General features: G+C 46.4%; 52 protein-coding genes and 1 tRNA gene (1 of these 53 running past the window's edge). 27 read left to right on the top strand and 26 right to left on the bottom strand.

Annotated features, from left to right (window positions below; genetic code table 11):
- The coding region (locus tag Q0N89_RS06315; RefSeq protein ID WP_294034534.1) for an ESPR-type extended signal peptide-containing protein at positions 1 to 2,486 on the bottom strand (2,486 nt) is incomplete at its 3' end.
- A 350-nt stretch (positions 2,487 to 2,836) separates the two neighbouring features.
- Between Q0N89_RS06315 and Q0N89_RS06320 the strand changes: the two genes are divergently transcribed.
- The 7 genes from Q0N89_RS06320 to zupT all read left to right on the top strand — a co-directional run bounded on the left by Q0N89_RS06320 (position 2,837) and on the right by zupT (position 7,176).
- Positions 2,837 to 3,448: a LemA family protein gene (locus Q0N89_RS06320; RefSeq protein ID WP_294034536.1), complete on the top strand. Its 612-nt coding sequence runs from the start codon at positions 2,837 to 2,839 to the stop codon at positions 3,446 to 3,448.
- A gap of 84 nt (positions 3,449 to 3,532) precedes the next feature.
- Positions 3,533 to 4,573, top strand: a complete 1,041-nt coding sequence (locus Q0N89_RS06325; protein WP_294034538.1) for a TPM domain-containing protein — start codon at positions 3,533 to 3,535, stop codon at positions 4,571 to 4,573.
- Positions 4,573 to 5,079 (top strand): TPM domain-containing protein, encoded by a 507-nt coding sequence (locus tag Q0N89_RS06330; RefSeq protein ID WP_294034540.1) that lies wholly within the window; start codon positions 4,573 to 4,575, stop codon positions 5,077 to 5,079. The genes Q0N89_RS06325 and Q0N89_RS06330 overlap by 1 nt, the downstream gene beginning before the upstream one ends.
- Positions 5,080 to 5,103: 24 nt before the next feature.
- Entirely contained in the window at positions 5,104 to 5,484 is a 381-nt protein-coding gene (locus Q0N89_RS06335; RefSeq protein WP_294034542.1) for a hypothetical protein, read from the top strand.
- Positions 5,485 to 5,616: 132 nt separating this feature from the next.
- The gene (gene rplU / locus Q0N89_RS06340) at positions 5,617 to 5,928 is read left to right on the top strand and encodes a 50S ribosomal protein L21 (RefSeq protein ID WP_294034544.1); all 312 of its coding nucleotides are present in this window, start codon (positions 5,617 to 5,619) and stop codon (positions 5,926 to 5,928) included.
- 63 nt (positions 5,929 to 5,991) lie between these two features.
- Complete coding sequence (rpmA, locus tag Q0N89_RS06345) at positions 5,992 to 6,249, top strand: 50S ribosomal protein L27 (RefSeq protein WP_078254332.1); 258 nt, start codon at positions 5,992 to 5,994, stop codon at positions 6,247 to 6,249.
- 132 nt (positions 6,250 to 6,381) lie between these two features.
- Entirely contained in the window at positions 6,382 to 7,176 is a 795-nt protein-coding gene (gene zupT / locus Q0N89_RS06350) for a zinc transporter ZupT (protein ID WP_294034547.1), read from the top strand.
- Between the two features lie 67 nt (positions 7,177 to 7,243).
- Here zupT and Q0N89_RS06355 read toward each other — a convergent pair whose 3' ends face one another.
- From Q0N89_RS06355 to Q0N89_RS06365, 3 genes are all read right to left on the bottom strand, one after another.
- On the bottom strand, positions 7,244 to 7,879 hold the full coding sequence (locus tag Q0N89_RS06355) for a DUF2057 domain-containing protein (RefSeq protein ID WP_294034549.1): 636 nt from the start codon (positions 7,877 to 7,879) through the stop codon (positions 7,244 to 7,246).
- 89 nt (positions 7,880 to 7,968) lie between these two features.
- Positions 7,969 to 8,733: a DnaA/Hda family protein gene (locus Q0N89_RS06360; RefSeq protein WP_294034551.1), complete on the bottom strand. Its 765-nt coding sequence runs from the start codon at positions 8,731 to 8,733 to the stop codon at positions 7,969 to 7,971.
- 116 nt (positions 8,734 to 8,849) lie between these two features.
- Positions 8,850 to 9,953, bottom strand: coding sequence for an AI-2E family transporter (locus Q0N89_RS06365; RefSeq protein ID WP_294034553.1), 1,104 nt, complete (start codon positions 9,951 to 9,953; stop codon positions 8,850 to 8,852).
- A 205-nt stretch (positions 9,954 to 10,158) separates the two neighbouring features.
- Here Q0N89_RS06365 and purM point away from each other — a divergent pair, with 205 nt between their 5' ends.
- Both purM and purN read left to right on the top strand, forming a co-directional pair.
- Positions 10,159 to 11,202: a phosphoribosylformylglycinamidine cyclo-ligase gene (gene purM / locus Q0N89_RS06370; RefSeq protein ID WP_078254328.1), complete on the top strand. Its 1,044-nt coding sequence runs from the start codon at positions 10,159 to 10,161 to the stop codon at positions 11,200 to 11,202.
- The gene (purN, locus tag Q0N89_RS06375; protein ID WP_294034556.1) at positions 11,202 to 11,864 is read left to right on the top strand and encodes a phosphoribosylglycinamide formyltransferase; all 663 of its coding nucleotides are present in this window, start codon (positions 11,202 to 11,204) and stop codon (positions 11,862 to 11,864) included. The genes purM and purN overlap by 1 nt, the downstream gene beginning before the upstream one ends.
- A 75-nt stretch (positions 11,865 to 11,939) precedes the next feature.
- Here purN and fdx read toward each other — a convergent pair whose 3' ends face one another.
- The 8 genes from fdx to Q0N89_RS06415 form a co-directional block, all read right to left on the bottom strand.
- The gene (gene fdx / locus Q0N89_RS06380) at positions 11,940 to 12,278 is read right to left on the bottom strand and encodes an ISC system 2Fe-2S type ferredoxin (RefSeq protein WP_294034559.1); all 339 of its coding nucleotides are present in this window, start codon (positions 12,276 to 12,278) and stop codon (positions 11,940 to 11,942) included.
- A gap of 38 nt (positions 12,279 to 12,316) precedes the next feature.
- Positions 12,317 to 14,176: a Fe-S protein assembly chaperone HscA gene (gene hscA / locus Q0N89_RS06385; protein WP_294034561.1), complete on the bottom strand. Its 1,860-nt coding sequence runs from the start codon at positions 14,174 to 14,176 to the stop codon at positions 12,317 to 12,319.
- 170 nt (positions 14,177 to 14,346) lie between these two features.
- Complete coding sequence (hscB, locus tag Q0N89_RS06390) at positions 14,347 to 14,871, bottom strand: Fe-S protein assembly co-chaperone HscB (RefSeq protein ID WP_294034563.1); 525 nt, start codon at positions 14,869 to 14,871, stop codon at positions 14,347 to 14,349.
- 8 nt (positions 14,872 to 14,879) lie between these two features.
- Positions 14,880 to 15,200: an iron-sulfur cluster assembly protein IscA gene (gene iscA, locus Q0N89_RS06395; protein ID WP_078254323.1), complete on the bottom strand. Its 321-nt coding sequence runs from the start codon at positions 15,198 to 15,200 to the stop codon at positions 14,880 to 14,882.
- 105 nt (positions 15,201 to 15,305) lie between these two features.
- Entirely contained in the window at positions 15,306 to 15,689 is a 384-nt protein-coding gene (gene iscU, locus Q0N89_RS06400; protein WP_078254322.1) for a Fe-S cluster assembly scaffold IscU, read from the bottom strand.
- A 363-nt stretch (positions 15,690 to 16,052) separates the two neighbouring features.
- Positions 16,053 to 17,276 (bottom strand): IscS subfamily cysteine desulfurase, encoded by a 1,224-nt coding sequence (locus tag Q0N89_RS06405; protein WP_294034567.1) that lies wholly within the window; start codon positions 17,274 to 17,276, stop codon positions 16,053 to 16,055.
- On the bottom strand, positions 17,273 to 17,776 hold the full coding sequence (locus Q0N89_RS06410) for an Rrf2 family transcriptional regulator (RefSeq protein WP_078254320.1): 504 nt from the start codon (positions 17,774 to 17,776) through the stop codon (positions 17,273 to 17,275). The genes Q0N89_RS06405 and Q0N89_RS06410 overlap by 4 nt, the downstream gene beginning before the upstream one ends.
- Before the next feature lie 230 nt (positions 17,777 to 18,006).
- Positions 18,007 to 18,687 carry a hypothetical protein gene (locus Q0N89_RS06415; RefSeq protein ID WP_294034570.1) on the bottom strand — a complete coding sequence of 227 codons (681 nt, stop codon included), beginning with the start codon at positions 18,685 to 18,687 and terminating at the stop codon, positions 18,007 to 18,009.
- Between the two features lie 401 nt (positions 18,688 to 19,088).
- Between Q0N89_RS06415 and Q0N89_RS06420 the strand changes: the two genes are divergently transcribed.
- Together Q0N89_RS06420 and Q0N89_RS06425 are read left to right on the top strand one after the other, a co-directional pair.
- On the top strand, positions 19,089 to 19,361 hold the full coding sequence (locus Q0N89_RS06420) for an HU family DNA-binding protein (RefSeq protein WP_294034572.1): 273 nt from the start codon (positions 19,089 to 19,091) through the stop codon (positions 19,359 to 19,361).
- Between the two features lie 181 nt (positions 19,362 to 19,542).
- A complete protein-coding gene (locus Q0N89_RS06425; protein WP_294034574.1) occupies positions 19,543 to 21,393 on the top strand; it encodes a SurA N-terminal domain-containing protein in 1,851 nt (616 codons plus the stop codon).
- A gap of 61 nt (positions 21,394 to 21,454) precedes the next feature.
- On the opposite strand, the gene Q0N89_RS06430 is transcribed toward Q0N89_RS06425, so the two are convergent.
- The 5 genes from Q0N89_RS06430 to prmA all read right to left on the bottom strand — a co-directional run bounded on the left by Q0N89_RS06430 (position 21,455) and on the right by prmA (position 25,970).
- Positions 21,455 to 21,799, bottom strand: coding sequence for a 4a-hydroxytetrahydrobiopterin dehydratase (locus tag Q0N89_RS06430; protein ID WP_294034576.1), 345 nt, complete (start codon positions 21,797 to 21,799; stop codon positions 21,455 to 21,457).
- Between the two features lie 25 nt (positions 21,800 to 21,824).
- Positions 21,825 to 22,607 carry a phenylalanine 4-monooxygenase gene (gene phhA / locus Q0N89_RS06435; RefSeq protein ID WP_294034578.1) on the bottom strand — a complete coding sequence of 261 codons (783 nt, stop codon included), beginning with the start codon at positions 22,605 to 22,607 and terminating at the stop codon, positions 21,825 to 21,827.
- Positions 22,608 to 22,816: 209 nt separating this feature from the next.
- Positions 22,817 to 24,418 carry a bifunctional phosphoribosylaminoimidazolecarboxamide formyltransferase/IMP cyclohydrolase gene (gene purH / locus Q0N89_RS06440; protein ID WP_294034580.1) on the bottom strand — a complete coding sequence of 534 codons (1,602 nt, stop codon included), beginning with the start codon at positions 24,416 to 24,418 and terminating at the stop codon, positions 22,817 to 22,819.
- 229 nt (positions 24,419 to 24,647) lie between these two features.
- On the bottom strand, positions 24,648 to 24,971 hold the full coding sequence (gene fis / locus Q0N89_RS06445; RefSeq protein WP_265734176.1) for a DNA-binding transcriptional regulator Fis: 324 nt from the start codon (positions 24,969 to 24,971) through the stop codon (positions 24,648 to 24,650).
- Positions 24,972 to 25,046: 75 nt separating this feature from the next.
- Positions 25,047 to 25,970, bottom strand: a complete 924-nt coding sequence (prmA, locus tag Q0N89_RS06450; protein ID WP_294034586.1) for a 50S ribosomal protein L11 methyltransferase — start codon at positions 25,968 to 25,970, stop codon at positions 25,047 to 25,049.
- A gap of 271 nt (positions 25,971 to 26,241) precedes the next feature.
- On the opposite strand from prmA, the gene Q0N89_RS06455 reads away from it, so the two are divergent.
- A complete protein-coding gene (locus tag Q0N89_RS06455; RefSeq protein WP_294034588.1) occupies positions 26,242 to 27,120 on the top strand; it encodes an arylamine N-acetyltransferase in 879 nt (292 codons plus the stop codon).
- A gap of 36 nt (positions 27,121 to 27,156) precedes the next feature.
- On the opposite strand, the gene mrcB is transcribed toward Q0N89_RS06455, so the two are convergent.
- The 3 genes from mrcB to Q0N89_RS06470 all read right to left on the bottom strand — a co-directional run bounded on the left by mrcB (position 27,157) and on the right by Q0N89_RS06470 (position 30,431).
- A complete protein-coding gene (mrcB, locus tag Q0N89_RS06460) occupies positions 27,157 to 29,580 on the bottom strand; it encodes a penicillin-binding protein 1B (protein ID WP_294034590.1) in 2,424 nt (807 codons plus the stop codon).
- A gap of 175 nt (positions 29,581 to 29,755) precedes the next feature.
- Complete coding sequence (locus Q0N89_RS06465) at positions 29,756 to 30,208, bottom strand: XRE family transcriptional regulator (protein ID WP_294034592.1); 453 nt, start codon at positions 30,206 to 30,208, stop codon at positions 29,756 to 29,758.
- Position 30,209: 1 nt separating this feature from the next.
- A complete protein-coding gene (locus Q0N89_RS06470; protein WP_078254309.1) occupies positions 30,210 to 30,431 on the bottom strand; it encodes a hypothetical protein in 222 nt (73 codons plus the stop codon).
- A 138-nt stretch (positions 30,432 to 30,569) separates the two neighbouring features.
- Between Q0N89_RS06470 and Q0N89_RS06475 the strand changes: the two genes are divergently transcribed.
- The 11 genes from Q0N89_RS06475 to Q0N89_RS06525 all read left to right on the top strand — a co-directional run bounded on the left by Q0N89_RS06475 (position 30,570) and on the right by Q0N89_RS06525 (position 47,591).
- Positions 30,570 to 33,167, top strand: coding sequence for a heavy metal translocating P-type ATPase (locus tag Q0N89_RS06475; protein ID WP_294034595.1), 2,598 nt, complete (start codon positions 30,570 to 30,572; stop codon positions 33,165 to 33,167).
- A 55-nt stretch (positions 33,168 to 33,222) separates the two neighbouring features.
- Positions 33,223 to 33,299 (top strand) — tRNA-Ile (locus Q0N89_RS06480).
- 279 nt (positions 33,300 to 33,578) lie between these two features.
- Positions 33,579 to 34,580 (top strand): ABC transporter substrate-binding protein, encoded by a 1,002-nt coding sequence (locus Q0N89_RS06485; RefSeq protein WP_294034597.1) that lies wholly within the window; start codon positions 33,579 to 33,581, stop codon positions 34,578 to 34,580.
- A gap of 187 nt (positions 34,581 to 34,767) precedes the next feature.
- Entirely contained in the window at positions 34,768 to 35,661 is an 894-nt protein-coding gene (locus tag Q0N89_RS06490; protein ID WP_294034599.1) for an ABC transporter permease, read from the top strand.
- 9 nt (positions 35,662 to 35,670) lie between these two features.
- Positions 35,671 to 36,465: an ABC transporter ATP-binding protein gene (locus tag Q0N89_RS06495; protein WP_078254305.1), complete on the top strand. Its 795-nt coding sequence runs from the start codon at positions 35,671 to 35,673 to the stop codon at positions 36,463 to 36,465.
- A gap of 89 nt (positions 36,466 to 36,554) precedes the next feature.
- Positions 36,555 to 37,430 carry a formyltetrahydrofolate deformylase gene (purU, locus tag Q0N89_RS06500; protein WP_294034603.1) on the top strand — a complete coding sequence of 292 codons (876 nt, stop codon included), beginning with the start codon at positions 36,555 to 36,557 and terminating at the stop codon, positions 37,428 to 37,430.
- Between the two features lie 161 nt (positions 37,431 to 37,591).
- Entirely contained in the window at positions 37,592 to 39,424 is a 1,833-nt protein-coding gene (locus Q0N89_RS06505; RefSeq protein WP_294034605.1) for an acyl-CoA dehydrogenase C-terminal domain-containing protein, read from the top strand.
- A 73-nt stretch (positions 39,425 to 39,497) separates the two neighbouring features.
- Positions 39,498 to 41,273: an acyl-CoA dehydrogenase C-terminal domain-containing protein gene (locus Q0N89_RS06510; protein ID WP_294034607.1), complete on the top strand. Its 1,776-nt coding sequence runs from the start codon at positions 39,498 to 39,500 to the stop codon at positions 41,271 to 41,273.
- A gap of 394 nt (positions 41,274 to 41,667) precedes the next feature.
- Positions 41,668 to 43,884, top strand: a complete 2,217-nt coding sequence (locus Q0N89_RS06515) for a site-specific recombinase (protein ID WP_294034630.1) — start codon at positions 41,668 to 41,670, stop codon at positions 43,882 to 43,884.
- 189 nt (positions 43,885 to 44,073) lie between these two features.
- Entirely contained in the window at positions 44,074 to 45,636 is a 1,563-nt protein-coding gene (locus Q0N89_RS06520) for an alpha/beta hydrolase (RefSeq protein WP_294034609.1), read from the top strand.
- Between the two features lie 338 nt (positions 45,637 to 45,974).
- Complete coding sequence (locus Q0N89_RS06525; protein WP_294034611.1) at positions 45,975 to 47,591, top strand: MCR-2 family phosphoethanolamine--lipid A transferase; 1,617 nt, start codon at positions 45,975 to 45,977, stop codon at positions 47,589 to 47,591.
- Positions 47,592 to 47,861: 270 nt separating this feature from the next.
- Here the strand turns inward: Q0N89_RS06525 and Q0N89_RS06530 are convergent, their stop codons facing one another.
- From Q0N89_RS06530 to Q0N89_RS06540, 3 genes are read right to left on the bottom strand one after another with little or no spacing between them, the layout of a single operon-like run.
- Entirely contained in the window at positions 47,862 to 48,164 is a 303-nt protein-coding gene (locus Q0N89_RS06530) for a potassium channel family protein (protein WP_294034612.1), read from the bottom strand.
- A gap of 38 nt (positions 48,165 to 48,202) precedes the next feature.
- Complete coding sequence (locus Q0N89_RS06535) at positions 48,203 to 48,562, bottom strand: AzlD domain-containing protein (RefSeq protein WP_294034613.1); 360 nt, start codon at positions 48,560 to 48,562, stop codon at positions 48,203 to 48,205.
- Positions 48,563 to 48,571: 9 nt separating this feature from the next.
- Positions 48,572 to 49,264 (bottom strand): AzlC family ABC transporter permease, encoded by a 693-nt coding sequence (locus Q0N89_RS06540; protein WP_294034614.1) that lies wholly within the window; start codon positions 49,262 to 49,264, stop codon positions 48,572 to 48,574.
- 234 nt (positions 49,265 to 49,498) lie between these two features.
- Here Q0N89_RS06540 and Q0N89_RS06545 point away from each other — a divergent pair, with 234 nt between their 5' ends.
- The 3 genes from Q0N89_RS06545 (at position 49,499) to Q0N89_RS06555 (ending at position 52,164) form a co-directional block, all read left to right on the top strand.
- Complete coding sequence (locus tag Q0N89_RS06545; RefSeq protein ID WP_294034615.1) at positions 49,499 to 50,500, top strand: DUF1852 domain-containing protein; 1,002 nt, start codon at positions 49,499 to 49,501, stop codon at positions 50,498 to 50,500.
- Between the two features lie 53 nt (positions 50,501 to 50,553).
- Positions 50,554 to 51,582 (top strand): methionine synthase, encoded by a 1,029-nt coding sequence (locus Q0N89_RS06550; protein ID WP_294034617.1) that lies wholly within the window; start codon positions 50,554 to 50,556, stop codon positions 51,580 to 51,582.
- Positions 51,583 to 51,678: 96 nt separating this feature from the next.
- Positions 51,679 to 52,164: a flavin reductase gene (locus Q0N89_RS06555; RefSeq protein ID WP_294034619.1), complete on the top strand. Its 486-nt coding sequence runs from the start codon at positions 51,679 to 51,681 to the stop codon at positions 52,162 to 52,164.
- Positions 52,165 to 52,217: 53 nt separating this feature from the next.
- On the opposite strand, the gene argS is transcribed toward Q0N89_RS06555, so the two are convergent.
- The 3 genes from argS to Q0N89_RS06570 form a co-directional block, all read right to left on the bottom strand.
- Complete coding sequence (argS, locus tag Q0N89_RS06560; protein ID WP_294034621.1) at positions 52,218 to 53,945, bottom strand: arginine--tRNA ligase; 1,728 nt, start codon at positions 53,943 to 53,945, stop codon at positions 52,218 to 52,220.
- 157 nt (positions 53,946 to 54,102) lie between these two features.
- Positions 54,103 to 54,753, bottom strand: coding sequence for an endonuclease III (nth, locus tag Q0N89_RS06565; protein WP_294034632.1), 651 nt, complete (start codon positions 54,751 to 54,753; stop codon positions 54,103 to 54,105).
- A 143-nt stretch (positions 54,754 to 54,896) separates the two neighbouring features.
- On the bottom strand, positions 54,897 to 57,284 hold the full coding sequence (locus Q0N89_RS06570; protein WP_294034623.1) for an ATP-binding protein: 2,388 nt from the start codon (positions 57,282 to 57,284) through the stop codon (positions 54,897 to 54,899).
- 182 nt (positions 57,285 to 57,466) lie between these two features.
- Here Q0N89_RS06570 and rsmG point away from each other — a divergent pair, with 182 nt between their 5' ends.
- Positions 57,467 to 57,671, top strand: the 5' end (the start) of a protein-coding gene (gene rsmG / locus Q0N89_RS06575) for a 16S rRNA (guanine(527)-N(7))-methyltransferase RsmG (RefSeq protein ID WP_294034626.1). The gene runs 482 nt beyond the window's last position; the window shows 205 of its 687 coding nt (coding positions 1-205); the start codon lies at positions 57,467 to 57,469; its stop codon lies off the right edge, out of view.

Raw genomic sequence — 57,671 nt, forward strand, 5'->3', positions numbered from 1 at the left:
GTAGGCGTAGGCGTAGGCGTAGGCGTAGGCGTAGGCGTAGGCGTAGGCGTAGGCGTAGGCTCTGGAGTTGGTTCAGGTTTTGGTTCAGGTTTTGGTTCAGGTTTTGGTTCAGGTTTTGGTTCAGGTTTTGGTTCAGGTTTTGGAGTTGGTTCAGGTGTTGGTGCGACGGTCTCTTGAACCATTCTTAGATGAACTTTATTGGCATCAGAATAATCTGCTTCAAAATCAACCAGTGGGTTGTTGTCGCTCACCTGCTTAAACTTACCAGCCAATGTGCCAGCGGTAACAACATCATTCCATTTTCCGTCACTTAATTTTTCTACAGCTTCAGAAGCTTTTACTTCAAGTGTGCCGCTGCTGATATCGGCAGCGCCTGTTACAGTCAATTTGCCATAATCAGATAGGCTGTTTAACGCTACTTGTAACACCTCTCCATCTTTCATACTGTAATCGCCCACCAAGCGCAAAGTGCCTTGATCGATCTGAGTGTTTCCACCCCAGGCTTTGGCTGATGATGCCATGCTTAGTGTGCCAGTCCCTGCTTTAGTTAGGCTGCCCACACCCGTGATACGAGCACCTTGAGAATCGTCAAGTAAAAAATTATTGGCCTGAGTATCGATGGTTAAGCCGCCTTGATCGATTTGGATGGTATCTTCAGCTCTAAAGTTTTGAAATAAAAGTGGGTCTTTACCAGTCGGCTTAATGGTGGCATCATCAAAATAAGCTGAACTTTTGATTGATTGTGGGAATCGGCCGATTTCACCGACAGTAAGCAATACATTATTTGATGCTTTTAACACACCTTTTCCTGTGCCGCCAATCACTAGGGCATCTGTGGTCAGTGTGGTATCGTTATCTAACAATAACTGACCATCGGCATTAGAACCCTCTGCGCCTTGACCGCCGATGTGTACAAGTTTTGTTGCATTAATTCTGCTGTCATTACCTGCCATAGCAAGGCCATTGCCTGCAGCGCCGATCACCAATTCATCCGCAGTTAATCGACTATAGTCGAGCACAAGCAAGCCTTTGCTTTTACCAAAATTAGCAATATTTACTTTTGAGCTTTTTAGAGTGCTTTCTGTTGTATGTATTGAACCTTCGCCATAGGTGCCAATATCCAGTAAATCTGTTGTAATGGTGGATCTGTCACTATATACACTGCCTTTTGCTGTTGGGTCATCACCAATGATGATGCGCTCATTTGCAGTGACTTGAGCTTTTTTCAGCTCTAGGTGGCCAATACCCACATCACCTATTGCCAACCCTTTATCAGCTGTCAATGAAGCATTATTGACAATAATTTCTCCATTGGCACTGCGATTTTTGGTGGCGGTTAAAATATCCTGTTTGCTGTGTACATGCGCACCATTTTCAATGGTAAGTACGGCTTGACCTTCATAGCCAATCTGAATCTGTTCATCGGATTGTAATTGCGAACCATTGCCGCTCACTGTAATGGTGTTACCTTTACTACTGGTATCATATCCAGCAACAATATCTTTGGCTTGGACTGAAGAAGCATTGCGGATATTGAGATGGCCTATACCTTTTACACCTACGCCTAAATTACCTGAATTTAACTGCGTGTCAAGACTGTTTACCAAAAGTTTGCCAGCATTATCTACAGTCACGGTGCCTACGCCATTAGTACCATAGCCCAAAGCAGCAAAGCGAGTATTTGCGGTGCCGCCATCAATATTAACTTCAGCTGTACCATGATTGGCTGCGATCAATTCATTGGTGTTGATGGCTGCTCCACTGTTGGTGATATTTAGTACACCATGACTGCCTTGTTGGGCACCGAGTATGGTACGAAATTGAACATTTAGATCACTGTTTTGCAAAACTGAAACATCGCCTTGGCCTTTATCACCAATAAAGATTTCATACGTGCTAAGTTTTGATCCATTATTTACATTGATTTGACCAGTGGCAGTGGCTGATTTTGCCACAGTGATATTTGAGCCGATCGCCGCATTTGAACCATTATTGATGTTTAAGGTTCCTTTACCTTCGCTACCTACATGTAGAATATTAGCGGCATTTAGCGTGGATTGATTGTCTAAATGAATTTTACCAATGCCTGTTTCAAAGATACCAACTGAAACACTGTCCTTGGAGTCAATGGTTCCTTGGTTCACATCTACTTTGGCTTGACCGCTATGACCCACACCGATCATATATGCACCGTTGACATCTCCGGTCTTAGTCATGCTGAGTGCAGTATTGGGCTCAATTTTAACAATCATGTTATCTGCAGCATTTGGAGCAAAATAAATAGATTGATCAAAGCTTACTGGTTGTGTCACAGTTTGGTCGGTGCTATATCCAATAGCCGCCACCGCTTCACCACCCATCGCCATCATAACAGCAACAGACAGTGCTTTAAACGACTTGCTTTTTCCTTTACTGCGAGCCAATTCACTCACGCATTGCCACACGCCTGTCGCGTGGTTAAAAATTACTCGATAAGTACGGTTCATAAATATCCTTAAAATATGGGTGCCGTTGCATGAATTGATGCAAATTGGCAAACTAAATACCAGATATTACACATTGATTTACTTAAGTGTAACAATTTGATTATACCAAAATTTGCGAGGGGGGGGTAGACCAATTAATACAACAAATCCATACTTTTTGTTATTTTTGGTAAGTTTTATTGAAAAAGCTGTACAAAGGCTGTATTTTAATAAGAAACTTATACTTTATTGCATTACCTTGTTTTTTTGTGCAATTTTATAGTACTAATTTATAGTGCTAAATTGGTTGCTTGCTTCTATTTGTACTGTAATTGTCGCAGATGGTTTACCATAATTTCAATGGAGTTGTTATGAAAAAAAATTTATTAGCATCGCTAATTCTAGCATCATCGCTAAGCCTATCTGGCTGTGGCTATAATGCGCTACAATCCCAAGATGAACAAATTAACGCATCTTGGTCAGAAGTGGTGAATCAATATCAGCGCCGAGCGGACTTAGTGCCAAACTTGGTGGCGACTGTTGAGCGATATGCCAAACACGAACAGCAAGTTTTCACCGAAGTGGCTGAAGCGCGTGCGAAGGTCGGCAGTGTACAGCTGACACCTGAGGCGCTCAATGATCCACAAGCGATGGCGAATTATCAAGCCGCCCAAAGTCAGATGACTTCTGCCTTGTCTCGCTTGATGATGGTCTCTGAAAATTATCCGGAGCTCAAAGCAGATGCGGCATTCCAAGACTTGCAAGCTCAGCTAGAAGGCACCGAAAATCGCATCACAGTGGCTCGTAACCGCTATATCGAAAATGTCAAAACCTATAATACCACCGTGCGACAATTCCCAACTAACATCACTGCCAAAGTGTTTGGTATGAACACCAAGCCAAATTTTGGTGTCGAAAACGAACAAGCCATTTCAACCGCACCAAAGGTTGAATTTGGTGGTGATAATAAAAATAGCAATTGATATTGTGCTGATACTTGGTGCTGATATATGGCGCTAATTTGGCTTAATTGATATTCATGTATTTATATTAATGTGGCGGTGTTGATGGCTATTTTAAAAAACCCAAAGCAATCATCCAAAGTGGTAGCGGCTATCTTGTCGCTCGCCATGCTGTGTCTACCTGTTAATACGCTTGCCAGTCAAGCGAATAGCCAATTAGCGACAGCGACACTGTCATCACAAGAAATACAGACGGCAGAGCGTGCCGATGGTATCACGCAAGCTGCCCAAAGTAGCACTCCTGCCAATCAGCTGATTTTGGATACGCCTGTCATTGATGAAGTAGGGCTATTAAGCACACAGCAAAATCAAGCCTTATCAGAGCGACTGCGTCAAATCCATCAGCAGGGCAAAGCGCAAATCGCCATTGTGATTGTGCCTAGCACCGATGGCGAGCCTATCTTTGATTATGCAATGCAGGTGGCGGATCGTTGGGGCTTGGGCAATAAAGATACGGATAATGGACTGCTGATCGTCGTCGCTGTCAATGACCGCAAGATGCAGATTTTGACAGGTCATGGACTTGAAGGCATTATCCCTGATGCCATTGCCAAGCGTATCATCCGTGAAGAAATGACCCCTGCCTTTAAAGATGGTCGCTATGCTGATGGCTTGATGCAAGCAGTTGATGCCATTGATAGTAGGCTACAAGCAGATCCCGAGACGCTTGCTCGAATGAATGATGCCGAGCTGACAGGCGATTCTGGTATAGGTATCGATACGATTGTATTGCTGATAATTGCTTTTGTTTTTGGAAAAATTTTAGCACAACTTTTGGGTAGGCTACTAGGTTCGGCGGTGGCGGCAATTGGTTTTGGGGCATTGGCAATCATGTCAGGCACAAATCCTTGGACCGCTTTTTGTTTGGCAGTTTTCATTTGTGCGTATTTGGCAATATTGCAAACCGTGATTGATCTTAGAACTGCACTACGTTTAGATCGTATATCTTCACAAAATCACCGTAATGGTGGTCGATCTGGTCGCTCAAGCGGTGGTTTTGGCGGTTCAAGTGGCGGATTTGGTGGTGGTGGCTATCGTGGTGGCGGTGGCAGTTTTGGCGGTGGCGGTGCAGGGGGATCGTGGTAATGAGACAGACAAGTATCACAAGGCTATTTAGACAGCTGATGTATGTGCCGATGATTCACAGTCGCTGGCTGACTGGCTCAGTCAAGCAGGCGCTTGGCAATGCCATCACGCAAGCTGAGATTGGTCATAGTGGCGAGATTTGTGTGATTATCGAAAATCATCTACCGATTGGCAGTGCCTATCATCAGACTTGCCGTGATAGAGCCATTGAGCTATTTGTCGAGCATCATGTGTGGGACACCGAGCACAATACAGGTGTGCTGATTTATGTCAATCTGTGCGAGCATGATTTGCAGATTGTGGCGGATCGCGGCATTGATCGGCGGGTGGCGGATGGCACTTGGCAATCACTGTGTACACAAACCCTTGAGCGATTTAGACAACAGCAAATGGCGCAGGGCATTTGTGAGCTGATTTTGGCAACCGGCGAGCTATTGCGAACACATCAGCCAAGCGATGATGTGGTGGGTAATGAATTACCCAACCGTGTAAAATACCTAAAATAATTTAAAAGAGAATAAAATAATACCATGTCGTACAGTGCAGTGATTTGGCTGATTGGCTTAAGTTTGTTGTTATTGGTGCTATTTTTGGTGGCAAGCCTAAAGCCGATGTTGAATAAGCCAAAACAGTCATCCATGCCATCAATAGCGTTACCGCCAACAATCCAAAAACTGTACAATATGCTATCGCCAAGCCTAAAAGATTGTACGCTTGAACCAAAAGCGACTCGCATCATCATTGCCAAATCAGGCGTGAAAAAAGCCATCATCACCATCGATGCACAGGCAGTGATGGCAGAGCGGTGGCTTGATGATGTGCTGATTGTCAATCTGACACCTGACTTTGTGGCGGCGGATGTCAGTGCAGTATTGACCAAAATCCGTGCGCATATTAATGCGGGTAGCTGATAGATAAAATAATTCTTGCTTTTGGATAAAAGTTTTAGTAGAATGTCGCTTTATTTTGCATCCTTGTCGTGTTCGTTATCAAGTGCTATCAAGGGATAGCCACGGCACACAGGTTTATCTGGAGAACTCAAGATGTACGCAGTAATCAAAAGTGGCGGTAAGCAACACCGTGTTAGCGTTGGTGAAACTTTGAAAGTTGAGCTACTAAAAGCTGAAAAAGGCGAAACGCTAAAAATCGAAGAAGTGCTAATGGTTGTCAATGGCGCTGATATCAAAATCGGTGAACCGCTAGTTGCTGGTGCGAGTGTAGAAGCTGAAGTGGTTGATCATGGTCGTGGCAAGAAAGTGCGTATCGTTAAGCACCGTCGTCGCAAGCACTACCACAAAGAGCAAGGTCACCGTCAATGGTTCACTGAGCTAAAAATCAAAGCCATCAACGCTTAATTCACCACATTAGTATTTGATACCTAGAGCGCACTCAACGGTATCCCAACAGGAGATATTCTCATGGCACATAAAAAAGCCGCAGGTTCTACTCGTAACGGTCGTGATTCTAACCCAAAAATGCTTGGCGTAAAAGTATTTGGCGGTCAAGATGTCGTTGCTGGTAACATCATCGTTCGCCAACGTGGTACTGAGTTCCACGCAGGTGAAGGCGTTGGTATGGGTCGTGACCACACTCTATTCGCTTTGACCGAAGGTGTGGTTAAGTTCGAAACCAAAGGTCAATTTGGCCGTCGCTATGTTTCTGTATTGGCTAAATAATTCTTAGCTAATTTGATTCAAAGCCAAGACTCATCATGATTTGTCATGATGAGTCTGTTTTGTTTATAGGGTTTGATAATTTTTTCAAATCTGATTTATCAATACAATCAATCATCCAAGAATGAGTAGCTCATGATCGATCATGTCTTGATGGCGTTTGGCATCACCTTAGCGGCAGGACTTGCAACAGTATTAGGCAGTGCTTTGGTCTTTTTTCAAAAAACCCCAAGCCCGAGAGTGTTGGCATTTGGCTTAGCATTCGCTGCCGGTGCGATGGTTTTTGTGTCTTTGACTGAGATTTTTGGCAAATCAGTCGATAGCTTTGGCGAAGTTAGTAGTGTAGGCTTTAGTTGGGCGACGGCGTCGTTTTTGGTAGGATTGCTTGCGATCTTGAGCCTTGATCGATTGATTCCCAATCCGCATGAGACGCTTGATGTCAATGACCCAAAGTTTTTGGATAAAAACCAAAGCTATCTAAGACGCATTGGACTGATGTCAGCTTTTGCTATCACTGCGCACAACTTCCCTGAAGGCTTGGCGACATTTTTTGCCACCCTTGAGAGTCCGACATTGGGCGCACCATTGGCATTTGCCATTGCAGTTCATAATATCCCTGAAGGCATCTCAATCGCTGCCCCGATTTATTTTGCGACACAAAGTAAGCGCATGACGGTCTTGGCGTGCTTGATATCAGGCTTGGCTGAGCCACTTGGGGCGGTGATGGGGTATTTTGTGCTCAAGCCGTTTTTATCACCTGAGATTTTTGGCTGGGTATTTGGTATCATCGCAGGAGCGATGGTGTTTTTGGCGATGGATGAGTTGCTGCCTGCTGCCAAGCGATATTCAGACGGTCATGAGACGGTGTATGGCTTGGTCGGCGGTATGGGCTTGATTGCGATTAGTTTGGCATTATTTAGTGCCGTCTAGCTAGGTGGGTGTATTTCAATAAAAATGGCTTGATTGAGTATCAAGCCATTTTTATTGAAAGCGATGATTATTTTTCTACCCATTGACGGATTTTTTCACGCTCTTCTTCGCTAGAGTTGAGCCATAGCTGCATAAAGCCATCAAGGTTATTTTTGGCTTGCGGTGCAGGAGTGCTGACCGGTGCAGGGTTTTGATTATTAATAGCGGCGATGGCTTTTTGGTTAGATGTCACAGCTGACTCACCACCAAACATACCACCGATAGCACCTGTGATGCCTGAGAAGATACCAGTACGGTTCTCGCTCGTGTTTTCTTGAGCTAGAATTTGACCATTTTGGGCGATGGCAAGGCTAGGTGCCTTGGCATACTCTTTGGCAGCAGAGTAAGTATTTGGTTGATTTGGCATGATCAGCTGATAAGTTTGGTTGTCTGCCAAGTCTGCTGATACGGTAATATTGCCAGATTTTAAGTAGTCATGATTGTTGCTATTAAGATCAAAAAGACGATCATAGCGAGCGGTGATGACATGACGACCTGGCTCTAGGGTGAATTGTTGCTGTAGTGGCTGTAGCAGTCCGTGACGAACTTCTTGACCATTGATGGCGGTGACTTTGATATTGTCATCGACATTGAGCTGTACTTTGGCAGAAGCAGGCAGTACAATCAAGGCTGCACACAGCATGGCAAGTGTCTTTATTTTCATGATTAATGTCCTTTACTTAAAAGTGGATGTTGCATAACATAACATTTTTTTAATGGATTTACTAGTCCAAAAACAAAAAGCCTTAGCATCTAAAGTTCAGTATTTTCGCTAGCGCTGATTTCTAACAAGAATGATTCTCGTAAAATGATGTTTTTAACTTCAGTGATGGCTTTTTTTGATAATTGACTGCGTGTCTGTAAGCTCAATAAGGGGCGAATGTGGTCCAATACAGTATTGATGCCACCTGCGTTTCTTGGGCCTTCAGCAAGTAGATAAGCAGTGATTTCATCAGGCAGACGCCAGCTTTTCTTTTTGATGATGGTATCAATCAAAATCCGACGGTCTTGTTCATCGCTATGATCGGGCAGTGCCAGCATCGGTGCTAGACTAAGCCGAGTTTGTAAGTCATTGAGATTTAGATGGATTTCACGAGCAGGGCAGTCTGCCAGATATAGAATTTGTTTACGGTGTTTGTACAGACGATTGATAAGATGAAACAATCCTTCTTGCCATTCATAGCTTTTTTTGACGGTTTGTAGATCATCGAAGATAATCAAATCAAACATCTCTAAGCCCACTAAGGTATCAGCTTGGGGGTCTTGTTCGATCAGCTCTTCAAGCTGTAAGCTGATGGCGGATTTATCAGTTTGTCGCTTAAAATAATCATACACAGCCTGAGCTAAGTGCGTCTTGCCAAACCCATGTCCACCTGTGATAAATAGCTCACGCAACTGCCCGTCCGCCAATCGCTCAATCGCTTCTATAATTGGACGAAAGCCTTCTGAAGCGAAATCTTCGATGCGAGCATCTTGGCGAATTTCAACATTAAGTGAGTCCTGCACTAGATCGGTCATGAAAAAAACTCTTTTTTTATAAATATGATATCAGTTTTTAGCGTTGCTTATGCCACATAGGATAAAATGATGTTGCCTATATATAGCATATTTATATAATTTCAAGCAAGTAAAATTTATTCATCAAACAGGCGATACTGTCTGCGACCTTGATGCCAGTCGCTATCAAGATAGGCTTGATAAGCATGATAAAATAGCACATTAATCACCGCTGAAACAGGTAGCGCAATCAGCATGCCCACAAAGCCTAACATCGCAGCACCAGCAAGCACCGAGAAAATTACCCATAATGGCGACAGCCCAATCTTATTGCCAAGCAATAGGGGCTGTAGCACATAGCCTTCGAGTACTTGCCCCACCATAAACGCACCGACAATCAGTCCAAGCTGTAGCCAGTCAAAGCCAAATTGAAACACGCCAGCAATCAGCGCAGCAATGATACCGACGCCAAAGCCAAGATAAGGCACAAAGCTTGCGATACCTGCCATAATCCCGATAATCAGACCAAGCTGTAAGCCAATCAGCTCAAGCTGTACTGCATAAATCGTGCCAAGTAGTAGCATAACCAGTAGCTGACCCTTAGCAAAGCTCATCAAGGCATCGTTACAGTCTTGGGCGATTTGTGTGACTTTGGCAGTGTAGGGCTTGGGAATGGCTGATTGCCAAGTGGCAAGACGCTTATCCCAACCAAGCAAAAAATAAAACGCAAGCACAGGCACCATCACCACAAGCCCAAAGCTGTTGGCAAAGTTCATCCCTGAGCTTAGGGCTTTTTTGATAAATCCTTGCGCATCAGCAAATTGATAGTTTTTTTGCAAAAATTCTAAAGCGGCATTGGATAGTACATTGGCATCAAGTGGCAATAAATCGGCATTGGTATGCATCGAAATCCAAGGACGCACGACATCATTGTACCAAAGCACCGCAGCGGGCAGTGATTCCCACAGAATCTCAAGCTGTGCCCACAGTAGCGGTACAAGCCATACAAAAAACGCCACCGCAAGCACGGCACTACTGAGATACACTAGGCTAATCGCCAAAATGCGGGGCATAATACGGCTGACGGCACTGACCAATGGATTCAAAAAATACGCCAAAATAAACGCCGCAACAAAAGGCGTGATGACTGATTTCATCAAAAATAGGGCGTACAACAAGATGCCAATGCCAGCCAAAATCAGTAATCTGCGAAAAAATGGGTCAATGCCAGTGCGATACATTAATAAAACTTTCCAATCGGTGAATCACTGTGGACTATTCTAAGCGATTTTGCGTTTTTTAGATATATAAGGCTCAAGATTTTTTTGACAAAACTTAAAAAAACTCAATAATTTTGACAACAGAATAAAACTTAACCGAAAAATTTGCTATAATAAACGGCAATATTTTTCCGCCAAATGGCATTGCTTTTTTACAAGGGTAGCTATGACACAGCAAACTTCACTCAGTTATAAAGACGCAGGCGTGGATATTGACGCAGGCGAAGCGTTGGTTTCTCGTATCAAATCAGTGGCAAAAGCCACTTCTCGCCCTGAAGTGATGGGCGGCTTGGGTGGTTTTGGTGCGCTTTGCCGTATCCCAACAGGGTATAAATCACCGCTATTGGTCTCGGGCACGGACGGCGTGGGCACAAAGCTTAAGCTTGCACTACAGCTCAATCGCCATGAGACCATCGGTCAAGATTTGGTGGCGATGTGTGTCAATGACCTATTGGTTTGTGGCGCAGAACCGCTATTTTTCCTAGATTATTATGCGACTGGTAAGCTGGATGTTGATACAGCGGCGACGGTGATTGCAGGGATTGGCGACGGCTGTCAGCTTGCCAACTGTGCGCTCATTGGCGGTGAGACTGCTGAGATGCCGGGAATGTATCAAGATGAAGATTATGACTTGGCAGGCTTTTGTGTTGGCGTGGTCGAAGAATCTGAAGTCATCACAGGCGACAATGTCCAACAAGGCGATGTGCTGATTGCACTAGCATCAAGTGGTGCACACTCAAATGGCTATTCACTGATTCGTAAAGTCATCGAAGTGACCGGCACGGATGTCGCTAGCGAAAAATTGGGCGAGCGTTCATTGGCTGATGCACTGATGGCACCAACTCGTATCTATGTCAAATCGGTCAATGCGCTACAAAAATCACTGGGCAATGCCAATATCCATGCGATGGCACACATCACTGGTGGTGGTCTGACTGAGAACCTACCACGCGTATTGCCTGAGAACTTGGCGGCGCAAATCGATACCAACAGCTGGCAGCTGCCCGAAGTGTTCCAATGGCTACAAAAAGGCGGCAATATCGAGACGCTTGAGATGTATCGCACCTTTAACTGTGGCGTAGGCTTTATCCTAGCTATCCCTGCAGATAAAGCTGAGCAGGCGATGAGTGAGCTTGCTGCCAGTGGCGAAACTGTCTGGAAAATCGGTGAAATCGTCGAGCGTACCGACAAAGCTGTGGTGTATATCTGATGAGCAATCGTCGTCTCAAAGTCGCTGTACTGGTCTCAGGTAGCGGCTCAAACCTGCAAGTGATGATTGATGCCATGCAGGCAGACACTTTGCCCATTGACATCATCGGCGTGATTAGCAATCGTGAAGATGCTTATGCCATCACACGAGCCACGACTGCCAGTATCCCTGTGGCGGTGCTATCACACGCACCAAGTGGCAAGCGGATGAGTATTGCCACTTTTGAAAAGCGCGCATTGGCTCAGCTTGAAGCGTGGTCGCCTGATTTGGTGGTGCTTGCAGGCTTTATGCGTGTGCTGTCTGCTGAATTTATCCATGCTGTGCCGTGTGCGATGATTAATCTACATCCGTCGCTACTGACTGCTTATAAGGGGCTCGATACTCATGCACGAGTGATTCGCTCGGGCGATAAGCACCATGGCTGTAGCGTACATCTGGTGACGCCTGAACTTGATGCAGGGCAGGTATTGACCCAGGCATGGCTGTCAGTCGATGAGCATGATACCGCTGAGTCGCTTGGCAAGCGAGTGCAAAAGCTTGAGCATCAGCTTGTGCCACATACGCTAGAGCTGATTGCCAAAGGCGTGCTTGATTTGGATGCCGTCAAGGCAGGTCAAATCGATGGCTTTGTATCTTTGCCATATCGACTGTGGCTTGATTAAGCTGTGATTTGATAAAATAAATAAGGCTATCGATATGGATAGCCTTATTTTATTGGGTTGGTATAAGAAATCGGATTAATGATTTTCTTTGGCGTGGTTTAGCGTGTATTTTGGAATCTCAATCACCAAATCTTCATCAGCGACGATACACTGACAAGCTAGGCGAGAATCAGGCTCAAGACCCCATGCACGGTCAAGCAAATCACCTTCGATATCATCCATCTCTTCTAGGCTGTCAAAGCCTTGACGGACGATGACATGGCAAGTGGTGCAGGCTTTTGACATATCGCAGGCGTGTTCAATCTTGATGCCACGCTCAAGCAGAGCTTCACACAGATTTTCACCTGAATGAATCTCAACGGTCGCGCCTTCTGGGCAGATTTCGTGGTGGGGTAGTAGGGTTACAGTGGTCATAAGTATCTCTTTTGCGTTCAAATTTTAATAAATCAATATTACCAATCACTGGTGCGTGTGCCTGCAAGTGCATCTTTGACATTTTTGTCCATGATGACGCTAGCAAAGTGGTCGCTGGCAGGCTTAAGCTTGGCGACAGCATCATCAAGCACGGCCTTATCATTGCTATCAATGGCATCACGCACCCCATTCATCAGTGCTTGCAAGGCAGCTTGTTCGTCATCGCCAAGTAGTGCGCCAAACTCTGCCAATGCTGAAGTCAGTGCAATCAGTTCACGGTCGGCTTCGACTTTGGCTTCGATGAGCATACGGGCTTTTTTATCTTCATTGGCGTGCGTAAAGCCTGCCATCAGTAGCTGTTCTTGCTGTGCTTCGGTCAGTCCATAGCTTGGGCTGACTTCGATGTGGCTTTTGACACCGGTGGTGGTTTCTTCGGCAGAGACGGTCAGCTGGCCATTGGCATCGATGCTAAAGGTCACTTCGATACGAGCCAAACCTGCTTTCATCGGCGGGATGCCATATAGCTCAAAGCGTGCCAAACTGCGACAATCTGCGACGGTATCACGCTCGCCTTGGACGACATGGACAATCATGCCTGTCTGACCATCTTGGTGCGTGGTAAAGGTCTGACGACGAGCGACAGGGATTGGTGTGTTGCGTGGGATGATGACTTCGACCAGTCCGCCCATCGTCTCAAGTCCAAGCGATAGCGGTGTGACATCAAGTAGCAATAAGCCATCGCCTTTTTTATTAATCAGCTGGTCGGCGGCGATACTTGCGCCAAGTGCGACGACTTCATCAGGGTTGATGCTACACAGTGGCGCACGATTAAAATGCGCTTCGACAGCACGGATAATCACCGGCATACGAGTTGAGCCACCGACTAGGATGACATCATTGAGCACTGATTTGTCAAGCTTGGCATCAAGTAGCACCTGCTCACAGGCTTGTAGTGTGCGACGGATGACGGGCTCAATGATTTGGCTAAGTGTCTGATTATCAAGCTGTAGCGACAGTGGTGTACCTGCGATGGTGGTATCAACTGTGATACTGTCGGTATCGGTCAGTGCTTGCTTGTAGTTTTTGGCAAGCTTGGCAAGGCGAGATTTTTCGCTATTATCAATCTGTGCTGGGTCAAGATTCGCCTGCTTAATCAGCCAATTGGCAAGTAGGCGGTCAATATCATCACCGCCTAAGGCTGAATTGCCCCCTGTGGCAAGCACTTCAAACACGCCATCACTGAGTCGTAGGATAGACACATCAAAAGTACCACCGCCCAAGTCATAAACCAAATAAGTCCCGTGATTGGTCGCTTTGTCCAAACCATAAGCAATGGCAGCAGCGGTCGGTTCATTGAGCAAGCGAAGTACGGTCAAGCCCGCTGCGGTGGCGGCATCTTTGGTGGCGGTACGCTGTGCATCATCAAAATACGCAGGCACGGTAATCACCGCCCCTTGGATGCTGTCATCAGGTAGGGCTGCGGCGGCGTGACGATATAGGCGATTTAGGATGTGCGCCGATGTCTCGACAGGGGATTTTTCACCTTGTGCAGTGACAAAGGCAGGCATGGTGGCATCATCGCCAGAGAGTGTATAAGGATGTGAGAATTTGATATCACTGCGAGCTCGCCCCATAAAACGCTTGGCTGAGATGATGGTATTGGCAGTATCATCGGCAAAAGCCAGCGCCTGCTTGCCAGTCAGTGGCGTATCGCTTTGCTCGCCATAATAGACGACAGATGGCAGTAATGGCGTGTCATCAAACGGCAAAACCTGCGCCTTGCCCGAGCGAACCACGCCTACCAATGAATGTGTCGTGCCAAGGTCAATACCGAGTGCAAAACGATGTTGGTGGGGATTTTTGCTTTGATTGGGTTCGCTGATTTGTAATAATGACATGGCAAATTCTTTAAAATAAATAAAATAAAAGGTGGCTAGTGAAAAGCAAGTTTTCAGTGGCTAATTATACTAAATTTTGATGCGTTATCCAAAGCGCTTCATCACAAAAACACGCCAAAGGGCATCAATTTGGCGTGTGATTTTCCTAAAATTTCCCTAAAATCAAGCGATTAGACATACAAATCGTCATCATCGTTATTTTGGTGCAGGCTTTCGCTGAGCTTGGCAATGATGTCATCGTGCAGTTTGCCGACGAATTGTAATTTTTGGGCAAGGTCACGAGCAGCCGTCCAGTTTTGGGCTTGATAAGCATCATCAAAGCCATCTGCCAACGCTTGGCTAGTCTGGGCAACTTCATTTGCCATCTTATCAAGACTTGCTTTGTCATCGGTATCATCAAGCGCAATGCGAATTTCCATCATCTCGCCCAAAAAATCCCAATCGCTGATGGATTTGTCCAAATCGATATCTTCACCATTTAAGCTAAGTAAATACGCAGCACGGCTATCATCACGCTTTAGGGTGTCATAAGCATGATTAATCAATGATGCGTTTTGGGTGATGGCGATGCTGTCACCGTCTTGGCGGTCAGGGTGATGAGTTTTTTGTAGCTCAAGCAAGCGAGCCTTGAGCAGTGTTTCATCAATCCGAAAGCTGATAGGCAAGTCAAACAGCGCAAAAAAATGGTTATTCATAGCGTGCCTTAGACAGTGAATGACTCACCACAGCCGCATTCACCTTTTTGGTTGGGATTGGTGAATTTAAAGCCAGAGTTTAGCCCTTCGGTGACATAATCCATCTCAAGACCGTTGAGATATACCAAGCTTTTTGGGTCAACAAAGACATTCACACCACCGCTTGAGAATTTCTCATCGGTATCATTTGGTTCATCGACGAACTCAAGCACATAAGCCAATCCCGAACAGCCAGCCGTACGCACGCCGACACGGATGCCTTCGCCGCTACCACGGTTTTCTAAGAAGTCTTTGACATGCTGTGCAGCACGAGCGGTTAGGGTAATCATGACAATTTCCTTCACTAAATTGGCGATGACTGCCGATGTATATCGGCAGGATGTCTAAGTGTTGAACAGGATAATCAAGCGAGCGTTAAGCAAGTATTTGGTAAATTATGCTTGTGCTTTGGCTTGATAATCTTCAATCGCAGCTTTGATGGCATCTTCGGCAAGTACCGAGCAGTGTACTTTAACTGGTGGCAAAGCAAGCTCTTCGGCGATGTCTTTGTTTTTAATCGCGGCGGCTTGGTCTAAGGTTTTGCCTTTTAGCCATTCGGTGACTAGCGAGCTTGATGCAATCGCTGAGCCACAGCCATAAGTCTTGAATTTGGCATCTTCGATGATACCGTCATCGCTGACTTGGATTTGTAGGCGCATCACATCACCACAGGCTGGTGCACCGACCATGCCAGTGCCGACATTTTTGGCGTTTTTGTCTAGGTTGCCCACATTGCGTGGATTTTCATAATGGTCAATGACTTTATCTGAATATGCCATAACTGTATCTCTTATAAGTTTGGTGAATTGGCAAATCGTGCGATGGCTGGGTTTGCCAAATTTTCTACTAAATTTGAATCTGTGTTGTAATTGGCTATTTATCAAGTTTTGGTTCTATAAATAGCCATTGTCGAAGTGGTTATCGCCTAGTGCTAGGCAGGCAACCGCTGTGTCAAATCGCTTATTTATAGGCGGCTGGTGCTAGGCGGGTGAGCGATGGTGTACTTATGTACATCGAGCATCAGTTCTATAAATAGCCATTGTTGAAGTGGTTATTGCCTAGTGCTAGGCAGGCGAACGATGGTGTACATCTAGTACATCAAGTGAGCCTAACGACGCAGTAGGGCATAACCACACAGACAATCAGTGTTCTTGCCATTCAACGGTTGACAAATCAATCCCTTCTTTGAACATATCCCACAGTGGCGACAGTTCACGCAGTTTCTCAACCGCTTCATGGATTTGGGCAAGGACACGGTCAATATCTGCTTCGGTGGTATAGCGACCGATACTAAAGCGAATCGATGAATGTGCTAGCTCATCAGGGCGACCGATGGCACGCAGGACATACGATGGCTCAAGGGTGGCTGATGTACACGCCGAACCTGATGATACTGCCAAATCTTTTAGGCTCATCATTAGACTCTCACCTTCGACGAAGTTAAAGCTGACATTGAGCACATTTGGGATGCCATGCTCAAGGCTACCGTTGAGATAGACTTCTTCGATGTCTTGTAGTCCGTTCCATAGCTTATCACGCAGGGCTTTGATGTGTGCATGGTCTTCATCAAAACGCTGTACCGATAGGGCAAACGCTTCGCCCATACCGACGATTTGGTGTGTCGCTAGTGTGCCTGAACGCATACCACGCTCATGACCGCCGCCGTGCTGCTCTGCTTTGATGCGTACGCGTGGCTTGCGACCGACATACAGTGCGCCGATACCTTTTGGGCCATAGATTTTGTGCGCTGAGAAGCTCATCAAATCAACTTTTAGCTCGCCTAGGTTGATTTTGATTTTGCCAACGGCTTGGGCAGCATCGACATGGAATAATACGCCTTTGGCACGAGTGATTTCACCAATAGCAGCGATGTCTGTAACCGTGCCAAGCTCGTTATTGACCGCCATTAGGCTGACCAAAATGGTATCATCACGCAGTGCGGCTTCGACTTGGGCAGGGGTAATCAGACCTGTACCTTGTTCTGGCTCAAGATAAGTAATCTCAAAGCCTTCTTGCTCTAGCTGACGGCAGGTATCTAGCACAGCTTTGTGTTCGATTTTGCTCGTGATGATGTGCTTGCCTTTTGTGTGATAAAAATGTGCCACACCTTTGATAGCAAGGTTATCTGACTCGGTTGCGCCGCTGGTAAAGACGATTTCGCGTGGGTCAGCGCCGACGGTTTGGGCGATTTGGTCACGAGCGTGCTCAACCGCTTCTTCTGCTTGCCAGCCAAAGCCATGCGAGCGAGAAGCAGGGTTACCAAAGATACCGTCAAAAGTTAGGTATTGTACCATCTTGTCAGCCACTTCTTTGGCAACTGGTGTGGTGGCAGCGTAGTCAAGATAAATAAGTGATGTCTGGCTCATGCTAGATTTCCGATTAAATTGATTGTTGTGATTTGTGAGTCTTTTTTTGCCCCGCAGACCCGACTTTCTTGGCGGTCAGCGATGGCTTGTGTGTTTTTGGTTTCTAATAACTGCGCTAGGGTGACATTCTTTAGGTATGATTCGATGTGTGCGGACAAATTATGCCATAAATCATGCGTCAAGCACATCGAACCATCATGGCAATCGCCTTTGCCACCGCACTGAGTGGCGTTGATGCTCTCATCAACAGCGGTGATGATGCTCATGATGTCAATTTCACTAAGTGGCTTGGCAAGATGATAACCGCCAGATGCGCCCCGTGTGCTATTGACCAGCCCTTTTTTGCGTAGCTTTGAAAATAGCTGTTCGAGATAGGATATGGAGATGGATTGGCGTTTTGCAATGTCGGACAAAGACACAGCACCTTGATGGCGGTTCTCTTGGACAGCCAAATCAAGCAAGGCAGTAACGGCATACCGTCCACGAGTGGTTAAACGCATTGTCTAATCTTCCAAAAAAATTGCCGAGTTTGAATCGCTCAAACCTAGGTAAACTTACAATTGCCAATGTCTTGGCTTGTTATGATGTGGCTTATTATAATAATTCCGAGTAAATAGGTCAAGATTATTTGCACAAAAAATCCATCAACAAAACTGATTGATGGATTTGATTCGGCTTATCTTGGCTTGGGTGCTTGATAAAGCATCATGCCACGCTTGCTTGATAGGTATCAGATAAAAAAGTGCGACACGATGGCGACAAGTGCAATGACGGACGCCACAATCAGACCGGCAACGGTGGCTTTTTGTTTGTTTTGCGATTCGGCAAGCTGCGTCTTTAGCCGAGCGATGTCTTTGGCTTGCTCATCGATACGCTGATTTTGTTCGTTAATTTTGGCACGAAGCTCTGAGAGCTTTTCGGCTTTTTGTTCGGGTGTGGGCTTATTTTCGGGATTGCCACGCAGTTTGTTGATGAGATTTTGGATAGCGCCACCGACGCCGACACGCACCAAGAATGCTTTGACATCAGCGACATCTTGGGTCTCGCCACGGATTTGTAGTGCATCGATGGTGGATTCTCTGTGATTCATCAAGGCATTGATAAGCTGAAAGCTATAAGCATTGATGATGACATCAGGCGCTTGCTTATTGGCAGGCAATGTGTCATCAAGCAGTACGCCACGATAACCAAAAGTGGCATAAATCTTGGTATGCGGTAGGTAGGTGCGGATACATACCACCTTGCCCGATTCGGCAAGTGGATAGGCAAGCTGGCGTAATTTTGGGTCAAATCTGAGCATCAGCGTGATGGCAGATTCAATAAATACCAATAATACATTTAAGATACCACGAGAGATGACACCGTTTGGCTCGCTTGATGAAACGGCGTCGGGTGAGTTCTGTGTCGTCATAATAATCCTAGTCGTTGGGCGGTGCGATTTGTTTTTGTATCACTTGTTTTGTATAAAAAAGTCATCAATCACCGCCAAAAAATCACATTAGTTGCCATGATACTGTAATTTTGAAGAAAATTCAGCGATTTTTTATGTTTTTTCGTTAAAAATGATAATTTTACTTGCTTATTGGTGCTAAGCTTGCTATAAATTGCAGTAATTGTTTAGTCGATTGCAACAAAAGTGTAATATTTTTACGCAAAAGTATCTTTATGAGCTCTAAATTTCACTTTTTTGCAAAAATCTTGCAAAAAAGTGATTTTTTTACTTGTAAAAGCTTAGCTATCGCCTTACAATGCACATATTATGGCTGTTGCCACCGTTTTATATCGATTTTTGTAATACCGTGAGGAAATCTTATGAATAAGTCAGAACTAGTAAACAGCATTGCCGAAAGCGCTGGTCTAACTAAAGAGCAAGCAGCTAAAGCTGTGCAAGCATTCACTGAGAGCGTACAAGGCGCACTACAACGCGGGGATGATGTTGTGTTGGTTGGTTTCGGTACTTTTAGCGTCAAAGAGCGTGCAGCTCGCACTGGCCGCAACCCAAAAACTGGCGAAACACTAGAAATCGCTGCAAGCAAAGTACCAAGCTTCAAAGCTGGTAAAGGTCTAAAAGATGCTGTAAACTAATCACAGCTGACTTGGCAAACCGCTCAATCGTGTGATTGGGCGGTTTTTTACTTGTCTGATACAATTTGTTGTGCCTAGATACAAAAAGTGCTTTGAGAAAATGGACAAATTAGCGTATTATAGTAAGGTTTTTAGTCTTAATTTGATACGATTGATAAAGTAGCGATTTTCTATGGATAAAATGCGTAATTTTTTACAAAGTTGGCCGGGTAAGCTGATTTTGGTAGGTACATTGATTCCGATGGCATTTTTGGGCGTGCAGGGTACATTCGGCGGCCCTGAGATTCAGCCGAACCAGCTGATTAAAGTGGGTGATCAAGTGGTGGATGTGACCACTTATCAAGCTGAAGTCAATGCGCTGCGTAATGAGTTGATGAAGCAAATTGACGCAAGCCTAATCAATGAAGATGCGCTCGCCAAGCAAGTCTTGGACAATATGGTGAATCGTGCATTATTGGAAAATCAATCGATTGCACTTGGCATGACGGTGTCTGATGAGACCATCACTCGACTCTTGCAACAAGATCCGACTTTCCAAGATGCTAATGGTCAGTTTTCTAATGATTTGTTTGCGCAGTTTTTGCAGCAGCGTGGCATGACCAAAGATGTGCTGTTTCAAACTTTTCGCTTACAGCTGAGTCTAAGACAGCTTAATGCTAGCATTTTGGGTACAGCGATTTATCCAAATAGCCAAGTTTCTCGTCTGCTGGATCTGCAGCGTGAGAGCCGTGAAGTGTGGGTGCATCGCCTAAATTGGCAGGATTATGTCGATCAAGTTGAGATCACTAAAGCGCAAATCGAAGAATATTATAATGCCAATAAGGATAAGCTGATCAGCCCTGCGACGGTGGATTTGGCTTATATTGAGCTTGACCCACAGACCCTAAAAATCGATACGCCAAGCGAAGATGAGATTCGTGCGCAGTATTCTAGCTACCTCAAAGAAAAAGGCCTAAGTGATGGCAGACAGCTTGCGCAGATTTTGCTGACAGGTGCTGATGCCGAAAAACAAGCTGCCGACATCAAAAAACAGCTGGATACTGGCGCATCTTTTGAGTCACTCGCCAAGCAATACTCACAAGATCCAAGCGGTGCAACAGGCGGGAATATCGGTAGCTTCAACCCATCGGTATTTGGTCAAGATGCAGCGAAAGTTGAGCAAGCATTAAGTGGCTTGGGTGTAGGTCAAGTCAGTCAGCCTGTCAAGACGGGCTTTGGTGTGCAGATTTTTAAGGTGACACAAGTAAGCTCTGATGCGCCAAGTATCGACAGCTTGCGTGATGAGCTGATTGACAAGGCAGCCACCTATAAGCGTCATGCGGCATTTGCTGATTTGTCCGCGAAGATTAATACGATGGCGACAGATGGCGTGGGCGTGGCGGATATTGCCAAAGAGCTTGGTCTGACAGCACATACGATCAGTGCCTATCCGCAGACGGATAATAAGACAGCGCTATCACAGCCTGCGGTAATTGCGGCGGCGTTTGATGAATTTACCATCCAAGATCAAGGCGTGAGTGCCAACATCGCTGTCGGCGACAAAAATATTTGGGTGCAGCCAAGCAATTATCAAGCCTCTCGAGCGCTAAATCTACAAGAAGCGAGTGAGCAAATCAAGCAAACTTTAGCCAAACAAAAAGCCACTGAGCTTGCGCTGGCTGATGCTCAAAAGCGTGCCGAGCAAGCCAAGACAGATGGCGCTAAGGGTCTGATGACTGCAAGTGCAAATCTAGGCAAGGTGACTCGACTGACGCCGACGCTCAATCCACAAGAATCTGCAAGCTTATTCTTGCATCGTGCAGCTACAGGCAATGATGTATGGGCAGTGCAGACCACAGATGGTGCTAGTATCATCGTCGGTGCGCCGGTTGAGTCTGTAGCCGAATCACAGCTCAGTGATGCAGATCGTCGCAAGACGGCACAGCTACTGCGTGAGAATGTCGGTGAAGATCAGCTAAAAGACTACCTTCAGTATCTCAAAGATACCAATGAAATCATCATCAACGAAGACGCCCTAAAAGCACAGCGTTGATTCAAGCCATAAAAAATCACCCCAAAGTCTGCTCTTTGGGGTGATTTTTTTGATGGGCAAATTAGCTATTAACCAGCTCATCCGTCCGAGCTGCCAAAATAAAGTCATTCTTGTGCAGTCCGCCGGCTTCATGCGACCACCAAGACACGGTCGCCTTGCCCCATTCTAATAAGATGGCAGGGTGGTGACCTGCCGATTCGGCGATGTCACTGACTTGATTGGTGAACGCAAGTGCCTGCTTGTAATTTTTAAACTTAAACACTTTGGTTAGGCGTTTGATGCCATCGATTTCAACCATCTGCCAAGTGGGGATTTGCTCAAGTAGCACAGGCAGCTGGTCATCGCATAACAGTGGCGCATCTAGGTGACAGACTTCACAGGCTTGGTCTTTGAGTGGGGTGGTCATGATTATCTCCTTATTTATCAATCAGTTAGTTGGTTAATAGGCTTGGGTGTATCTCATACAGTCCATCGCTTTGTGCTTGGCTGATGGCAGTCAGTAGGGTGTTTTCATCGAGCCCAAACAGCGCATCGGGCGAGTCGATGACATAATAAATCGGCTGAATCTTGTCAATGCGATAGGGTGTACGCAAAATATCATTGAGATTAAACGGGCGATATTCAGGCTTGCCCGACAGTGCGTATTCGGTCTCAGCTGGCGAGCTTAGGATGCCACCGCCATAAATACGCAATCCATCAGCGGTATCAATCAGCCCAAATTCCATCGTGAACCAATACAGCCGTGCCAAAAAAACCCGTGTCGCCTTGTCTGATTTTAGCCCAAGCTTGCCATAGGTGTGGGTAAATTTGGCAAAGGCAGGGTGGGTCAATAGCGGACAATGCCCGACAATTTCATGAAAAATATCAGGCTCTTGGATATAATCAAAGTCATCACGAGTGCGGATAAAGGTCGCAACGGGGAATTTTTGGTTAGCCAATAAGTCAAAGAATTTGGAAAACGAAATCAGCGCAGGCACAGCAGCGGTAGCAAAGCCAGTCGTCTGCTGTAGCACACGGTCAATATCGGCAAGCTGTGGAATGTGTGTGCTTGACAGTGCAAGCTTATCAAGTCCATCAAGATAATCTTGGCAAGCCTTGCCGACGATACTAGACTGCTGACGGACAAATAGGTCATGCCAAATGGCGTGCTCATCATCGTGATAAGCAATAAATCCTGACGCATCTGGCGTGTGTGCTTGGTAAGCGGTACTCATATCAAATCCCTGATTGTGATGATTATGCCACAATGGTAGAAAAATCAACGAGTTTCGTCAAATGAAAAATCGTTCGCCTTATGGGTTAATTATTAACTTTTTGTTATTATAATTATTATTTATATAAAATTTGGTTTAATTTATCGGGTTATCCAATGTAAAAAAATAAGCACAACCCTAAGGCTGTGCTTATCATAAAGATCATCCAATCAATGACGGAAATGACGCATACCAGTAAATACCATCGCAATACCATGCTCATTGGCAGCAGCGATGACTTCGTCATCACGCATTGAGCCACCTGGCTGGATGATGCACTTGATGCCAGCGGCAGCGGCATTGTCGATACCGTCACGGAATGGGAAGAACGCATCCGATGCCATCACAGCACCTTCGACCACCAGACCTGCGTGTTCAGCCTTGATGGCGGCGATACGTGCAGAGTTGACTCGGCTCATCTGGCCTGCGCCCACACCGATAGTTTGGCGGTTTTTGGCATAGACGATGGCGTTTGATTTGACGTATTTGGCGACTTTCCAAGCAAAGATCAAATCATCAAGCTCAGCTTCTGTTGGCGCTTTGTCGGTGACTACTTTTAGGTCGTCTTTGGTAATCATGCCAAGGTCTTGGTCTTGGACAAGCAGACCGCCATTGACACGCTTGAAGTCAAACTGGCTAGCACGCTCATCAATCGCAGGTAGCTCACCGCAGACGAGCACACGGACATTTTTCTTAGCGCCGGTGACTTCTAGCACGCCATCAGCCACGCTTGGGGCGATGATGACTTCAACGAATTGACGCTCGACGATGGCTTTGGCAGTCTCAACATCTAGCTCACGGTTGAATGCGATGATACCGCCAAAGGCTGATTCGGGGTCGGTGGCATAAGCCAAATTATACGCATCTAAGATGCCATCTAATGAGACAGCGACACCGCATGGGTTGGCGTGCTTGACGATGACACAAGCAGGCTTGGCAAATGATTTGACGCACTCAAGTGCAGCATCAGTATCGGCGATGTTGTTATATGATAGCTCTTTGCCTTGTAGCTGTTTGGCAGTTGAGACAGATGCTTCACGGGCATTGCTCTCAACATAAAACGCCGCTGATTGGTGCGGGTTTTCGCCATAACGCAAATCTTGGGCTTTGATGAATTGGCTGTTGAATGTGCGTGGGAATTGGGTGTTTGCTGTGGCATCATCACTAGGCTGTGCATCGCTGTCAGTAGGTAGGCGAGCGCCAAGCCAGCTTGCAATCATGCCATCATAAGCCGCAGTGTGTTCAAAGGCTTTGACCGCCAAATCAAAACGAGTGGCAAAGCTTAGGCTACCTGCTGTGCCAAGCTCGGCAAGCACACGCTCATAGTCAGCTGGGTTTGTGATGATGCCGACATGGGCATGGTTTTTGGCAGCAGAGCGTACCATTGCAGGGCCGCCGATGTCGATGTTTTCGATGGCATCGCCCATAGTCACATCAGGCTTGGCGACGGTGGCAGCAAATGGATATAGGTTCACCGCTACGATGTCAATGCGGTCAATACCGTGCTCTGCCATGATAGCATCATCCACACCACGACGACCTAGGATACCGCCGTGAATTTTTGGGTGCAAGGTCTTGACACGGCCGTCCATCATTTCGCTAAAGCCAGTGTGTGCCGATACTTCGATGGCATCGATACCGCTGTCGGTCAATAGCTTAAAAGTACCACCAGTTGACAAAATGCCAAATCCTGCATCCACAAGACCTTTGGCAAACTCAACGATGCCTGCTTTGTCAGAAACAGACAATAAAGCAAAACGCTTTGAACTCATAACTTACCCCAAAAAATTGTGATTACACTGCAATTGATAGCCAAAGCATCAATTTACAATCCAAAAACAAAATGATACCATTGATTACAAATTTTATAAAGCTAATTTGGGCATTTATCCAAAAATTTTCTCAATATATCAGCCACCATATCAGCCATTAGACGTACAAAACAAAAAACCCAAAGCAAACAGCTTTGGGCGATATGACTAAGCGAGATATGATAAGCGATTAAAGCAGACCGTGTGCTTTGAGCTTGGTGCGTAGCGTACCACGATTGAGCCCAAGTAGCTGCGCGGTCTTTGACTGATTGCCACGAGCGTATTTGAGCGTCGCAGTCAATAAAGGTCGCTCAAGTTCGGCAAGAAAAATTTCATAAAGATTGTCGGCATCTTCACCGTCTAGGCTGTCAAAATACTGCTGTACTGCCTGCTCAACATGAACATGAAGTGGCGTCTTTTCTGTATAATTTTTTGCTGTCATCATCTTATTCGCCCAAAAGTTGCTCAATTCATTTGATCTAATTAGTGTGCAAATAGTAGCAAAACACGCCATAACTGCCTATGATTGTTGTGTTATAGCGTGTAGCAAGTTTGTAAAAAATTTGAGCAATCTGTATAAGCGGTGGGGTTATTTTTTGCGACCGCTTAGACGATTCCAATGACCATCTTCAGCATTATCATAGGCATACGGCGCATCGATGTCAAAGTATGGCGTGTAAGCATCGATGACATCTTGGGTTTGGTTTTGGATAAGACCTGCTAGCACGATACTGCCATCGTCTTTGAGTAGCTCGCTAAAGGTTGGGGCAAAGTGAATCAATGGTTTGGCAAGAATATTGGCGGTGATGGTGTCGCACAGCTCAGGATTGTCTTTGCGATAGGCGACAAAGTCTTCGGGCAAAAAGGCAATCAGCTTATCTGCCACGCCATTTAGGGCGGCATTTTGGTTGGTGGCAAGTACTGCCTGTGGGTCGATGTCCACCGCAAGTACTTGTCGTGCACCCAGTAGTAGTGCCGCCACACCTAAGATGCCCGAGCCACAGCCATAATCGATGACAAGCTTATCAGTCAAATCCTGCTCAGATAGCCAATCTAAGCACAGGCGGGTGGTGGCGTGATAGCCTGTACCAAAGGCAAGACCGGGGTCTAGGATAAGATTGGTCGCATCAGGCTCAGGCGCATCTAGCCATTCAGGGACAATCCACAGATTGCCTGCGCACTTGATAGGCTTATAATAGGTCATCCACTCTCGTGTCCAGTCCTTATCGTCTAGGCGGGTGAGCCAAAAACGAGTGGCATCCACTTCGGTGGCAATCTCGCTAGCAAGACTTTCAAAATCCGTACCGGCAAAGCTATCATCGCTATTGGTATCAAAAATCGCCGTAATGACCACATCGCTCCACAGTGGCTCTTCGCCCGGTAGTGGCTCAAACAGTGGCTCATCGCCTGCATCTTCGAGCAAGATAGAGACGGCGCCGACTTCATAAAATAAAGCTTCGGCAAGCTCAACGGCGGATTTTGGGCATTGTAGATGAAGTTGTTGCCAAGACATATCAGATCCTAAAAATAAATGACTGCGCTTATTATAACAAATATCTGATGGTAAATAGCAAAAAGTTAATCAACGATACAGAAATTGACATCAAAACACACTGATATCGCATCATGGTGAACCATCAATGACCAAAAGCGTGACCAATCGGTGCTTGAGCGATGCATGATAGACTCGTTATAATAAGCCAAAGCCATCGGCATGTGGCCATCATGGCTGATGAGCGGTGACTGATTAAGATAACTATCAAAACACCATCACGGAGATTAAGATGCAAAATAAGATGACAGATATGATGCTAAGTACAGAAAAAATTAATCATTATTTACAGACGCTTGGATGTGAGTCATCGGCTGTGAAGTCCGATCAGGCCTTAGCGACGCTGTCACGCTTACAGCTGCTGCATCTGAGCCATTATCCGTTTCAGAGCTTATCGACCGTACTGCATGAAATAGTGGACATCGACCCAGATGCCATTTATCAAAAACTTGTCATCGAGCGTCGTGGTGGCTATTGTTATGAGCATAATGAGCTACTTCGTCAAGCCCTTGTGGCACTTGACTTTGATGCAGTGACATTAACAGGCTATATCGTGCATGAGAATAATCCTGCCACCCCAAAAGCACGCACGCATACTTTATTAAAAGTGATGGTGGATGGGGTGTCTTATCTTGCGGATGTGGGCTTTGGTGGGCAAGTGCCAACAGCGCCTTTAAAGCTGGAGCTTGACATCATACAGACGACACCGCATGGCGAATATCGGCTCAGCGCATTTGGGGAGAAGTGGGTGCTGTCGGTACAGATCAAGGGTCAATGGCAGATGCTGTATGCGTTTGATTTGGTGCCTGCTGATCGGCCACTGCTTGAGATGGGCAATTGGTTCGTCTCGACGCATCCGTCATCGCCATTTCGCACACGGCTGATGGCATCACGCATCGAGCCACAGGGTGTGCGACATAGCCTACTGAATACTCGCTATCGTCGCCATGAGATCGGACGGGCAAGCCTAAGCCAAGAGATCAGTTCGGTGGATGATTTGTTTGAATTATTAACCCAAACCTTTGGGATTAATACCGATCATATCTATGATAAAAAGCCAGTGCTACAGCAGTTTTTGGATCAGTATATTAAAAGCAGGGCATCCAATTAATTAGCACAGTCAAGCGTATGCCCAAGAAAGCCATCATTAATAGCCTTCTTGGGTGCTTGGCGTAGGCATCGTTTGCTCAACATATTCATCAACGATATAGTTATCCTGCGGTGGAATTTCGGGCTCGGGCGTGTATAATGGCTCGCCTTCGATATAGTAGCCGCCCATATCCACAAGATTGTCGCCGAGCGACTGAATTTGTGCTTGGAGCTGTTGTTGATACACCATATCGGCGGCGCATGAGCTCATCTGTGATGGGCGATACGCATCAATGACCGGTAGCCATAGTGCACCTGCGCACCCTTGAGCGGATAGTGTGCCACTGTAGCCATCCATCCATTGCCAAGTCACCCCTGATGGAACAGGTAGATTGACAGGGCTTAGGGTGAGCCTACGCATATAATCCGTCCAAATCGGCAATGCACCTGTACCGCCTGATAAGCCAATTGGCTTGTTATCATCACGACCGACCCACACCACACTGACATAGTTGCCACTGTAGCCGGCAAACCACGCATCACGATGGTCATTGGTTGTGCCTGTTTTACCGGCAAGTCCCAAATCTTTATTGATGTCATTGGCAGCCTTTGCAGTGCCTGAGCGGATGACTTCTTGTAAGCCACGATTTAGTAGATACACTGCCTGTGGTGGCGCACGGAACTGCTGTTGTCGTTGACTGCGTTGTAGCACACGACCTTTTTCGTCAATCACGGTGCGGATGGTGTGAATCGGCGTATAAGCACCACCATTGGCAAAAATCTGATACATCCCAAGCATCTGCATCGGTGTTAAATCAATCGCCCCAAGCATCACCGATGGATAAGGTGGGATTTCGGTGGTGATGGATAGATTCGCCATCTGTGCCTTAAATGCAGGCATCCCAAATTCTAGACCGACATTCACCGCTGCTTGGTTGTATGAATTTGCCAAAGCGTTCAGCAGTGGTGTGCTACCATGTGATGCGCCACCGTAGTTTTTGGGTGTCCAGTTGCTGCCATTGACTTTATAAGTGACTTGGCTGTCATTGACAGGTGTGGTCAGATTGTAGCGACCTGATTGTAAGGCGGTGAGATAAATCACGGGCTTAAGTAGCGAACCAACTTGGCGTTTGGCGTCGATGGCTCGGTTAAAGCCGGTAAATTCACTACCTGAGCCAACCAGCGCCACAAGCTCGCCTGTGGCAGGGTGTGCACTGACGAGAGCACCTTGTAAGTCTTTGGCGGCACTGCCTTTTTTGCGTAGGCTAGCTAGCTGTGATGCCATCGCCGAATCAGCAGCTTGCTGAGCGATTGGGTCGAGTGTTGAGATGATTTTTAGCCCTTTATTTTGTAAATCTTCTTTACGATAATAGGCTTGTAGCTCTCGCTGTACAGCATCCAAGAAATCAGGAAATCTGGATTTGGCGATAGCAGGGGTCTTGACCACGCCAAGCGGTTTTTTGATGGCTTTTTGGTAAGTGGCGTTGTCAATTTTGCCGGTAACGAGCATATTATTCAGTACGGTGTTGCGTCGCTCAAGCGCTCGTTCGGGGTTTTTGCGTGGGTTATAATGACTTGGGCCACGAGCCAAGCCAACCAATAGGGCGTATTGGTCAAGGCTAAGTTCATTGAGTGGCTTGTCAAAATAAAACTGCGATGCAATCCCAAAGCCATTCACCGAGCGATTGCCATTTTGCCCAAGATTGATTTCGTTTAGATAAGCTAACAAAATTTCTTGCTTACCATAGCGAGCTTCGAGCAGTAGCGCCATGATGGCTTCATTGACCTTACGCTTGAGCGTGCGTTCAGAATTTAGGTAGAAATTCTTGACAAGCTGTTGAGTAATCGTTGAACCACCTTGCATCGGCTGACCTGTGGTATTGGCGACGATGGCACGGCTGATACCACGCAAGGATACACCGTGATGCTCATAAAAACTGCGGTCTTCGGTGGCAATCAGTGCATCAATGAGTTGTTTTGGCATTTGTTCTTTGGTGATGAGCTGACGGTCTTCGTTGCTCTCAGGATAGATGCCACCGATATTCACCGGCTCAAGGCGCACAATCCCCGTACGGCTTGGCACGGTGCTTTTGAGTCCGCTGATTTGATTGTCTTTAAAGGTGATTTCAATCAGCTGTTTGGCGTCGGTGTCGTTATCGCCATAGCTAAAGCCCCGTGTGTAGATGGTGTAGGTGTTGCCCGATTTTTGGTAACTGCCTGTTTTGGTGGGTTTGGCTTGGCTGTATCGCAAGAGCTTGAGCCAAGATTCAAGCTCGGCAGGGGATAGGCTTGCGCCTTGATACAGCATGAGCGGACGAGAGTAGAGCGTCGCAGGGATGTCCCAACGACGACTTTCAAACTTTGAGACGACGGTCGCATTTAGGTACATGGCGTACAACGCCACAGCGACTATCGCCATCAGTATCAATAGCACCAACAATAACCCAATAAAGCCCGACTGCGTACGGCGAGTTTTTGGCATTATACAATCCACCCACAAAATCAAAAATCATACTATCGCCCAAATTCGTTCAATTTTCAAGCAAAATCAGCGTAGAAAATTGGCTAAGATTTGCTTGATTGTAGGATTTTTGTTGGATGTGTTAAGGGTTTTTGATGTCTGCGGTGATAATTATTTAATAAAATTAATCAATTTTTCAGAAATGATTGGCACACATGGCGACATCATAATCCGTCTTTGGTAGCTTGTTTTGGTGATATAGCCAGTTGGCGACTTCATGCCAAGCATACAAAGCCGAACCTGATTGCACGCCATAAACAGGCTTAGGAAAATTGCCATCGCCACGGGTTGCTTTGGCGTAGTGGCTGAGTGCCATACGAGACAATCCCAAGCGTTTCGCCATCTCTGCCAATGAAGATACACCTTTTTCTTGTAGGATTAAATCATGAAATCCTGCGGTATGTAGATTGTCAAACGCTGAAGCGATGGCGTCTTTTGCACTATTTGCCATGCGGTCAAACTCAAGATAAACGGTATCATCCAAGGTGCAGATTAGTGCATCATCACACCCTGATTGATAAAGTAGATCTTCAAGATTATCATCAAAAATGGCATCTCGAACAACGATGGTAAAATGGTAAGTATTCATATTATTCTCCCTGACATTCATCTACTTTGCGGATGATTTGTTTGGCATGATTTTGTGGGTTTTTGGGTGTGCTCCAAACGCTCATTTGGTGTGTGCTGTGCCCAAAATTGCATCGCAATCGACAATAGGCGTGCGATGATTTGCCACTTGCCACGATATGCCAACCATTGGCAATGGCATAAGCGATCGCATCACTAATTTCTTTGTTGGGATGGTGTTTCATTGGTATTTGATTAATAGGCTGATAAGTTATTATAGCTAAGGTGTTTATATTTGTAAACACTTTTGATGGCTTTGCCATTGAGTTCATGTAGGTCATTTTATGCTATAATACCTTATTTCCCACCATTTGATGACCATCATGACCGCAAAGAGCTCGACTGATTATCACACCGATACCGACACCCTAGAACAAAGCTTGATTTTGCCCCCTGATGGCAGCTGCTTTCACTGTGGTGAAGTGTTGCCAAAAGAGCCGTTTTTTACCGTGATTTTTGATAAGCCGCGAGCGATGTGCTGTCTGGGCTGTCAGCTGGCGAGCCAAAGCATCGTCGAAGCCAATCTTAGTCAATATTATCTTGACCGCCGTGAAATCAGCCCAACAGCCAGCCTGCCTGATGCCATCAATTTTAGCGCCTATGACCATGCCGATATCAAAGGACAATTCGTCTATGCCGAAAATGGCGGTAGCACCGCTGAATTATCGGTCGCTAATCTCAAATGCTCGGCGTGTACTTGGCTGATTGAGACGCGTCTGCGGTCGATGGCAGGCGTGAAATCTTGTCAAGTCAATCTCACCCAACAGCGGATGCGGGTCAATTGGGATGATGATGTTTTGCCGATTAGCGAGATTCTAAAGGCGGTACATTCGGTGGGCTATGATGCCAAGCCATATCGCCAAGATACGCACGAAGCGATGCTCAAGCGTCAAAACAAAAAAATGCTCATCCGTCTAGGTATCGCTGCGCTTGGGGCGATGCAGGCGATGATGTTTTCTATCGGGATGTATTTTGGTGAATACAGCGGGATGTTGATTGAGCATCGGGATTTTTTGCGGTATGTGTCGCTATTTGTGAGTATTCCGGTGTTTTTTTATTCGGCGTTGCCGTTTTTTAGCTCGGCGTTTTATGCGATTCGGGCACGCCAAGTCAATATGGATGTGCCGGTATCGATTGCGCTGATTACCACCTTTGCCGCAAGTTTATATGCGACCATCATCGGTGGCGGTGAGACTTATTTTGATTCGGTGGCGATGTTTATTTTCTTTTTGCTTGCTGGGCGATTTATCGAACAAAATGCTCGCCTAAAAGCATCAAACATGGCATCGGATTTGGTGGTGATTGAGCCGACTTTGGTCAAGCGATTGGACGAAAACAGTTCGCTCATCACCCAAGTACAAGCAGGGACTTTGGATGCGTCCATCATTGATACATGGTGGCAGGATGTCGGACGGCATTTATCCAAATCGGCACTCGATGGCACGGACAAAATCCTAGCCCAAAGTGTCAAAGTCGGTGATATCATCGCCATCGATGCGGGCAGCCAGATTGTCGCTGATGGAATTTTGTTGTCCGAGACGGCGACGGTGTCACAGAGTCTATTGACCGGCGAGAGTGATTTGATTGTCAAAACTCGTGGCGATGTGATGGTGGGCGGCGCTCAAAATGACTCTCAGCCTTTTGTGATGCTCGTCACTGCGGATGTGGATAATAGCCAAATTGCGCTCATCGACCGCTTGATGAACCGTGCCATGAGCGAAAAACCAAAAATCGCCCAAGATGCCGACCGTATGGCTCGCTGGTTCGTGGCTCGGGTACTGGTGCTGTCACTACTGGTGTTCGCTGTTTGGTGGTTTATTGATAAGCATGAAGCGCTGTGGGCGACGGTGGCGGTACTGGTGGCGACTTGTCCGTGTGCACTCTCTTTGGCGACACCGATTGCGCTGACAGTGGCGACCAATCGCTTGGCAAGCTTTGGCTTTTTGACCACACGGGGGCATACGGTGCAGACACTCTCGACGGTGACAAAAGTGGCATTTGATAAGACGGGGACGCTGACGACAGGACAAGCGAATTTGCTTGCAGTGATTGGCGGTGATGATAAGTCAGAACTCCTTGCTAAGGCAGCGGCGCTTGAGATTGGCAGTCGTCATCCGGTGGCAAAGGCGCTGTTGACAGCGGCGCATGGCTTGCACCTGCCTAAGGTCGTGGATGTCGTGCATCATACCGCAGGCGGTATCGAAGGGGTGATTGATGGCGTGCGTTATCGCATTGGTCATCTACGCTTTGTCGCTGATGCTGCCATAGATGGCGATAGTCCGTCACTGGGTCAATTTGCCGAAAACTTAAGCGACTATCAAGCCAATATGTCAGTGCTGATGTCAAGATGGCAGGATGATGCTTGGCAAATTGTCGCTCGCTTTTATTTTAATGACTCACTGCGAGCTGATGCCAAAGCGATGATTGATGGGCTAAAAGCTCGTGGTATCACACCGCTGATGCTCACAGGCGACCCCAATCCCAATGCACTACAAGTCGCTGCTGATTTGGGTATCACAGAAGCCTATTATGGACTAAGTCCTGAAGATAAAGTCAATCATATCAAACGCTTGCAGGCAAATGGCGAGACGGTGCTGATGGTCGGCGATGGTATCAATGATGCGCCCGTGCTCGCTGCTGCCAATGTCTCTACATCCATCGCAGGCGCTGCCGACCTTGCCCAAGTCTCAAGCGATAGTGTGCTACTTGGTGGTAAGCTCATCGCCATTGACCGTGCCATTGGACTGTCTGTTAAGAGCCAAGCCATCATCCGCCAAAACCTACGCTGGGCATTGATTTATAATACATCGGTACTGTTGCCTGCTGCCTTTGGCTATGTACCGCCTTGGCTGGCTGCTATTGGCATGAGCTTATCAAGCTTAGCTGTGGTGGCGAACGCCATGCGTATCAAGCGTGGTTGATTGTTGATGCTTTACTAAGCGATTGGCTTTGTGTATAATGTCGCATACTTTATTTGGGCCTATAGCTCAGTCGGTTAGAGCAGAGGACTCATAATCCTTTGGTCGCAGGTTCGAGCCCTGCTGGGCCTACCAAATTTATGTAATAACATCAAAGACTTGCAGTTTGACTGTGAGTCTTTTTTTGTTTTAGGCATCATTTATCATCATTGATTTTGCCGATAATAACCAATTAATAACCATCAAAAGCACCCATTCAACCACAAGTGGCAAGATTATTAGCCAAAACCGTCACAATTTTGAAATAATTCACACAAAATCACTTGTTCACCCATTAACTGTATGCTAAACTCAGCGTTAAATGGCAATTTTGCCAAAGCTTTTTACTTTATTTCCCTTGACAAGGAGTCCGCCATGAAATTTTTAAAAACTACCCTTTGGGCAAGCATCACCGCCTTGGCATTGACCGCCTGTGGTGGCGATAAGCCAGCTGACAATGCAGCCGCCGCTGCACCTGCTACCGAAACTAAGACTTTGGCAATCACTGCCATCGTCGAGCATCCTGCACTCGATGCAGCTCGCACCGGTGCGATTGAACAGCTTGCCGCCGAAGGCTTTAAAGAAGGTGAGAACCTAAAAGTCACTTTCCAATCCGCTCAAGGCAACATGGCTACAGCAGGTCAGATTGCTAAGCAGTTTGTGGCAGATAAGCCAGATGCGATTTTTGCTATCGCAACACCATCAGCACAAGCGGTAGCGGCGGCGACCACTGAGATTCCTGTGGTGTTCTCAGCGGTGACTGACCCAGTTGAAGCTAAGCTTGTCGCAAGCCTTGAAAAATCAGGCAACAATGTCACCGGTGCATCAGATGTGCTACCGTATGAGCCACAGATTGAGCTGATTCGTGAGCTGATTCCAAATGTCAAAAATGTCGGCTATGTCTATAGCCCAGGTGAAGTAAACTCAACTGTCGTGCTAAAAAATCTAAAAGAAAAACTAGCACCACTTGGCATTAATGTCATCGAATCACCTGCCCAAAAATCAAGCGACATCAGCCAAGCGGCGAGTGCTTTGGTGGGTAAAGTCGATGTGATTTATACATCAACTGACAACAATGTCATCAATGCGTACGAAGCACTCTACCAAGTGGCAAAACAAGCCAAAATCCCACTAATCTCAGCAGATACCAGTACGGTTGAGCGTGGTGCGGTGGCAGCGCTGGGCGTGAATTATACTGATCTTGGTAAAGAATCTGGTAAGATTATCGCAAAAGTACTAAAAGGTGAAAAACCAGATACTATCCCTGTGTATATTTCACAAAATCTTGACCTATATGTCAGCAAAAAACACGCCGAAGAGCAAGGTGTAACCTTACCACAAGCTGTCTTGGATCGTGCTGCCAAAGTGGTTGAGTAATCTACTGCTATACTATATCGCCCAATGACTATGATATGAATGTGAATTGGGCGATTTGCTCAAACCCAAGTGCAACGATTGGCTTGGGTTGTTTTGCGTTTTAATAACGATTTATTAATTTTGTTTCTATCATGACAAGGATTTTGTTATAATAGGCGTTTTGTATTTTTAGTGGCGAGTATTGCCTATGACTTTGATTGCGTTGTTCGGAGCACTAGAAAGTGGTCTGATTTATGCCCTGATGGCACTGGGTGTGCTGATTTCGTTTCGTATTTTGGATTTTCCAGATTTGACTGCTGATGGTAGCTTTCCTTTGGGTGGCGCAGTGGCAGGCGTGGCGATTGTTGCAGGTCTAAATCCGTGGCTGGCGTGTGCTTTTGGCATGATGGCAGGGATGATGGCAGGGATGATGACTGCTTGGCTGCATGTCAAATTGGGTATTTTGCACCTATTGGCAGGTATCTTGATGATGACTGCGCTATACTCAGTGAACCTGCGTATCATGGATGCACCAAACTTACCATTGCTTGGGCAGCCGACCGTATTTACGCCGTTTGTGGATGGCGGTAATGGTTTTTGGGTGCGTGTGGCAGTGGTTGCAGGCGTGGTGGTGTTGGTCAAGCTTGCCCTAGATTGGTTCTTTAGCACCGAGACAGGTCTTGCGATGCGTGCCACAGGCTCAAACCTACGCATGGCACAAGCTCAAGGCATTAATACGCCGTGGGTGATTATCCTAGGTATGGCAATCTCCAATGGCTTGATTGCTTTGTCGGGTGCTTTATTTGTACAAACTCAAGGCTTTGCTGATGTGTCGATGGGTATCGGTACGATTGTTATTGGTTTGGCTGCGGTGATTATTGGGGAAGCGGTCATTTCTGCCAAGCGTATTTTTTGGATGACTCTGGCGGTGGTGATTGGTGCGATTTTGTATCGTCTATTTGTCCAAATTGCACTATCAAGCGATTTGCTGCGTGGTATTGGCTTCAAATCACAAGATTTGAACTTAGTCACATCGCTACTGGTGGTGATTGTACTGATGCTACCAAAAATCAAGTCCAAGCTACTTGCTAAAAAAGCCTAGGGGATAGATATGTTACAAGCAACTGATTTACGCCTGACATTTAATGCGGGCACCCCGATTGAAAATCCTGCCCTACGTGGGCTGTCTCTCTCGATTGCTGATGGTGAGTTTGTCACGGTGATTGGTACAAACGGCGCAGGCAAATCAACTTTTTTGAACGCCATCAGTGGGGCGGTGCGTGTCGATAGTGGCTCGATTTTGATTAATGGTCAAGATGTCACTCGCCAAGATACGCATAAGCGTGCCAAGCAAGTCGCGCGTGTATTCCAAGACCCGATGGCAGGTACTTGTGAAGCTTTGACCATCGAAGAGAATATGGCACTGGCGTATAAGCGTGGTGGCAGTCGTGGGCTAGGCGGTGCACTCAATGCCAAAAACCGTGAGCTATTTCGTGAAAAGCTCTCCATTCTAAAGCTCGGTCTAGAAAATCGTCTAACCGATCGCATGGGCTTGCTCTCGGGCGGTCAGCGTCAAGCGGTGAGCCTGCTGATGGCAAGCTTACAACCATCCAAGATTTTACTACTGGATGAGCATACCGCCGCACTCGACCCAAAGACCGCTGCCTTTGTGCTTGAGCTGACTGATAAAATCGTCGGCGATGGTAAGCTTACCACCATGATGGTCACGCACTCAATGCAACAAGCGTTGACACACGGCACGCGCACAGTGATGCTACATCAAGGTCAAGTAGTGCTTGATGTCTCTGGCGATGAGCGTCGTGGTATGACAGTGCAGGATTTGTTGAATATGTTTGAAAAAACTCGTGGCGAAAAGGTCGAAGACGACAGTCTGATTCTTGGATAATTTGCCAAATAAGCATATCTTGGGAAGTAATGAAAAGGACATTGGCTATCAGATGTCCTTTTATTTTATAAAATATAAAGAGTAAGATTATGAGTAATTGTGAAGGTTGTGAAAGCGAAGTGGCTCGCCTATTAGTCACTTGTGAAGACCAATCAGGCATCGTGCAAGCGGTATCGGGATTTTTGTACCATCAAGGGGCGAACATCATTTCGCTTGACCAGCATACCACCGAAGCTTATGGCGGTAAGTATTTTATGCGAGTTGAGTTTCATTTGGATGGGCTCGCTATCAAAAAAGACGCCCTAATGCAGACCTTTGCTACCAATGTTGCCGCCAAATATCACATGACATGGCAGCTAAATTGCAATAAAGATCTGAAAAAAGTTGGCATTTTGGTATCTAAAGAAGATCATGCCTTGCTTGAGCTACTATGGCGATACAGTCGTGGTGCATTGCCCTGCCAAATCACTCAAGTGGTGTCCAATCATGATGATTTGCGTGCGTCGGTGGAGTCGTTTGGCATTGAGTTTGTGCATATTCCTGTGGATAAAGATAATAAGCAAGCGGCGTATGATCAGATTCATGAAGTGATGAAAGATAATGATCTGTTGGTGCTCGCTCGCTATATGCAGATTTTGAGTCCGTCATTTGTCGATCAGTGGCAGGGTCGTATTATCAATATCCATCATTCGTTTTTGCCGGCGTTTGTTGGGGCGAACCCTTATAAGCAGGCGTTTGACAAGGGTGTCAAGCTGATCGGTGCGACGGCGCATTATGTGACGAGCGAGCTTGATCAAGGCCCAATCATTGAGCAGGGTGTGGAGCGAGTCAGTCATGGCTTTAGCGTGAGCGATTTGCGAGAATTGGGGCGTGATATCGAGCGTGATGTGCTTGCCCGTGCGGTCAAATGGCATCTTGAAGACCGTATTATCATCGATGGTGCTAAGACGGTGGTGTTTGATTAAGCTAGAATTAGCATAAAAACCGCTCAATGATGGGCGATTTTTTTATTATCAACACAAATCAAACCCAAATCATGACTTGTCAGTCGCTTTCCAAATATTGCATGATTGTTGCCTTTGGCTTATTTTATAGACATCTTTATTTGTCAAAAAAGGAATAATATATGCAATACACAGCACCCCTTCGTGATATGAAATTTGTCATGCATGAGCTACTTGATAGCCAAGCACATTATGCACGCCTGCCTGCGTATGCCGAGCTTGATACAGATACGGTCAATAGCTATCTAGAAGCGGCGGCTGATTATGCGCAGTCAGTGATTGCACCACTTAATCGCACAGGCGACATCGAAGGTTGTACTTTTGATAATGGCAATGTCTATACGCCATCGGGATTTAAAGAGGCTTATGAGACTTATTGCGAGCTTGGATTTCCTGCGATTGCCGCCGAGCCTGAATACGGCGGTATGGGCTTGCCGACATCATTATCAAGTGCGGTGAGCGAGATGATGGGTACGGCAAACTGGTCTTTTGCCATGTATCCAGGTTTGTCGCATGGGGCGATTGCCACCATTGAGCATCATGGCACGGATGAACAAAAAGCCACTTATCTTGAGAAACTCAACACAGGCATCTGGTCGGGGACGATGTGCTTGACCGAAGCGCACGCAGGCTCAGATTTGGGTATTATCAAAACCCGTGCCGTGCCAAACGATGATGGTAGCTATGCCATTACTGGGCAAAAAATCTTTATCTCAGCCGGTGAGCATGATTTGACCGAAAACATCATCCATATCGTCCTAGCTCGCCTGCCTGATGCGCCTGCGGGCACGAAGGGGATTTCGCTATTTATCGTGCCGAAGTTTTTGGTGAATGCTGATGGCTCAATCGGCGCTCGCAATGGCGTGGTGTGTGGCTCTATAGAGCACAAGATGGGTATCAAGGCATCCGCCACCTGCGTGATGAACTTTGATGGGGCGACGGGCTATCTGATTGGCCCAAAAAATCGTGGCCTAAACTGTATGTTCACCTTTATGAATGTCGCTCGTATCGGCACGGCAATTCAGGGCTTGAGTGCGGCGGAATTTGCATTTCAAGGCTCACTTGCCTATGCCAAAGACCGCACCGCCATGCGTTCAATCTCAGGCATTAAGGACAAAGACAAGCCTGCTGACCGCATCATCCACCACCCTGCCGTGCGTAATATGGTGCTAACAAGCAAAGCCTTTGCCGAAGGTGGTCGTGCGCTCGTGTACTATCTATCACAATATGCTGATATCGTCGCCAAAGGTGGTGATGCTGATGGTGTGGATGTCAAATTTGCCGATGATATGCTGTCGCTCTTGACGCCAATTGCTAAGGCGTTCTTGACCGAAACAGGCTACGAGTCAGCCAATCACGGCGTACAAGTCTATGGCGGACATGGCTTTATCAGCGAATGGAGCATGGAGCAAAATGTCCGTGATACCCGCATTGCTTGCTTGTACGAAGGCACGACAGAGATTCAATCTCTGGATTTGCTTGGTCGTAAGGTGCTGGGCTCACAAGGGCGTATGCTTGCCAACTTTACCAAGATTATCCATAAATTCTGCAAAGAACATGAAGAAAACGACGAGCTGGGTCAATTTATCCGACCACTTGCCAAGCTCAATAAACAATGGGGTGATATCACCGCTCGCATCGGACTACAAGGCACGCAAAACCCTGATGCCATCGGTGCAGCGGCGGTGGATTATCTGTACTTCTCAGGCTATGTGACGCTGGCTTATCTATGGGCACGCATGGCTGTCGTTGCTAAGTCAAAATTAAGCGACTTTGATGCCGACCTTGATAGTGATAAATCACTGCACGGCGATTATGGATTTTATGATGCCAAAGTTAAGACTGCGCAGTTTTATTTCACCAAACTATTGCCACGCACGGCGGTTCATGTCGCACGCATTAATAGTGGCGAAGAGTGCTTGATGGCGATGGATATTGAGCAGTTTGCTTATTAATCACTCATCTAAAAAAGTACAAACAGCTGATTGTCGCCATACAATCAGCTTGGGTTAAAAATAAGGAAATTTTATGACACTGACTTATACTGCACCGCTTGATGAGATGCGTTTTACGCTCAAAGAAGTGTTTGATGCGCCAAGTTTTTGGCAGACTCATGACAAGCTTAGCCATGTCGATGAAGACACGGTGGATATGATTTTGGATGAGATGGCAAAGTTTGCCACCGAAGTGCTATTACCGCTCAATCAATCAGGTGATGATGAAGGGGCGAAGTATCTGGGTGATGGCAAAGTTGCTACGCCAACGGGCTATAAAGATGCCTTTAGCCAATATGCTGAAGCGGGCTGGATTGGGCTTGGCGGTGACCCAAACTATGGCGGTCAAGGTATGCCAAAGATGGTCACGATGCTGACCGAAGAGATGATGTTCGCCACCAACCAAGCATTTGCCCTGTATCCAAATCTCACCGTAGGCGCAAGCATCTGTCTGCTTGCAGCAGCGAGCGAAGCGCAAAAAGCGATGTATCTTGAGAAGCTATACGCAGGGCAGTGGGCGGGTACGATGTGCTTGACCGAAGCACACGCAGGTACAGATTTGGGCATTATCAAAACCCGTGCTGTGCCAAATGGCGACGGTAGCTATGCCATCACGGGCACCAAGATTTTTATCACTGGTGGTGAGCATGATTTGGCGGAGAATATTATTCACTTGGTGCTTGCCAAGACACCAGATGCGCCTGCTGGCTCAAAGGGTATTTCGCTGTTTATCGTACCAAAATTCATGGTCAATGATGATGGCAGTCTAGGCGAGCGTAACAATGTCAAGGCAGGCTCTATTGAGCATAAGATGGGTATTAAGGCATCCGCCACTTGCGTGATGAACTTTGATGGGGCGACAGGTTATCTTGTGGGTGCTGAAAATACAGGGCTTGCAGCGATGTTTGTGATGATGAACTATGAGCGTGTCACGATGGGGCTACAAGGCTTGGGCGCAAGTGTGCTGGCTTATCAAAACGCCGCTGCCTATGCCCAAGACCGCTTGCAAGGTCGAGCTGATACAGGTGTTGTCAATGCCGATAAGCCTGCTGATGCCATCATTCATTTTGCTGATGTGCGCCGTATGCTATTGAATGCCAAGACCAACAGCGTCGCCGCTCGCACCTTTGCGATGTATGTCGCCAAAAATCTCGATATCGCCAAATTCAGCGATGATGCCGATGCAGTACAGGCAGCCCAAGCGAAGGTTGCGCTACTGACACCGATTGCCAAAGCATTTGTCACTGACAAATCATTTGATGCGACCATCGACTGTCAGCAGGTCTTTGGTGGGCATGGCTATATCAAAGAATGGGGTATGGAGCAAATCGTCCGTGATACGCGTATCTCGCAGATTTATGAAGGGACGAACGGTATTCAGTCGCTGGATTTGCTTGGTCGCAAGGTCATCAAAGATGGCGGCAAGGCGATGTTTGCGTTCTTGGATGAGATTGCAGCTGCTTGCCAAGCAAGCACAGCAAATCATGCCATCGTTACAGCGACAGCGGAGTCTGTAAGCACAGTGCGAGCCTTGACCGAGTCACTGATTGAGACTGCCAAATCCGACCCGCACGCCATCAATGCTTCTGCGGTGGATTATCTGCACGCTGTTGGCTATTTGTGCTATGCTTATATGTATCTGTTGATTGTCAATGCAGCTGATGGCAAGGCAGGCGAGTTTTATGAATCACGCCACAAGCTTGCTGATTATTTTGTGGCACGCAGTTTGCCTGATTTACAGACTCATGCTCAGATGGCACAGGCAGGCTCTGCGACATTGATGGCATTTGACCAAGCGTTTTTTGCCTAAAGATGTATTGACACTATTTGTCATTATCCAAAGCAAATCACTCCGTGTGGTTTGCTTTTTTATCAACTGTATCAATTTTCATCAATGCAATTATTTAACCGATATTATCAATTTACATAATAAAAATTCAAAAAATACAAGATTTTGATACAAATTTTGTCCAATAAATTCACTTTTGGAATTTGGCAAAATGGGTGAAGTGTGTTACAGTGTGGCAAGTTTTATCAGAAAAATGCGTGATTTTATTGGCAAAACTTAGCAATAACGCCTGCAATGATGGGTGTCAATCGTCCCAAGATTGCACCGCATTTTTCAAAGCCATCAGTTGAGTACGGAGCCCTTTGTGACTTTATCAACCAGCCAAGATTTACAACATATCCTGCAACATATCGCCATGCTACGGGAATTGCCTGAGCCTGAGTCGCTCAAGCGATTGATTGATGCATTGCGTGTGGATAGTGATGATGTGGATGGGGCGAACGCCAAGATTGATGAGCTCATTGAGTTATTGCAAGCCAATCCCGAATACGGTCAGGCGCTGGCGGCATTTATCCTAAGACTAATTACCAAATATCGCCAAATTCCTTTATATACCGATGCAGGGATTGCGTCGGATGAGACTTTTTTTGGTAGTGTGACCAAGCTGATTGGGCATCGCTTTTTGCCATTATTGCCCAACGAAGAGCTGGTGGTCGAGCTTGCCAATTATCTATTTGACCAAAAAAATGACTACAAATGGATTGCCAATATCGATGCGGACAAATGGGATACGCTCGTTGATTTGGTGCAAGTTAGTGCTGATGATTTAAGCTTGGTTGCGCAGATTAAGAATAATATTCTAAATGCGATTGTTATCCTATCTTATCGTGTCAGTGGCATGGGTCTGCACGCAGAGTTAATGGAGTTTTATCCAGAGCTACTCAATCACTCGGCTGCCTTTGTTGCCCAAAACCAAGAAGCCATCTTGTTCGTCAATCAGTACCGCCAAGCACATAAGCTGGATGAGATGACCGATGAGATGCCCGAAGTGGACATTGACCCTGCACCATTATTGGTGATGGTGGAACAGTGCCAAGACATCGTGACTAGCGTGCGTAAGCGGGTGTATAAGACGGGCATTTCGATTCGCATGACGAACCTGCTTGTACGTCTGGAGCAAAGTTTGCATCGGATGCAGGTGCTGGTGGATTTGGTGACGGACAAAGATGCCAACCGTGACAAATCCATCGTGGAGCTGGCATCATCTGTGGTGCGTACTGCCAATACTCGCTATCGCTTTGGCTCATTGATTGAGAGTAATACCAAGCTATTATCACGCAAAGTCACTGAGAATGCCAGCCGTGTCGGTGAGAACTACATCAGTACCGACCCAAGCGGCTACAAAAAAATGTACCGCAAAGCTGCCATCGGTGGCTTATTTATCGGCTTTATGGCGACGCTCAAGATTTTGGGCTCATATCTTGTGCTTGCGCCGATTGGCAAGGCGTTTATTAATAGCATGATTTATGGCTTGGGCTTTGTGTTCATTCATATCGCCAAAGGTACGGTGGCGACCAAACAGCCTGCGATGACAGCGGCGGCGATTGCATCGACGATTTCAGAATCATCGGGCAAAAAAACCCAACAAATGACCAAGCTTGCCGAGCTGATTGTGGATATTTTGCGGACGCAGTTTGTGGCGATTTTGGGGAATATTTCGGTGGCGATGCCGGTGGCGTTTTTGATTGCCGTCAGTTGGAAATACTTAAATGGCGCGCCGATGATTGATGGTAAGATGGCAGCACATCTACTGCATGACCTAGACCCAATCCGCTCGCTATCATTGCCACACGCTGCCATTGCTGGGGTGTTCTTGTTCGTGTCGGGGCTGATTTCGGGCTATTATGACAATTTGGCTGCTTATAATAAAATCGGTGAGCGTATCCGTCGCCATCCATTGCTCAAAAAATTCTTATCCCCTGATTGGCAAAATAAGCTAGGCACATTTGTAGAAGCGAACCTTGGCGCTATCATGGGTAACTTTATCTTTGGTTGCTTTCTTGGCAGCACGGCGACGGTCGGTTATATGCTTGGCTTGCCGCTGGATATCCGCCACATTGCCTTTGCATCAGCGAACTTTATTCATGGTATTTTCCATCTATCGCCACAGGATTTGACTTGGCAGGTGATTAGCTTATCATTTGTGGGTGTGCTACTGATTGGTATGGTCAACTTGATGGTGAGTTTTTCTTTGGCATTGATGGTGGCACTGCGTTCAAAAGGGGTGAAATTCTTTGAATGGAAACGCCTAAACAGCCTAGTGTTTGACCATTTCAAAAGCCGTCCTTTGGACTTTGTATGGCCACGCAAAGAAGCGGTCAAATATGCACAGATTAACAGTGATGGCGAGATGATTCATGATGAAGTCAAAGACAAAGAAACTCGCTTTTTCTCTGATGCCATCGTCCGTCGTCTGGGCTTTAAGCCAAAAGATGCTAAGGAAATCTCGCAAGACATCAGCGAAGCGACTTTTGAGCCGGTGAGTGATGAATATTTGGCACAGGCAGATAATGGCGAAGAGCAACATTCATCCCTGCCAAAGCCTGATAATAAGCCAAAACTGCCTAAATAACTAGTCTAAATAATCCGCCCAAATGATTTGCCAAATGAATAAAAATTTTGGCAAATTAGCATTGGGGTGATTGACTGTTGATGTGGCAGGGTGGATAATAATTCACCCTGTTTTTTTGTACCAAATCATGCTGATAGCGATACTTAATATCCGCCCTTTGTGTATTGTCATCAATTAAGGAATGATTGAATGGGCTTGCCGTTTGCAAAGCTATTTTTAACAAAATCCCTAAGTAGCGTGCTTGGGGTGTCCGTGCTGTCTATGCTGTTATCAGGCTGTATGACCAATGAAGAAAAACAAAACATTCAGCACCTACAAGACACAACAGCGATGGTGTGGCAAAAATGCAAAACCGATTATCCTGATTGGTTCGCTGATAAGCCTGATAATAAGCTGTACTGCACTACCTTATCCGTACCGCTAAACCAATACGCACCGTCCGCTGAGCGTGTGTCATTGGCACTAAGTGTGCTGCCTGCCACCCAAAAAGCCATTGGCAATCTCATCATCATCGCAGGCGGGCCGGGTGAACATAGCCTTGATATGTCGCTTGAATGGCTAGATGCCAACGCGCCACAACTTCAACAACTACGCAAGCAATACAACATTATCGGCTATGCACCGCGTGGCGTTGCACCATCGACACCTGCCATCAGCTGTGGCGATACGCCAATTGATGAATTGCCAAGCGACACCGAGCCAAAAGATGTGATGGATTTGTGCGAAAAACATACAGGCAAAGCCGTGCTTGCACACATCAGTAGTCGTGATGCGGTGCTTGACCTTGAGCGGATACGAGTGGCATTAGGTGGCAATCAGCTCAATGCCATTGCCTATTCGTATGGGACAAAGGTGCTGATTGCTTATGCTGAACAATTCCCCACTCATCTGCGTGCGGGTGTGCTTGATGGCGTGGTGGATGTGACGCAGACATCAGCGCAGTGGCGAGCCAAGCAAGAGCTTGGGATGCAAGATGCCTTTGAGCGATTTGTGGCAGACTGCTTAATGCATTATGATTGTGTGTTTGAAAGCTTGACACCGGACAAAGACAGCATCAATTATCAGACAGGGGCAATGCTTGAGCCTGTACCAAGTTTTGCTGAGCAATTTCACCAAATACTCAAGCATATCGACAACAAAAAACTCACCGACCGCTACGAGCAAGTCATCACCGCCGATTCGGTGCTGTCTGTGTTTAGCGAACTGTTGTATTATCAAGAAACTTGGAAAGATGCAAGGTGGATGCTAGATGGACTTAGTCAAGGCAAAACCGCATTTTATAATGAATTTGCCAAGCCAAAACAGCAAGCTTTTGAAGAAAATGCACGCCTAGTGGCAATCAACTGCGCCGATTCTGCGACACCTTGGCATGAACGCAACAAGTCAGCCCAAAGCGACGAGCGGGCGCAAATCGATGCCTTGACGAGCTTTGATGATTATCCGTCAAATTCACAATCGCATTTTGCTGATTTGTGCTTTTATTGGCCTTATGATGGCACAGATAGCTATGCGATGCCAAATAAAGGCGCAGGCACACCACAGCTATTATTCGTGGCACAGACCCGTGACCCAGCCACCCCTTATGACAATGCTGTCAAGATGGCGCAAGTCTTTGGCGCACCGCTCATCACTCGCAATGCCAATGGACATACACTTGCACTACAAGGGCTAAGCCAATGCGTGGATAGTGCAGTTGCAGAGTATTTGAGCGAGCCAAACAAGCCGATGGCGTCGCAAACTTGTCAGGACTAATCAAGTTACCGATGTTGATAGGTTGGGATTGATTGATGGTATCAATGCATAAAGCATGGCTTGGATACAGTGTTTGCATTGCTAGCCATCATCGTGTATCGTGCAGATAATGTTAATAACAAAAATATACACGCAAATGAAAATTGCTAATAAATAAGAGTATTAATCAATTAATAAATAAGTGCTATGCTTGATTTTTATTAGGTTTATCAGACTTGTTACGCCAAGATTGCAAATTTGTACTATTTTATTTATCTGCACAATATATCTAGATTCTCCAACGACATTGAAGTATAATCGCCAACTTGTATTGTATATGGCATTTGTGGGTAATCTTTATGACATCACATCACTCTTGGTATCGCTACTCCATCAATCCTTTTGTACTGATGGGTTTGGTGGCGTTATTTTTGGCGGCAACAGCGAACCTGACATTTTTTGAAAAAGCGATGGCGGTCTATCCTGTATCGGATAACTTAGGCTTTATCATCTCAATGGCGGTTGCACTGATGGGTGCTATGCTATTGATTGTCGTTCTGTTTTCCTATCGTTATGTGCTCAAGCCTGTGCTGATTTTATTACTTATCATGGGTGCGGTGACGAGCTATTTTACCGATACTTATGGCACGGTCTATGATACCACCATGCTCCAAAATGCCATGCAAACCGACCAAGCCGAGTCTAAGGACTTGATGAATTTGGCGTTTTTTGTGCGGATTATCGGGCTTGGTGTGTTGCCAAGTGTGTTGGTCGCAGTTGCCAAAGTCAATTATCCAACATGGGGCAAAAGCCTGATTCAGCGTGCGATGACGTGGGGTGTCAGCCTTGTGCTGTTGCTTGTGCCGATTGGGTTATTTAGCAGTCAGTACGCGAGTTTCTTTCGGGTGCATAAGCCAGTGCGTTTTTATATTAACCCGATTACGCCGATTTATTCGGTGGGCAAGCTTGCCAGTATCGAGTACAAAAAAGCCACTGCGCCAAAAGACACCATCTATCATGCCAAAGATGCCGTGCAGACCACCAAGCCGAGCGAGCGTAAGCCACGCCTAGTGGTGTTCGTCGTCGGTGAGACGGCTCGTGCTGACCATGTGCAGTTCAATGGCTATGACCGTGAGACTTTCCCACAGCTTGCCAAGGTTGATAGCTTGGCGAATTTTAGCCAAGTGACATCGTGTGGCACATCGACGGCGTATTCTGTGCCGTGTATGTTCAGCTATTTGGGTCAAGATGACTATGATGTCGATACCGCCAAATACCAAGAAAATGTGCTAGATACGCTTGACCGCTTGGGCGTGGGTATCTTGTGGCGTGATAATAATTCAGACTCAAAAGGCGTGATGGATAAGCTACCTGCCACGCAGTATTTTGATTATAAATCAGCGACTAACAACACCATCTGTAACACCAACCCTTATAATGAATGTCGTGATGTCGGTATGCTTGTTGGGCTAGATGACTATGTCAGCGCCAATAATGGCAAAGATATGCTCATCATGCTACACCAAATGGGCAATCATGGGCCGGCGTACTTTAAGCGTTATGATGAGCAATTTGCCAAATTCACCCCTGTGTGCGAAGGCAACGAGCTTGCCAAATGCGAACATCAATCGCTCATCAATGCCTATGATAATGCACTGCTTGCCACCGATGATTTTATCGCCAAAAGTATCGATTGGCTAAAAACACATGAAGCAAACTACGATGTCGCCATGCTCTATGTCAGCGACCACGGCGAGAGCTTGGGCGAAAATGGTGTCTATTTGCATGGTATGCCAAATGCCTTTGCACCAAAAGAACAGCGTGCCGTACCTGCGTTTTTTTGGTCAAATAATACAACATTTAAGCCAACTGCCAGCGATACTGCATTGACCCATGATGCGATTACGCCAACACTGCTTAAGCTGTTTGATGTCACAGCGGGCAAGGTCAAAGACCGCACGGCATTTATCCAGTAAGTTATCATCATAACCCAATCTCAAGCCATCACACTACGGTATCGTGTGATGGTAAAAGGCGGATTTGCAAGATATTTTGCAATGTTTTTTAGGAATGTATCAGATGACCAATCAGCGTCGATGGATTGAATGTGCGATGGCGCTTATGCTTGCAGGCGTGGCGATGATGTGGCGTAGGCGATTTGTGCGATGATGGCGATGGTGTTTTTTAAGAAAAGTTGAATTAACTGGGCTTGACTAGCTTATTTGGTTGGCGGATTTTTGCTATGCTTAGATTTTTGTTTTTTGCATGACAAAGAGCATCTGACTTGCCAAAGTCGCCGTCGCAGTCACGAATAAGCCAATCCTCACCAAGATATAGCCTACGGTAAATAGCTTGCCAAGTGTGGTCTGTGGCGAAAAATCACCATAACCCACCGTCGCCACAGTAATCACCGAAAAATAAAACGCATCCACCCAAGACCATTTTTCAATAAAATGATAAAACACAGTCGCAAGCCCAATTTGTGAAAAGCTTAGGCTCATCAAGATTTTGACCTTTGTGTCGGCAAACGCAAGGCGAATGGCATACATCAAATCCCGTATAGGATTGAGCGTATCATCATTTTGTTTCAGTAGAATAACTTATCAATCAGGCTGCCAATCAAAAATCCTGCCATGCCGATAATCACGCTCATGCCGGTATTGATTTTCTTGGCGGTGGCAAGTACGGTGGCAATAATACCGCAAATGGTGGCTATCATTGGGCTGTGCTCGGTCGGCGCCTCAAAAAACGGCAACATCAAGACCATCGTCATTGCAACGATAATCGCACCACCTAAAGGGGCGAGTGGTGAATTTTCGGCGGTAAAAAATCGAATGATGGGCGAATTATCAGGTAACAAAAACGGCAACGCACGAGACAAAGCGGTCAAAATCGCCATCGCCACCACCGCAATCACCAATGTCGAAAAATTAGCTTGGCTAAACATGGCTACCCCTTATCGTCTGATGCGATTGATGACTAATTGCACAAGCACACCCATAAAGCCTGCCACCAATAGGGCGATTTCGCCATGTCCATAGCGTGTGCAGATGATGGCAATCACGGCTGCGACGATAAGGGCAATCCGAAAGCGTGGCTCACTGATAAAAGCGTGCGTCGAGAGCGACACAAACAACGCCACAAACGCAAAATTCATCACCGCACTCATCGTCGGATAATCAGCAAGCGCCTGACCGCCGACAATCCCCACTATCGTGCCGCCCCACCATGACACCCATGAGACGACAGCCAACCCAATCAGCCATGGCTTTTGATTGTCAATGTCTTTGAGTTTTGCCATTGCGGTGGCGAACACTTCATCGGTGATGAGTGGCGCGACCCAAATCATGCCATCACTGGATTTAAGATGGCGTTTCATCAGTGGCGCATACAGTAGATGCCGTGAGTCGAGCAGGGCGCACAGACCGACGACCGCCGTGACACTTGCGCCACTCATGATGGATGCAAATAGTAGGAACTGACTTGCCCCCGCATAAATAAACAGGCTCATCGCCACAATCACCCAAGTGGGAAATCCTGCCGCTGTCGTCGCCATACCAAAAGCAATCGCCACAGGGATATAGCCCAGTGCGATAGGTAGGGCGGCTTGACAGCCTTGAAGTAGGGCTTGGTGATTAGACTGGCTCATGATGTGCTAATGATGATAAAAATCACCATTATAACGAAGTTTGATAAATTGGCAAGCGTTAGTTATCGTAGCTATAACTCATTGAAATTATTAATGTTTTATCATAAGATGAATTTAATTCATGATTTTTCAAAAATATATCATTTTTATTCATGTTAGCTTTGTGGTTTAATAGCACCTGTCGAAATTTTAACCATTTTTTTTGAATAGATTGACCAGATAACAGGTGTCCACATGACCACACAATTTCAATGCCAAGTCAAAACCATTGCATTTGATGAGAATTACACCCCTGCCGAGAGTACTCGTTTGACGACGAATTTTGCTAATTTGGCTCGTGGTGACAACCGCCAAGAAAATCTACAAAACTGTATCCGCATGATTAATAAGCGTTTTAATGATTTGGCAAATTGGGATAACCCGACTGCCGACCGCTATTCGGTGGAACTTGAGATTATCTCAACCGATTTGGATGTGACGGGCGCAGGCGAGTTTTTCCCAGCGATTGAAATGCTAAAAACCTATGTCATCGACCACAAAACCGGTCAAAAAATCGATGGCATCATCGGTAACAGCTTCTCATCATATGTGCGTGATTATGATTTTAGCGTGCTGCTGCGTGACTACAACCAAGACAAGCCGACATTCAGCGTGCCTGATAATTATGGTGATTTGCATGGTGAATTGTTTAAATTTTTGTTAAACTCTGATGAGTTTCGCAGCGTTTCCCAAAAAGCACCAGTGATTTGCTTGTCTGTCGCCACGACTCGCACTTATCATCGCACCACCAATGTGCATCCGATTTTGGGCGTGGAATATCAGCAAGATGCCTATTCATTGACCGATGAGTATTTTGCCAAGATGGGTCTGTCGGTGCGTTATTTTATGCCGCCAAAATCAGTTGCGCCATTTGCGTTTTATTTTGCAGGGGATTTGCTAAATGACTTTAGCAATCTTGAACTCATCAGCACGATTGCGACGATGGAAGCTTTCCAAAAAATCTACCGCCCAGAGATTTATAATGCCAATTCGGTGGCGGGTGAAATCTATCAACCAAGCTTGACTTATGATGACTATTCTTTAACCAAAGTTGACTATGACCGTGTCGAGCGTACCGAGCTTGCCATCAAGCAAGGCAAATATACAGAAGTCAATTTTATCAAGCCTTATCAAACTATCTTGGATGCTTGGCTACACAACCAAAGCCAAAGCAAAAACCAAAATCAAGCCGCTTGATGGCAAAACGATAGCGATTTAATCATTCATTAAAAATTAACAAAGGCAATATCATGAGCAAATTATTATTACCAACTTCAACCGCAGGCAGCCTGCCAAAACCTGTGTGGCTTGCCGAACCTGAAAAACTATGGTCGCCGTGGAAACTGTCGGGCGATGCACTGATCGAAGCTAAGCAAGATGCGCTATTGGTCTCGCTCCAAGAGCAACTCAGTGCAGGCATTGACATCGTCAGCGATGGCGAGCAGACACGCCAGCACTTTGTGACGACATTTATCGAGCATTTAGACGGTGTGGATTTTAATCAGCGTGAAACCGTGCGTATCCGTAACCGCTATGATGCGAGCGTGCCAACGGTCGTCGGTGCGGTATCTCGTCCAAAGTCGGTGTTCATCGATGATGCCAAATTTTTGCGTGCGCATACCGACAAGCCAATCAAATGGGCACTACCAGGGCCGATGACGATGATTGATACGCTGTATGATGCGCACTACAAGAGCCGTGAGAAATTGGCTTGGGAATTTGCAAAAATTCTTAACGAAGAAGCCAAAGAACTAGAAGCTGCCGGCGTGGATATCATTCAGTTTGATGAGCCTGCCTTTAATGTGTTTTTTGATGAAGTCAATGATTGGGGTGTGGCGACCCTTGAGCGCGCCATCGAAGGGCTCAAATGCGAAACGGCGGTGCATATTTGCTATGGCTATGGCATTGAAGCGAATAACAACTGGAAAAAGACACTCGGCAATGAGTGGCGTCAATACGAAGAAAGCTTCCCAAAACTACAAGCATCAAACATTGACATCATCTCGCTAGAGTGTCAAAATTCTCATGTGCCGATGGATTTGATTGAGCTGATTCGTGGCAAAAAAGTGATGGTGGGCGCTATCGATGTGGCGACCAATGCCATTGAGACGCCTGATGCGGTGGCGGATACCTTGCGTAAGGCATTGCAGTTCGTTGATGCGGACAAGCTTTATCCTTGCACCAACTGTGGCATGGCGCCATTGTCTCGCGCTGTGGCTCGTGGCAAGCTTGAAGCGCTCGCAGCAGGTGCGGCGATTGTGCGTGCTGAGCTGTCTTAATCAGCCTTAGTCGGTATTGCTGAATAATGAATCATTGCAAAAGTTGGGATAATTCCTGACTTTTGCTTGACTATTTTATAATGATAAGTGAAAAAAATGGTAACTAATACAGAATTTAAAAACGCCATGTCCAAGCTTGTGAGTGCGGTGCATATCGTCACGACCGATGGCGTATCGGGGCAACATGGCTTTACCGCATCGGCGGTGTGTAGTGTGACGGATGCGCCACCGACCTTGCTTGTGTGTATGAATGGCAATGCTCGCTCGTATGAGCATTTTGTGGAAAATCAAGTCTTGTGTGTCAATACATTGGCGGCAGAGCAGGATAATTTATCCAATGTCTTTGCATCGCCGATGACATCAGAAGAACGCTTTGCACAGACCGAGTGGACGACGCTGACCACAGGTGCGCCTGTCTTGACATCGTCACTGGTGAGCTTTGATTGTCGGATTGATAAGATTGAAACGGTGGGTACGCACAGTATTTTTATCTGCCAAATCATCGCCATCAAGGATAATCATGATACCGAAGCGGGCTTGGCGTATTTTGGGCGGGTGTATCATCGGGTAGCAAGCCAGTAATCAAAAAAATCCCCAGTACAAGACTGGGGATAGTCATATTAACAAATCTGCATTTACATCTTCTCAACGGTCTTAATGCCAAGCAAATCAAGACCTTGCTTAAGTGTCTTGGCGGTGAGATTGGCAAGCAATAGACGACTGGTCTTGGTCGGCTCATCTGCCGACAGGATTGGACAGGCTTCATAAAAGCCTGAGAACGCCCCTGCCAATTCAAACAGATATTGGCAAAGTAGATGTGGCAGACCGTCTTTGGCGACGGTGAGTAGCACTTCTTCAAACTGCAATAGTTTCACCGCCAAAGCACGCTCTTTGTCATCGCTGATGCTGATTTGACCTGTCAGCGTATCACCATCGACACCTGCTTTGGCAAAAATCGAGCGAATACGGGTGTAGGCATATTGCATATACGGAGCGGTATTGCCTTCGAACGACAGCATATTATCCCAATCAAAGACATAATCGGTGTTGCGATTTTTTGACAAATCGGCATATTTGACCGCACCGATGGCGACCGCATCGATGACTGCTTGTTTTTCGGCATCGGTCAAATCGGGGTTTTTGTCATTGATGAGTACAGTGGCACGCTCGATGGCTTCGTCCAATAGGTCGTTGAGCTTGACCGTACCGCCTGTACGAGTCTTGAATGGCTTACCATCTTTGCCCAGCATCATCCCAAAGGTGAAATGCTCAAGGCTAAATGTCTCGGGCACAAAGCCTGCCTTGCGGGTAATCGTCCAAGCCTGTGCCATGTGCTGAGCTTGGCGAGCATCGGTAAATACCAACGCACGGTCGCCGTGCAGGGTCTCATAGCGGTATTTGGCAGCGGCGATATCGGTGGTGGTGTATAGGTAGCCGCCGTCCTTTTTTTGGATAATGACGCCCATCGGCTCGCCTTCTTTGTTTTTAAATTCATCCAAAAATACCACGACTGCGCCATCATCTTCGACCGCAAGCCCTTTGTCTTTGAGTGCTTGTACCACGACAGGTAGCATTGGGTTATATAGACTCTCGCCCATGACATCATCAGGGGTCAAGGTGACATTCATGCGCTCATAAGTGGCTTGGCACTGCGTCATGGTGATATCGACAAGCTTGCGCCACATCTCAAGGCAATACTCATCACCGCTTTGGAGTTTGACGACATAATTGCGAGATTTCTCGGCAAAAGCTTCATCATTATCATAATTTAATTTAGCTTGACGATAAAACTCTTCGATGTCGGATAAATCCATATCGGTGGCGTTTTCGTTTTGCATCTTTTCAAGATAGGCAATCAGCATACCAAACTGCGTACCCCAGTCGCCGACATGGTTGGCACGGATGACGGTATTACCTAGAAACTCAAGCGTACGCACGACACTATCACCGATGATGGTGGAACGCAGATGCCCAACATGCATTTCTTTGGCGACATTCGGGGATGAATAATCGACCACCACACGCTGAGCTTGGTCGGCATTCACGCCCAATTTAGCATCGCTATTGGCAGTGCTGACACTATTTTCTAGCCATTGATTATTTAAGAAAATATTGATAAAACCTGCGCCAGCGATTTCAACTTTACTGGCGATATCGCTGATATCAAGCACATCGATAACATTTTGGGCAAATTCACGGGGATTTTTGCCCAGTTTTTTGGCAGCGCCCATGATGCCATTGGCTTGATAATCGCCAAATTGTGGCTTGCCTGACTGACGCACGAGCGCTTGGACATCACTGTCTGCACCTGCATTTATCATGGCTTGTTTGATTTTGTCATTTAAAAGCTGTTGAATATTCATAATTGACCGTTATATTCAAATTGATTGTTAATTGTATAAAAATCGCCGACTAAAAACGGCTTATCATAGCAAATTTTTACAAAAAAATCTTGGGTTTTGGCAAGATTGCTGGCGTTATTACTGGCGTTTTGATGCGCTGCTAGGCAAGTGAATAAAGTTAGCTGCCTTGTTCTGCCCATTTTTCTTTATCTTTAAACATACATTCATCAAAAACCACGCAAGCACCACATTTGGGACTGCGAGCCATGCAGGTGTAGCGACCATGTAGGATAAGATAGTGGTGCGCATCGACGAGAAATTCGCTAGGAATGCGTTTCATCAGTGCTTTTTCGACCGCTAGGACAGTTTTGCCTGTAGCAAGTCCTGTGCGGTTGCCCACACGAAAAATATGCGTATCAACTGCCATCACAGGCTCGCCAAAAGCGGTGTTGAGCACGACATTGGCGGTCTTGCGACCTACGCCTGCTAGGGCTTCAAGCTCGGCTCGAGTGCGTGGTACTTGTCTGCCGTGCTTATCCAGCAAATCTTGGCAGGTTTTTATCACATTGGCGGCTTTTGAATTATATAGCCCGATTGAGTTAATATAAGATTTTAGCCCATCTAATCCCAAATCCAGTATCGCTTGTGGGGTGTTTGCCACCTTAAATAGCTTATCGGTGGCGATATTCACGCTCTTATCCGTCGCTTGGGCTGAGAGCATGACAGCGATGAGTAGCTCAAAGTCACTGCTATAATTGAGCTCGGTGACTGGCTCTTTGATGTGCTCGCTGAGTTTTTGGAAAAATGATAAACGCTTGGCATCATTCATCGGGCGAGATGCGGGCGTGTCGGCGGTCTTGGCGGTGGCAAGCTTGGCTGTCTTGCCATCTTTGACGGCGCTGATGGCTTTGGATTTGGTGGTCATACGATTGCCTAAGTCATAAGTTGAACGATAGCTGATACGCTGATTGATTATTTTTTCTTAACTTTATTGCCTTTGCTGTCTTTGTCGTCTTCGTCATCTTCCCAGCTTTCTAGGCGTTTGGCGATTTTGCCAAAGAGTGTGGTTTTTTTGTATTCGCCGTTGCGGTTCTTGTCATCGACTGCCATGCCGGTGAGTAGGGCGAGTGCTTGACGGATGTTGTCAATGGCATAGATGCCAAATTGCCCATCAGCGACTGCTTGTACGATATCATCTCTGAGCATCAGCTGGTCGATGTTGGTGCGGGGCAAGATGACGCCTTGTGTGCCGTCAAGTCCCTTGTCAAGACACGCATCAAAAAACCCTGCAATTTTGGCATTGACACCGCCGACCGCCTGCGCTTCGCCCAGCTGATTCATCGAGCCTGTGATGGCAAGATTTTGGTGAATTGGCACATTGCCGAGTGCAGACAGTAGGGCACAGGCTTCTGCCAAAGTTGCGCTATCGCCATCGATGTGTGCATAGCTTTGTTCAAATGCTAGGGATGCACTGAAGTTCAATTCGTGAAATTCGCTAAACAATGAACGCAAAAAACTGGACATAATCAGCATCCCTTTGGCGTGCAGACTGCCACCAAGCTCGACATCTCGCTCGATGTCTAGGATGTCGCCATGACCAAAATTCGGCTGAATCAGTGCGGTGAGTCTAGCAGGCAGCCCAAACTCGCTATCGGCATAGCTGATGACGGTGAGTGCATTGATTTGACCTATGGCTTGCCCTTTGGTGGTGATGATTTGCTGACCGTTTTGAATTTCTTGCCAGTACAGCTCTTGTAGATAGCTTGTGCGTTCGTGAATGTCGGCTAGGGCAGTTTTGACATGATGCTGACTGACCGTCTTATCGCCTGCTTGCTTGGCGATGCGAGCGGACTCGATGAGCAATCCTGATAGGCGGTCGGCGTGCAAATCAAGCTTGTTTTTGTCATCGGCAAGCTCGGATAATTTATCAATAATCACGGCAAAGGCAGTATTGTCAAACACAGGCAACTCATAGCCTTTAATCATATCTGCCATCTTATAGACCATGCCAAGTTCGCTGTCGTGCGTGCGTTTGATATCATCATGAAAATCAGCTCGGATTTTGAATACAGAATTAAATTCAGGTTCAAATTCAAGAAGTTCATAATACAAATCCGCTTCGCCAAGCAAAATCACTTTTACATCTAGCCCAACGCTATCAGGCTCAAGCGACAGACTGCCTGTCAAAGTCAGCATCTGCTCAAGGCTTGAGATTTTGATTTGTTTGGACTGCAAGGCACGCTTTAGCCCTTGCCATGCATAAGGATGCTCAAGCAGGCTTTGGGCTTCGAGTAGCAGATACCCGCCATTGGCTTTGTGCAGTGCGCCTGCTCGAATCATGCTGACATCGGTGAGCACCGAGCCAAGTTCGGTGGTGTATTCGATATGCCCAAGTAAGTTTAAATGCGTAGGCAAATCTTCAAAAATAATCGGTGCGCCGCTACCTGCCTTGTGGCTGACCAGCACATTGACCGCATAACGGCTTGGCACATCGCTAAGCACCGCCGCTACAAAGTCTTCGTCGTCTTCGTTGATGATGCGAGCGACATTTTTGACCATGTCATCTTGCATGGCGTGCAGATGGCGGATGGCTTTGGGGTAATCCTTAAACGCCGTCAGCACAGGGCGAAACATCGGCTCAAGCACCTTGAGCGCTGTGCTTTGGTGTAGCTTATCAAGCTCATCATGCGTGCTGTCTTCTAGATCTTCTAGCTCAAGCTGTGCATTGGCAAGCTGTTTTTGTAGCTTGGCAAGCGCATCGGTATCAATGGGTTTTTGGTCATCGATGGCGACAAACTGCGTGCGACCATCGGCAGATGATTTTAAGATAAGATTAAAATTCACTGCATTGGCATTGATGGTGGCGAAGTGGTCATTTTGGGCGGTGGTGATGACGGCTTTGATGGCATCAATGTGGCTTTGGTGGGTATCGCCAAGCAGTTTGGCAGCCAGTTTTTTCTTGGCAAGTTGCCAAAGCTTGTGCGTTTTTTGTTGGAAACTTTTGGCAAGCCCTGCCGGAAAATCAATAGCAATCGGACGGCGAGAATCTTCAAAATTATGCACATAAACCCAGTCATTTGGCGTAGGCATGGTGCTCGCTCGCTCGGCAAGTAGGCGAGTGATAAGCGTGCGTTTGCCTAGACCATTTTCACCGACGGCGAACACATGATAGCCATTGGCACGGATATCAAGCGCGGTATTGATGGCTTTGATGGCGCGAGATTGCCCAAAGCTGATATCAGGTTTTGGCAGGCGAGCACGGCTATTTTTGGGTAGGCTATCGGGGTCGGTATAGCGTTTTAGCTCGCTGACATCGAGTTTGTGTTTGCTTAGTAAATCTTGATAATCTTCGGGTTTCATAGTAGTGGCAAATCAGGCAATGGCTATCGCTTTAATGAGTGATGTTGAATTTGGTGGCGGTTTTGGGCGTTGATGACCGCAAGTTTTCAAAAAAATCTCAATGAGAATACTTAAAAAAGGGTATTTTAGCAGATTAAAGCATGATAAAATAGTTATCTTTGTTTTAGCCAAGAATTAAGCCGATGACCGCTGTCGTTTTACCAAAATTTTCAAAAATCAGCCACAAAGCAGATGGCTTTGCCGAGCAGATTCGCCAAGCTGCCGATACGCTTGCCATCACAGTGAGTGATGCGCAGATTGTGCAGATTTTGCGCTATTTGGATGGATTGCTACTTTGGGGCAAGGCGTACAATTTGACCGCCATCACCGACCCTGATGAAGCGCTGA

This window comes from uncultured Moraxella sp., from assembly GCF_945873075.1.
Classification (GTDB): Bacteria; Pseudomonadota; Gammaproteobacteria; order Pseudomonadales; family Moraxellaceae; genus Moraxella.

What these genes read in the sequence shown, in the direction of transcription:
- Q0N89_RS06320 (WP_294034536.1), top strand. Translation starts at nt 2,837, where the DNA reads ATGAAAAAAAATTTATTAGCATCGCTAATTCTAGCATCATCGCTAAGC.
- Q0N89_RS06325 (WP_294034538.1), top strand. Translation starts at nt 3,533, where the DNA reads ATGGCTATTTTAAAAAACCCAAAGCAATCATCCAAAGTGGTAGCGGCT.
- Q0N89_RS06330 (WP_294034540.1), top strand. Translation starts at nt 4,573, where the DNA reads ATGAGACAGACAAGTATCACAAGGCTATTTAGACAGCTGATGTATGTG.
- Q0N89_RS06335 (WP_294034542.1), top strand. Translation starts at nt 5,104, where the DNA reads ATGTCGTACAGTGCAGTGATTTGGCTGATTGGCTTAAGTTTGTTGTTA.
- rplU (WP_294034544.1), top strand. Translation starts at nt 5,617, where the DNA reads ATGTACGCAGTAATCAAAAGTGGCGGTAAGCAACACCGTGTTAGCGTT.
- rpmA (WP_078254332.1), top strand. Translation starts at nt 5,992, where the DNA reads ATGGCACATAAAAAAGCCGCAGGTTCTACTCGTAACGGTCGTGATTCT.
- zupT (WP_294034547.1), top strand. Translation starts at nt 6,382, where the DNA reads ATGATCGATCATGTCTTGATGGCGTTTGGCATCACCTTAGCGGCAGGA.
- Q0N89_RS06355 (WP_294034549.1), bottom strand. Translation starts at nt 7,879, where the DNA reads ATGAAAATAAAGACACTTGCCATGCTGTGTGCAGCCTTGATTGTACTG.
- Q0N89_RS06360 (WP_294034551.1), bottom strand. Translation starts at nt 8,733, where the DNA reads ATGACCGATCTAGTGCAGGACTCACTTAATGTTGAAATTCGCCAAGAT.
- Q0N89_RS06365 (WP_294034553.1), bottom strand. Translation starts at nt 9,953, where the DNA reads ATGTATCGCACTGGCATTGACCCATTTTTTCGCAGATTACTGATTTTG.
- purM (WP_078254328.1), top strand. Translation starts at nt 10,159, where the DNA reads ATGACACAGCAAACTTCACTCAGTTATAAAGACGCAGGCGTGGATATT.
- purN (WP_294034556.1), top strand. Translation starts at nt 11,202, where the DNA reads ATGAGCAATCGTCGTCTCAAAGTCGCTGTACTGGTCTCAGGTAGCGGC.
- fdx (WP_294034559.1), bottom strand. Translation starts at nt 12,278, where the DNA reads ATGACCACTGTAACCCTACTACCCCACCACGAAATCTGCCCAGAAGGC.
- hscA (WP_294034561.1), bottom strand. Translation starts at nt 14,176, where the DNA reads ATGTCATTATTACAAATCAGCGAACCCAATCAAAGCAAAAATCCCCAC.
- hscB (WP_294034563.1), bottom strand. Translation starts at nt 14,871, where the DNA reads ATGAATAACCATTTTTTTGCGCTGTTTGACTTGCCTATCAGCTTTCGG.
- iscA (WP_078254323.1), bottom strand. Translation starts at nt 15,200, where the DNA reads ATGATTACCCTAACCGCTCGTGCTGCACAGCATGTCAAAGACTTCTTA.
- iscU (WP_078254322.1), bottom strand. Translation starts at nt 15,689, where the DNA reads ATGGCATATTCAGATAAAGTCATTGACCATTATGAAAATCCACGCAAT.
- Q0N89_RS06405 (WP_294034567.1), bottom strand. Translation starts at nt 17,276, where the DNA reads ATGAGCCAGACATCACTTATTTATCTTGACTACGCTGCCACCACACCA.
- Q0N89_RS06410 (WP_078254320.1), bottom strand. Translation starts at nt 17,776, where the DNA reads ATGCGTTTAACCACTCGTGGACGGTATGCCGTTACTGCCTTGCTTGAT.
- Q0N89_RS06415 (WP_294034570.1), bottom strand. Translation starts at nt 18,687, where the DNA reads ATGACGACACAGAACTCACCCGACGCCGTTTCATCAAGCGAGCCAAAC.
- Q0N89_RS06420 (WP_294034572.1), top strand. Translation starts at nt 19,089, where the DNA reads ATGAATAAGTCAGAACTAGTAAACAGCATTGCCGAAAGCGCTGGTCTA.
- Q0N89_RS06425 (WP_294034574.1), top strand. Translation starts at nt 19,543, where the DNA reads ATGCGTAATTTTTTACAAAGTTGGCCGGGTAAGCTGATTTTGGTAGGT.
- Q0N89_RS06430 (WP_294034576.1), bottom strand. Translation starts at nt 21,799, where the DNA reads ATGACCACCCCACTCAAAGACCAAGCCTGTGAAGTCTGTCACCTAGAT.
- phhA (WP_294034578.1), bottom strand. Translation starts at nt 22,607, where the DNA reads ATGAGTACCGCTTACCAAGCACACACGCCAGATGCGTCAGGATTTATT.
- purH (WP_294034580.1), bottom strand. Translation starts at nt 24,418, where the DNA reads ATGAGTTCAAAGCGTTTTGCTTTATTGTCTGTTTCTGACAAAGCAGGC.
- fis (WP_265734176.1), bottom strand. Translation starts at nt 24,971, where the DNA reads ATGGCGTGTTTTGCTACTATTTGCACACTAATTAGATCAAATGAATTG.
- prmA (WP_294034586.1), bottom strand. Translation starts at nt 25,970, where the DNA reads ATGTCTTGGCAACAACTTCATCTACAATGCCCAAAATCCGCCGTTGAG.
- Q0N89_RS06455 (WP_294034588.1), top strand. Translation starts at nt 26,242, where the DNA reads ATGCAAAATAAGATGACAGATATGATGCTAAGTACAGAAAAAATTAAT.
- mrcB (WP_294034590.1), bottom strand. Translation starts at nt 29,580, where the DNA reads ATGCCAAAAACTCGCCGTACGCAGTCGGGCTTTATTGGGTTATTGTTG.
- Q0N89_RS06465 (WP_294034592.1), bottom strand. Translation starts at nt 30,208, where the DNA reads ATGAATACTTACCATTTTACCATCGTTGTTCGAGATGCCATTTTTGAT.
- Q0N89_RS06470 (WP_078254309.1), bottom strand. Translation starts at nt 30,431, where the DNA reads ATGAAACACCATCCCAACAAAGAAATTAGTGATGCGATCGCTTATGCC.
- Q0N89_RS06475 (WP_294034595.1), top strand. Translation starts at nt 30,570, where the DNA reads ATGACCGCAAAGAGCTCGACTGATTATCACACCGATACCGACACCCTA.
- Q0N89_RS06485 (WP_294034597.1), top strand. Translation starts at nt 33,579, where the DNA reads ATGAAATTTTTAAAAACTACCCTTTGGGCAAGCATCACCGCCTTGGCA.
- Q0N89_RS06490 (WP_294034599.1), top strand. Translation starts at nt 34,768, where the DNA reads ATGACTTTGATTGCGTTGTTCGGAGCACTAGAAAGTGGTCTGATTTAT.
- Q0N89_RS06495 (WP_078254305.1), top strand. Translation starts at nt 35,671, where the DNA reads ATGTTACAAGCAACTGATTTACGCCTGACATTTAATGCGGGCACCCCG.
- purU (WP_294034603.1), top strand. Translation starts at nt 36,555, where the DNA reads ATGAGTAATTGTGAAGGTTGTGAAAGCGAAGTGGCTCGCCTATTAGTC.
- Q0N89_RS06505 (WP_294034605.1), top strand. Translation starts at nt 37,592, where the DNA reads ATGCAATACACAGCACCCCTTCGTGATATGAAATTTGTCATGCATGAG.
- Q0N89_RS06510 (WP_294034607.1), top strand. Translation starts at nt 39,498, where the DNA reads ATGACACTGACTTATACTGCACCGCTTGATGAGATGCGTTTTACGCTC.
- Q0N89_RS06515 (WP_294034630.1), top strand. Translation starts at nt 41,668, where the DNA reads ATGCTACGGGAATTGCCTGAGCCTGAGTCGCTCAAGCGATTGATTGAT.
- Q0N89_RS06520 (WP_294034609.1), top strand. Translation starts at nt 44,074, where the DNA reads ATGGGCTTGCCGTTTGCAAAGCTATTTTTAACAAAATCCCTAAGTAGC.
- Q0N89_RS06525 (WP_294034611.1), top strand. Translation starts at nt 45,975, where the DNA reads ATGACATCACATCACTCTTGGTATCGCTACTCCATCAATCCTTTTGTA.
- Q0N89_RS06530 (WP_294034612.1), bottom strand. Translation starts at nt 48,164, where the DNA reads ATGTATGCCATTCGCCTTGCGTTTGCCGACACAAAGGTCAAAATCTTG.
- Q0N89_RS06535 (WP_294034613.1), bottom strand. Translation starts at nt 48,562, where the DNA reads ATGTTTAGCCAAGCTAATTTTTCGACATTGGTGATTGCGGTGGTGGCG.
- Q0N89_RS06540 (WP_294034614.1), bottom strand. Translation starts at nt 49,264, where the DNA reads ATGAGCCAGTCTAATCACCAAGCCCTACTTCAAGGCTGTCAAGCCGCC.
- Q0N89_RS06545 (WP_294034615.1), top strand. Translation starts at nt 49,499, where the DNA reads ATGACCACACAATTTCAATGCCAAGTCAAAACCATTGCATTTGATGAG.
- Q0N89_RS06550 (WP_294034617.1), top strand. Translation starts at nt 50,554, where the DNA reads ATGAGCAAATTATTATTACCAACTTCAACCGCAGGCAGCCTGCCAAAA.
- Q0N89_RS06555 (WP_294034619.1), top strand. Translation starts at nt 51,679, where the DNA reads ATGGTAACTAATACAGAATTTAAAAACGCCATGTCCAAGCTTGTGAGT.
- argS (WP_294034621.1), bottom strand. Translation starts at nt 53,945, where the DNA reads ATGAATATTCAACAGCTTTTAAATGACAAAATCAAACAAGCCATGATA.
- nth (WP_294034632.1), bottom strand. Translation starts at nt 54,753, where the DNA reads ATGAATGATGCCAAGCGTTTATCATTTTTCCAAAAACTCAGCGAGCAC.
- Q0N89_RS06570 (WP_294034623.1), bottom strand. Translation starts at nt 57,284, where the DNA reads ATGAAACCCGAAGATTATCAAGATTTACTAAGCAAACACAAACTCGAT.